General features: G+C 35.0%; 64 protein-coding genes (1 of these 64 running past the window's edge). 44 read left to right on the forward strand and 20 right to left on the reverse strand.

The features are described 5' to 3' along the window. The 18 genes from OEA66_RS17290 to OEA66_RS17375 all read left to right on the forward strand — a co-directional run. A partial coding sequence (locus tag OEA66_RS17290; protein ID WP_445986220.1) for a bacteriophage T4 gp5 trimerization domain-containing protein occupies window positions 1-339 on the forward strand: 339 nt, incomplete at its 5' end. A 3-nt stretch (window positions 340-342) separates the two neighbouring features. Next, window positions 343-1911 (forward strand): zinc metalloprotease, encoded by a 1569-nt coding sequence (locus OEA66_RS17295; protein ID WP_267282563.1) that lies wholly within the window; start codon window positions 343-345, stop codon window positions 1909-1911. A 2-nt stretch (window positions 1912-1913) separates the two neighbouring features. Further along, window positions 1914-2339, forward strand: a complete 426-nt coding sequence (locus tag OEA66_RS17300) for a hypothetical protein (RefSeq protein ID WP_267282564.1) — start codon at window positions 1914-1916, stop codon at window positions 2337-2339. Between the two features lie 83 nt (window positions 2340-2422). Next, entirely contained in the window at window positions 2423-3142 is a 720-nt protein-coding gene (locus OEA66_RS17305; RefSeq protein ID WP_267282565.1) for a hypothetical protein, read from the forward strand. Window positions 3143-3219: 77 nt separating this feature from the next. After that, window positions 3220-3765, forward strand: coding sequence for a hypothetical protein (locus tag OEA66_RS17310; protein WP_267282566.1), 546 nt, complete (start codon window positions 3220-3222; stop codon window positions 3763-3765). A gap of 16 nt (window positions 3766-3781) precedes the next feature. After that, window positions 3782-3925 (forward strand): hypothetical protein, encoded by a 144-nt coding sequence (locus OEA66_RS17315; RefSeq protein ID WP_267282567.1) that lies wholly within the window; start codon window positions 3782-3784, stop codon window positions 3923-3925. Then, window positions 3922-4671 carry a hypothetical protein gene (locus OEA66_RS17320; RefSeq protein WP_267282568.1) on the forward strand — a complete coding sequence of 250 codons (750 nt, stop codon included), beginning with the start codon at window positions 3922-3924 and terminating at the stop codon, window positions 4669-4671. Before OEA66_RS17315 ends, OEA66_RS17320 begins: the two co-directional genes overlap by 4 nt. Window positions 4672-5047: 376 nt before the next feature. Beyond that, a complete protein-coding gene (locus OEA66_RS17325) occupies window positions 5048-5464 on the forward strand; it encodes a hypothetical protein (RefSeq protein WP_267282569.1) in 417 nt (138 codons plus the stop codon). Window positions 5465-5608: 144 nt separating this feature from the next. Further along, a complete protein-coding gene (locus OEA66_RS17330) occupies window positions 5609-6505 on the forward strand; it encodes a hypothetical protein (RefSeq protein WP_267282570.1) in 897 nt (298 codons plus the stop codon). A 114-nt stretch (window positions 6506-6619) separates the two neighbouring features. Continuing rightward, window positions 6620-7624, forward strand: coding sequence for a hypothetical protein (locus OEA66_RS17335; RefSeq protein WP_267282571.1), 1005 nt, complete (start codon window positions 6620-6622; stop codon window positions 7622-7624). A 41-nt stretch (window positions 7625-7665) separates the two neighbouring features. Then, window positions 7666-8142, forward strand: coding sequence for a DUF4280 domain-containing protein (locus tag OEA66_RS17340; RefSeq protein ID WP_267282572.1), 477 nt, complete (start codon window positions 7666-7668; stop codon window positions 8140-8142). Between the two features lie 2 nt (window positions 8143-8144). Further along, a complete protein-coding gene (locus OEA66_RS17345; RefSeq protein ID WP_267282573.1) occupies window positions 8145-8360 on the forward strand; it encodes a hypothetical protein in 216 nt (71 codons plus the stop codon). Between the two features lie 33 nt (window positions 8361-8393). After that, the gene (locus OEA66_RS17350; protein ID WP_267282574.1) at window positions 8394-10829 is read left to right on the forward strand and encodes a hypothetical protein; all 2436 of its coding nucleotides are present in this window, start codon (window positions 8394-8396) and stop codon (window positions 10827-10829) included. Further along, complete coding sequence (locus OEA66_RS17355) at window positions 10819-11499, forward strand: hypothetical protein (protein ID WP_267282575.1); 681 nt, start codon at window positions 10819-10821, stop codon at window positions 11497-11499. The genes OEA66_RS17350 and OEA66_RS17355 overlap by 11 nt, the downstream gene beginning before the upstream one ends. Window positions 11500-11507: 8 nt before the next feature. Next, window positions 11508-12290 carry a hypothetical protein gene (locus OEA66_RS17360; RefSeq protein ID WP_267282576.1) on the forward strand — a complete coding sequence of 261 codons (783 nt, stop codon included), beginning with the start codon at window positions 11508-11510 and terminating at the stop codon, window positions 12288-12290. Between the two features lie 112 nt (window positions 12291-12402). Further along, on the forward strand, window positions 12403-13575 hold the full coding sequence (locus tag OEA66_RS17365; protein WP_267282577.1) for a hypothetical protein: 1173 nt from the start codon (window positions 12403-12405) through the stop codon (window positions 13573-13575). A gap of 10 nt (window positions 13576-13585) precedes the next feature. Further along, window positions 13586-14359 (forward strand): hypothetical protein, encoded by a 774-nt coding sequence (locus OEA66_RS17370; protein ID WP_267282578.1) that lies wholly within the window; start codon window positions 13586-13588, stop codon window positions 14357-14359. Window positions 14360-14414: 55 nt separating this feature from the next. Continuing rightward, entirely contained in the window at window positions 14415-14795 is a 381-nt protein-coding gene (locus OEA66_RS17375) for a hypothetical protein (protein ID WP_267282579.1), read from the forward strand. 120 nt (window positions 14796-14915) lie between these two features. Here the strand turns inward: OEA66_RS17375 and OEA66_RS17380 are convergent, their stop codons facing one another. The 5 genes from OEA66_RS17380 to OEA66_RS17400 form a co-directional block, all read right to left on the reverse strand. Then, on the reverse strand, window positions 14916-15167 hold the full coding sequence (locus tag OEA66_RS17380; RefSeq protein ID WP_267282580.1) for a hypothetical protein: 252 nt from the start codon (window positions 15165-15167) through the stop codon (window positions 14916-14918). A gap of 40 nt (window positions 15168-15207) precedes the next feature. Further along, window positions 15208-15462 carry a hypothetical protein gene (locus OEA66_RS17385; protein WP_267282581.1) on the reverse strand — a complete coding sequence of 85 codons (255 nt, stop codon included), beginning with the start codon at window positions 15460-15462 and terminating at the stop codon, window positions 15208-15210. Between the two features lie 8 nt (window positions 15463-15470). Beyond that, the gene (locus OEA66_RS17390) at window positions 15471-15872 is read right to left on the reverse strand and encodes a PaaI family thioesterase (RefSeq protein WP_267282582.1); all 402 of its coding nucleotides are present in this window, start codon (window positions 15870-15872) and stop codon (window positions 15471-15473) included. A 273-nt stretch (window positions 15873-16145) separates the two neighbouring features. Beyond that, window positions 16146-17009 (reverse strand): SDR family oxidoreductase, encoded by an 864-nt coding sequence (locus OEA66_RS17395; protein ID WP_267282583.1) that lies wholly within the window; start codon window positions 17007-17009, stop codon window positions 16146-16148. Window positions 17010-17087: 78 nt separating this feature from the next. Further along, the gene (locus tag OEA66_RS17400) at window positions 17088-17657 is read right to left on the reverse strand and encodes a Crp/Fnr family transcriptional regulator (protein WP_267282584.1); all 570 of its coding nucleotides are present in this window, start codon (window positions 17655-17657) and stop codon (window positions 17088-17090) included. A gap of 839 nt (window positions 17658-18496) precedes the next feature. Here OEA66_RS17400 and OEA66_RS17405 point away from each other — a divergent pair. The 13 genes from OEA66_RS17405 to OEA66_RS17465 all read left to right on the forward strand — a co-directional run bounded on the left by OEA66_RS17405 (window position 18497) and on the right by OEA66_RS17465 (window position 28318). Beyond that, a complete protein-coding gene (locus OEA66_RS17405) occupies window positions 18497-18925 on the forward strand; it encodes a YybH family protein (protein ID WP_267282585.1) in 429 nt (142 codons plus the stop codon). A 9-nt stretch (window positions 18926-18934) separates the two neighbouring features. After that, entirely contained in the window at window positions 18935-19900 is a 966-nt protein-coding gene (locus OEA66_RS17410) for a zinc-binding alcohol dehydrogenase family protein (RefSeq protein WP_267282586.1), read from the forward strand. Between the two features lie 11 nt (window positions 19901-19911). Then, window positions 19912-20895: an L-histidine N(alpha)-methyltransferase gene (locus OEA66_RS17415; RefSeq protein WP_267282587.1), complete on the forward strand. Its 984-nt coding sequence runs from the start codon at window positions 19912-19914 to the stop codon at window positions 20893-20895. Window positions 20896-20912: 17 nt separating this feature from the next. Beyond that, window positions 20913-22106, forward strand: a complete 1194-nt coding sequence (gene egtB / locus OEA66_RS17420; RefSeq protein WP_267282588.1) for an ergothioneine biosynthesis protein EgtB — start codon at window positions 20913-20915, stop codon at window positions 22104-22106. A gap of 231 nt (window positions 22107-22337) precedes the next feature. Continuing rightward, complete coding sequence (locus tag OEA66_RS17425; RefSeq protein ID WP_267282589.1) at window positions 22338-22895, forward strand: SDR family NAD(P)-dependent oxidoreductase; 558 nt, start codon at window positions 22338-22340, stop codon at window positions 22893-22895. A gap of 15 nt (window positions 22896-22910) precedes the next feature. After that, window positions 22911-23117, forward strand: coding sequence for a hypothetical protein (locus OEA66_RS17430; protein ID WP_267282590.1), 207 nt, complete (start codon window positions 22911-22913; stop codon window positions 23115-23117). Between the two features lie 64 nt (window positions 23118-23181). Next, complete coding sequence (locus tag OEA66_RS17435) at window positions 23182-23739, forward strand: NADPH-dependent FMN reductase (protein WP_267282591.1); 558 nt, start codon at window positions 23182-23184, stop codon at window positions 23737-23739. A gap of 119 nt (window positions 23740-23858) precedes the next feature. Continuing rightward, window positions 23859-24746 carry an alpha/beta fold hydrolase gene (locus OEA66_RS17440; protein ID WP_267282592.1) on the forward strand — a complete coding sequence of 296 codons (888 nt, stop codon included), beginning with the start codon at window positions 23859-23861 and terminating at the stop codon, window positions 24744-24746. Window positions 24747-24768: 22 nt separating this feature from the next. Next, window positions 24769-25116 (forward strand): nuclear transport factor 2 family protein, encoded by a 348-nt coding sequence (locus tag OEA66_RS17445; protein ID WP_267282593.1) that lies wholly within the window; start codon window positions 24769-24771, stop codon window positions 25114-25116. A 48-nt stretch (window positions 25117-25164) separates the two neighbouring features. Beyond that, on the forward strand, window positions 25165-25728 hold the full coding sequence (locus OEA66_RS17450) for a PPC domain-containing DNA-binding protein (RefSeq protein ID WP_267282594.1): 564 nt from the start codon (window positions 25165-25167) through the stop codon (window positions 25726-25728). Window positions 25729-25733: 5 nt separating this feature from the next. Next, entirely contained in the window at window positions 25734-26228 is a 495-nt protein-coding gene (locus OEA66_RS17455; RefSeq protein ID WP_267282595.1) for a PPC domain-containing DNA-binding protein, read from the forward strand. Between the two features lie 32 nt (window positions 26229-26260). After that, entirely contained in the window at window positions 26261-27373 is a 1113-nt protein-coding gene (locus tag OEA66_RS17460; RefSeq protein WP_267282596.1) for an NAD(P)-dependent alcohol dehydrogenase, read from the forward strand. Window positions 27374-27454: 81 nt separating this feature from the next. Beyond that, window positions 27455-28318: an alpha/beta hydrolase gene (locus OEA66_RS17465; protein WP_267282597.1), complete on the forward strand. Its 864-nt coding sequence runs from the start codon at window positions 27455-27457 to the stop codon at window positions 28316-28318. A gap of 24 nt (window positions 28319-28342) precedes the next feature. On the opposite strand, the gene OEA66_RS17470 is transcribed toward OEA66_RS17465, so the two are convergent. Next, complete coding sequence (locus OEA66_RS17470) at window positions 28343-29176, reverse strand: helix-turn-helix domain-containing protein (RefSeq protein ID WP_267282598.1); 834 nt, start codon at window positions 29174-29176, stop codon at window positions 28343-28345. A 201-nt stretch (window positions 29177-29377) separates the two neighbouring features. Between OEA66_RS17470 and panB the strand changes: the two genes are divergently transcribed. The 7 genes from panB to OEA66_RS17505 all read left to right on the forward strand — a co-directional run bounded on the left by panB (window position 29378) and on the right by OEA66_RS17505 (window position 35641). Continuing rightward, the gene (panB, locus tag OEA66_RS17475) at window positions 29378-30223 is read left to right on the forward strand and encodes a 3-methyl-2-oxobutanoate hydroxymethyltransferase (RefSeq protein ID WP_267282599.1); all 846 of its coding nucleotides are present in this window, start codon (window positions 29378-29380) and stop codon (window positions 30221-30223) included. A gap of 109 nt (window positions 30224-30332) precedes the next feature. Continuing rightward, complete coding sequence (locus OEA66_RS17480) at window positions 30333-31004, forward strand: YceI family protein (protein ID WP_267282600.1); 672 nt, start codon at window positions 30333-30335, stop codon at window positions 31002-31004. Window positions 31005-31133: 129 nt separating this feature from the next. After that, window positions 31134-31928, forward strand: a complete 795-nt coding sequence (locus tag OEA66_RS17485) for an SDR family NAD(P)-dependent oxidoreductase (protein WP_267282601.1) — start codon at window positions 31134-31136, stop codon at window positions 31926-31928. A 136-nt stretch (window positions 31929-32064) separates the two neighbouring features. Further along, window positions 32065-32673, forward strand: coding sequence for a Crp/Fnr family transcriptional regulator (locus OEA66_RS17490; protein WP_267282602.1), 609 nt, complete (start codon window positions 32065-32067; stop codon window positions 32671-32673). A gap of 34 nt (window positions 32674-32707) precedes the next feature. Beyond that, the gene (locus OEA66_RS17495) at window positions 32708-33580 is read left to right on the forward strand and encodes a helix-turn-helix domain-containing protein (protein WP_267282603.1); all 873 of its coding nucleotides are present in this window, start codon (window positions 32708-32710) and stop codon (window positions 33578-33580) included. 76 nt (window positions 33581-33656) lie between these two features. Continuing rightward, complete coding sequence (locus OEA66_RS17500; protein ID WP_267282604.1) at window positions 33657-34832, forward strand: iron-containing alcohol dehydrogenase; 1176 nt, start codon at window positions 33657-33659, stop codon at window positions 34830-34832. A gap of 131 nt (window positions 34833-34963) precedes the next feature. Next, the gene (locus OEA66_RS17505; protein ID WP_267282605.1) at window positions 34964-35641 is read left to right on the forward strand and encodes a hypothetical protein; all 678 of its coding nucleotides are present in this window, start codon (window positions 34964-34966) and stop codon (window positions 35639-35641) included. Window positions 35642-35710: 69 nt separating this feature from the next. Here OEA66_RS17505 and OEA66_RS17510 read toward each other — a convergent pair whose 3' ends face one another. The 7 genes from OEA66_RS17510 to OEA66_RS17540 all read right to left on the reverse strand — a co-directional run bounded on the left by OEA66_RS17510 (window position 35711) and on the right by OEA66_RS17540 (window position 43714). Then, window positions 35711-36376: an alpha/beta hydrolase gene (locus OEA66_RS17510; protein WP_267282606.1), complete on the reverse strand. Its 666-nt coding sequence runs from the start codon at window positions 36374-36376 to the stop codon at window positions 35711-35713. Between the two features lie 68 nt (window positions 36377-36444). Further along, complete coding sequence (ygiD, locus tag OEA66_RS17515; RefSeq protein ID WP_445986221.1) at window positions 36445-37278, reverse strand: 4,5-DOPA-extradiol-dioxygenase; 834 nt, start codon at window positions 37276-37278, stop codon at window positions 36445-36447. Window positions 37279-37356: 78 nt separating this feature from the next. After that, on the reverse strand, window positions 37357-37923 hold the full coding sequence (locus OEA66_RS17520; RefSeq protein WP_267282608.1) for an ester cyclase: 567 nt from the start codon (window positions 37921-37923) through the stop codon (window positions 37357-37359). Between the two features lie 85 nt (window positions 37924-38008). Beyond that, on the reverse strand, window positions 38009-38839 hold the full coding sequence (locus tag OEA66_RS17525) for an AraC family transcriptional regulator (RefSeq protein WP_267282609.1): 831 nt from the start codon (window positions 38837-38839) through the stop codon (window positions 38009-38011). A gap of 163 nt (window positions 38840-39002) precedes the next feature. Further along, window positions 39003-39839, reverse strand: a complete 837-nt coding sequence (locus OEA66_RS17530) for an AraC family transcriptional regulator (protein WP_267282610.1) — start codon at window positions 39837-39839, stop codon at window positions 39003-39005. 98 nt (window positions 39840-39937) lie between these two features. Then, window positions 39938-40972 (reverse strand): SDR family NAD(P)-dependent oxidoreductase, encoded by a 1035-nt coding sequence (locus OEA66_RS17535; RefSeq protein WP_267282611.1) that lies wholly within the window; start codon window positions 40970-40972, stop codon window positions 39938-39940. 276 nt (window positions 40973-41248) lie between these two features. After that, window positions 41249-43714 (reverse strand): glycoside hydrolase family 95 protein, encoded by a 2466-nt coding sequence (locus OEA66_RS17540; RefSeq protein ID WP_267282612.1) that lies wholly within the window; start codon window positions 43712-43714, stop codon window positions 41249-41251. A 382-nt stretch (window positions 43715-44096) separates the two neighbouring features. On the opposite strand from OEA66_RS17540, the gene OEA66_RS17545 reads away from it, so the two are divergent. From OEA66_RS17545 to OEA66_RS17555, 3 genes are read left to right on the forward strand one after another with little or no spacing between them, the layout of a single operon-like run. Then, window positions 44097-44978 (forward strand): AraC family transcriptional regulator, encoded by an 882-nt coding sequence (locus OEA66_RS17545; protein ID WP_267282613.1) that lies wholly within the window; start codon window positions 44097-44099, stop codon window positions 44976-44978. Between the two features lie 60 nt (window positions 44979-45038). Further along, a complete protein-coding gene (locus OEA66_RS17550) occupies window positions 45039-45845 on the forward strand; it encodes an inositol monophosphatase family protein (protein WP_267282614.1) in 807 nt (268 codons plus the stop codon). After that, window positions 45846-46472: an NAD(P)-dependent oxidoreductase gene (locus tag OEA66_RS17555; protein ID WP_267282615.1), complete on the forward strand. Its 627-nt coding sequence runs from the start codon at window positions 45846-45848 to the stop codon at window positions 46470-46472. A gap of 78 nt (window positions 46473-46550) precedes the next feature. Here the strand turns inward: OEA66_RS17555 and OEA66_RS17560 are convergent, their stop codons facing one another. The 6 genes from OEA66_RS17560 to OEA66_RS17585 all read right to left on the reverse strand — a co-directional run bounded on the left by OEA66_RS17560 (window position 46551) and on the right by OEA66_RS17585 (window position 51950). Next, on the reverse strand, window positions 46551-47339 hold the full coding sequence (locus tag OEA66_RS17560) for a PhzF family protein (protein ID WP_267282616.1): 789 nt from the start codon (window positions 47337-47339) through the stop codon (window positions 46551-46553). 92 nt (window positions 47340-47431) lie between these two features. Further along, the gene (locus OEA66_RS17565; RefSeq protein ID WP_267282617.1) at window positions 47432-48400 is read right to left on the reverse strand and encodes an NAD-dependent epimerase/dehydratase family protein; all 969 of its coding nucleotides are present in this window, start codon (window positions 48398-48400) and stop codon (window positions 47432-47434) included. An 80-nt stretch (window positions 48401-48480) separates the two neighbouring features. Then, window positions 48481-49056 carry a Crp/Fnr family transcriptional regulator gene (locus OEA66_RS17570; RefSeq protein WP_267282618.1) on the reverse strand — a complete coding sequence of 192 codons (576 nt, stop codon included), beginning with the start codon at window positions 49054-49056 and terminating at the stop codon, window positions 48481-48483. A gap of 634 nt (window positions 49057-49690) precedes the next feature. Further along, complete coding sequence (locus OEA66_RS17575) at window positions 49691-50170, reverse strand: cupin domain-containing protein (protein WP_267282619.1); 480 nt, start codon at window positions 50168-50170, stop codon at window positions 49691-49693. A gap of 18 nt (window positions 50171-50188) precedes the next feature. Then, on the reverse strand, window positions 50189-50608 hold the full coding sequence (locus OEA66_RS17580; protein WP_267282620.1) for a Dabb family protein: 420 nt from the start codon (window positions 50606-50608) through the stop codon (window positions 50189-50191). Between the two features lie 13 nt (window positions 50609-50621). After that, window positions 50622-51950, reverse strand: a complete 1329-nt coding sequence (locus OEA66_RS17585; protein WP_267282621.1) for a hypothetical protein — start codon at window positions 51948-51950, stop codon at window positions 50622-50624. 206 nt (window positions 51951-52156) lie between these two features. Here OEA66_RS17585 and OEA66_RS17590 point away from each other — a divergent pair, with 206 nt between their 5' ends. Both OEA66_RS17590 and OEA66_RS17595 read left to right on the forward strand, forming a co-directional pair. Continuing rightward, on the forward strand, window positions 52157-52846 hold the full coding sequence (locus OEA66_RS17590) for a response regulator transcription factor (RefSeq protein WP_267282622.1): 690 nt from the start codon (window positions 52157-52159) through the stop codon (window positions 52844-52846). After that, a complete protein-coding gene (locus OEA66_RS17595; RefSeq protein WP_267282623.1) occupies window positions 52843-54228 on the forward strand; it encodes a sensor histidine kinase in 1386 nt (461 codons plus the stop codon). The genes OEA66_RS17590 and OEA66_RS17595 overlap by 4 nt, the downstream gene beginning before the upstream one ends. A gap of 383 nt (window positions 54229-54611) precedes the next feature. On the opposite strand, the gene OEA66_RS17600 is transcribed toward OEA66_RS17595, so the two are convergent. Continuing rightward, the gene (locus OEA66_RS17600; protein ID WP_267282624.1) at window positions 54612-56606 is read right to left on the reverse strand and encodes a PAS domain-containing sensor histidine kinase; all 1995 of its coding nucleotides are present in this window, start codon (window positions 56604-56606) and stop codon (window positions 54612-54614) included. A gap of 468 nt (window positions 56607-57074) precedes the next feature. Here OEA66_RS17600 and OEA66_RS17605 point away from each other — a divergent pair, with 468 nt between their 5' ends. Further along, window positions 57075-57671: the 5' portion of an L-histidine N(alpha)-methyltransferase gene (locus OEA66_RS17605; protein WP_267282625.1), read on the forward strand. The gene runs 387 nt beyond the window's last position; the window shows 597 of its 984 coding nt (coding positions 1-597); its start codon is at window positions 57075-57077; its stop codon lies off the right edge, out of view.

Raw genomic sequence — 57671 nt, forward strand, 5'->3', positions numbered from 1 at the left:
GCACCGAAGAATATGACGTTTACGGCGGGGGAAGATATTAATATTAATGTTGGAAAAAATATGACAACTAATGTTGGGATGAATAAATCTGACACTATAACAATGAACCATACAGAAAGTGTGGGAGTAATGAAGAATCTATCTGTAGGGGCTAATTTTATGACCAATGTTATGGGTAAAATGGTAGAATACATAAAAGGTAATAAAGAAAGCCAAATTGAAAAAGACAGGATAAAAGACAGCAAAGGGCAGATTGTTACCCAAAGTAAAGGAACTAATGAATTTCATTCTGAAAAAGAAGTGCAAAACAATTCTGCAGAGAAAGGAACAAATCAATAAGACATGAGCAAGATCACAATAGTAGACGGAGATATTATAGAGATTATTGGTGGTAATGATCTGTCTTTTGCCAAAGAGGAAATTATAAACTCCGGTAGTAAGGTAATACTGAAAGGTAATGATGGGGTAAGCTTTGGAGTTAATCGAAAACCACCTGTAACAAAAGAAGATGCCAAATGTATTGTCCATTTAAGACCACAACAAGATTGGAGAGGAGAGTTTGCTTTTGATTGGTTTCGAGAAGGAAATTCTACTTTATTAGATGATGTAGATTTTAATGAAATTGTTGGCAAATATTACAAATATGACGACAAGGAAGTCAATAAAAGAATTGATAAAAATGATGTTTCATTATTAAAAGATATGTTTATTACAAACCCAAATCAATGGTATATCATAGAGAAAGATTCTGATAAAAATATTACTGGTGCAAAAGAATTTTTCAAAAAAGACCCCCAATATTTACCTACTGACAGTTCGTTAGATAAACTAAAACAAATGTATCAAGCTTTTAGCTACACACCAAGAGGAGGTGGAGTAGAAAAAACTTATTATTCATCTATTATTGGGCTTTTTCCTGAAAATGAAAAGTATGGTCGTTATGAGGCAATTCTTAATATGCATATTGAGTTTTTAACTGATGAAAAACCAGACCACTTAATCTTTAAAATTGACGGACTAGAAATCACGGATCAACACCCAATTATTGGATTAAGCAAATATAAGATTGAAAACCCATCTGAACTAGAATCATTAACCATTAAATGTAAAGCAAGAAGTGGAAAAATGGGAGTAATTGACTTGTTCTATAATACCACAAAAGCTATTCAGATTTATTCAGTAAAAAATAAAGTAGAAAGTTTAGCAGGAATTATTAAATTCATTAACACTACTGCTGTACAGAAAAAGAAAGTTTTGATTATTAAAGTTAAAACAGCATCCGATGCAAATGGTAAAGTTTCTAATGAATCATTATCAACTTTTGAAAAAGTACTAAATCAATGTATGCTTCGTCCTGAGTTTTTGACAGAAGATAAAAATGGTAAAAAATTTAACTTAGATATTTCTAAAGAGAAATACGAATTTAAGGATAAATGCCATCTTAACTATGATGCAGTTAAAAAAGCTTGGATTATGAATGATAGAGACAATGAATTAGGGCAAATATTAGTAAAAGAATTAACTGAAGAGTTTCCTGATTATTTAGGAAGTGAATATTTCAGATTGTATTTTCTTGATGTTATTTCACAATCTGGGAATAGTATAGAGAAGGGTTATTCTTCCCCAACTAGTAATTATGGAATCATGTTTAGAAGCCACGATGCTGAAACAATAGCTCATGAATGTCTTCATGGTTTAGGATTACCACATACTTTTTCTTACGATATTAAAAATTATGGAAAAGATACTTTTACTTATAAAGCACAGACTACAAAGAATATTATGGATTATTCAGGTATGAAAAACAATCCTGTAGACGCGTATAATCAAAAACCTAATATATATACTCCAAAAGAGGAATATTATTTATGGTACTGGCAATGGAAAAAGGTAAATAAAAATATACAATAGACATGAAAAAAATACTTTTATTAGGAATTGTATTAATAAGTCAATTATTATTTTCTCAAGTAATAATCAAAGTAAAAATAAATAAAGATCATAAATATAAAATTTATTCTAATGAATCACTACGGTTAGTATTAGATAAAACTGATTCTTCATTTACTTTCGTCTCTTTACCTCCTTTAGATGGTGGAGATTTAAAAGTCTATACAGTTTCAGAAGGTAAGTATACAATTTATAATAATATTTTAATACTGTTTTCACAGAACAAAAATAATTTTGAGTCTAATTTATTTGATAATATAACAGGTCTACAATTTATTATTAAAGGGAAAAAAATTGTTCCAAAATCAGATGGATATTATCCTTTTGCTGAAGAATTGAATAAATCTAAATTATCTAAATATAAAAGCCTTTTCGATATTAAAAATTAATGCGTACAAGTCCTTTGAAGTTTTTGGAAGTGGCAATAGGACGAGTTAAGAGATAGCAAACATTTAGTTAAAAAGGGATTGAAATGAAATATTTATTCATAATTATAACAGCGTTTTGTTTTAGCTGTGGTGCACAGAAAATAAAAATCTCGGATTATAAAGAATTTACAAACTTTAAAGAGGATAATAGCGGTGATTGTAATGCAATTTATAGAAATAATGATGGAAAACCACTTGATGGAAAACACAAAATAAAAATTTCAAAAAATTTTTATAAATACGCTGAATATAAAGATGGTCATTATATAAATGATGTCTTATATGTTAGAAACAAAAATATAATTTGGTGGAAAGAAAGTTACAACATAAATGGTAAACTTGAAAAATACACACATTATAGGAAATTGAATAAAAAGTTCCTTAAAAGTGAAAAATATAAATGGACATTGGAAAAATATGATTCTGTAACAACATTTTTTAAAAGTCAGCTACCATATGAAACAATTTTCAATTTTAACAAAATTCAAAAAACAATTGAATATGAAATAACTCCCAAAAATGTTTTCATAAATACAAATTTTGATAATATAAAGATTGACCCGTTAGATGGTAGTTTTAATGGTGTTTCTAAATATATATTTTCTATGTGTCCAGAAAATATATTTCTTTATGATACAAAAAATAAAAATTACTACGACCAAGTAAAAGTTCATATAAAAAATTCAAATCAAAGAATTGACATACTTACTTACTATATACATACTAACGAGAGAGGTTTTACATATTATGATTCATCTAATTAGAATTTTGAACACAGAAGTTTTTGGAAATGGCAATGGAAAAAAATGAGGGAGGATAAAACAGATTTAGAATTAATACCATGAAAATTTTAATCGTCTTCTCAATTTTATTTACAAGTAATTTTATTTTTTGTCAAATAAAAAAAGACACCATTACCATTGAGCAGAGTGATATTATAATAAAAGTTGATACTATTTATAGTACGAGAACTAAACCTATAATTAATTTTCAGAATTTCAATAAAAAAAATGGAACCCTTTTAACTGGCTTATATAGAATTAATATTGATGATAATACTTATTTTATAACCAACTATAAGAATGGCATTGAGGATAGTACAATTTTTAATTATAAAAAAGGTTATCGAAATGGCAAATTAAAAGAGTTAGAAATAATGGGATATCAAATGATTGGGGAAGCATATATATCTATTCCCGAATATAATTGTAATACTAATTCTTTTTTAGATGGATTTACAAAAGAATATTCTAATGATATGATAATTGACAAAATTCGTATTCGTCAAAAAATAAGGAAGAAAGTAATATGTTGGAAAATTTATTATCCAAACAAAACAGTAAAGAAAATAAAATTTAATAAAACATTAGTGGATTTATGTAGATGAAACTCAAGAAAATTTTATGGATTATAATCAAGATTCTAATAAAAATCCCATTACAGATTTTAACCGGAAAAGTTTCTACCAATGGCAGTGGGAGGTGATGAGACCTGATGGTAAAAAATACAACCAATATTTGATTCCAAAAACAATTACTACAAAATGAAAATATTAATCTACTTCTTACTTTTGTTTTTTGGATTGCAAAGCTGTAAGTCTCAGGTTCTGTATTTTGAAGCGGAAAATACAAAGAAAAATAAAGATGGTACCCCTATAGACTATTTTACATTAGAATATCATAAAGATACAGGACGAACGATTTTCCGTATTTCCAAGCATGCGGAAGAATATGGGTCAGGTTCAAATTATATTTATATGGATACATCATTACATGGTCAATATATTTACATATATCATCAAATACTTTCAGATGGTACTCCTTTGTATACAGATGGATTATATTATCTTCCAGTAGAACTTAATGCTTTCAAAAAATTATACTATTCTGGAACGATTAAAAAGAAATGGGATAGTGGTGAGGAATACGTTTATAAGAAAGAGTTGAAAGAAATGGATGATAATCAGCAAGAATTATATTTCAATGCTTTAGAATATCGTTATAAATTTAAAAAAGATATAAAGAAAGCGATTGAAGAAGAATCAGAATCTTTTGAGGGTACACCTGATTCATGGTGGGCATTAGAAGACATAAACACCCCTGATACATTAAGAAGAGTAAAAGAAATAGACTACAATAAATTCCCCAAATTATTTCGTGATAAGTATGATTTAAAAAAATTAAAGGAACAAATAGAAAAAAAAGAAGAAGAACGCAGAATACAATCAGAAAAAGAATCGAAAGAATGGCAGAGAAAAAACAGAGAGAAAGCTCTTTTAGAAAATAATAAATAGTAAAAGAAGCCCAAATTCTTTCTTATGGAAAAGAACAAGGAAAAACCTTAGAAAATTATCTGGATTATAGACAGACTGCTAGCGAGGCATATAAAGATGGTTTTCAATATAAAAGTTTTTTCCAATGGTAATGGAAATATATGCAGGAAAATAACAAAGAATCTTTGGTTTCCACATCTGTAGAATCATTAAAAATAAAGAAATAAAAAGTTTATTTTATATCCTGTTTTCATTTACCTGTCTATCGTGCTCTACTGTTAAATATTATGAAAGTAATGATTATCAATGTTATTCTGCACTAGAGGTTCGTGGAAACACAATTATTTACCGATCTGATGGACGTGATCTTCTGGAAGTACCCGAGAGAGCTTCTTTTGTGTACCTGAAAGCGGTGAATGATTCCAGAAGATGTGGATATTTGAGTTTAGACAGAGGAATTAAGAAATTCATTTACCTGCCTATTACAGTACAAATGGGTTTTACCAGAGAAGATCAATTTGAAGAGTGCAATTTGGAATTTACATCAGAAGAGGATAATGGTAAACTATTATATTCTTATTATAAAAGTAAGGATACTATCACTTCACATGATAACGAATACGATCCTAAGGCAGGTAGTATGAAGTATGCGTTTGAAACAGGATGCCTTAGCGGGAGATTAGGAAGAATACCCTCAACAATGATTCGTGTAAAGAAAATAAATTACAGCAAGTTTGCAAAAGACATTCAAAAATATGACCTGAAGAATCCTGAGAATGAGATTAAAAAACTAAAAAACATGAAAAAACAGTAATGTAGGTATATAAAAAGACAGCGAAATAACAATAAACCCGGATTTTGAATACAAAAGCTTTTACCAATGGCAAAGGAAATCTATGCAGGAAACAGGAGTGGATAATCAATATTTTAAAATCATAACAACAGAAACCCAAAAGAAATGAAACCATCTTTTAGACTGATAATAGTTTTTCTATTTGTGTCAATCTCAGTATCGGGACAGTTGAAAACTTTTATGGAAAATGGGAAGTACGGACTGAAAAAAGATGATGGCTCCGATTCTTTGGCTCTTCACGCAGAATATGATTCTATCATCCCAAGACACAACGAAAAACATGAATATTACTGGATTGCTAGCAAGGGTAAATCGAAAAGTCTCTATGAAAGATTTAATGGAAATATCATAATAAAAAATCAAAAAGTTATTTATTATGATGGAAAAGGTACTCTACAAGTTTTAGATTCATTAGCAAATAGGAGATTATTTATCAATGAAAAAGAAAGAACCGATTTTCAAAAATATAGTTCGTTCCGAGAAATCCCCCGTGATTTAGACCCAGATATGCCAAACATTGATAAGTATGAAATAAAGAAAGATACGGTTTATTATTACTGGTCAGCCAGAAGCAGGGAAGATCGTTATCGTTCTGGCAAACAAGCCTTGCCTAAAGGTACTTCTAATGCAGTGCTTATCAATAATGAAAAAAAGTTGTTAGAAGAATCTGAATGGGAAGATTCTGGTGGAATACTATATACAGTTCCAGATTATTATTTAAGTACATCATATATTATTTTAAAGAAAAATGGGAAATATGGTGTATGGAATTTTATGGATGAAAAACAAACACTTCCTTACAAATACGCTAAAATAACTTCTTACTATAATTATATTCTTTTGGAAAAAAAAGGTTTAAAAACTTTTTATCCAAATATTGGCAAAACACCAAAGTATAAAAATATTGAACCATATATTGCCAATTTTGCAAGATTCGAATATCCTAATGGTAAGAAAGGTTGGGTAGACCGCAGCGGAAAAGAATATTTTGATGGAGAATGAAACCATATTTTTGACTTATTAATAGAGATACTATAACATAGCATTTACTATCGATTTTGAATTAAAGTTGAAACTCAAAAAATAAATCAGTTGAATTTTTAAACAATAAAATATATGAAAGAATTTGATGCACCTAAGCTCATTAAACTACAAAAAGACAATACATTGTCTTTGGACCTTAATGGTCTAAAAGAGCGCAGATATGGTGTGTCAGTAAAGTATTATGATCATAGTGAAAGTAAGCCTTACAAAAGAATAGATTATAATAATACCATTTATATAAATAAACATTCTGATGGATGGTTGATAGATATTAATAAAGAAAATATTTATTTTAATCAACACGAACCGAATTTAGTAAGTGAAAATATTGGAAGCTTGGTTAGTAAATCAATTTATCCCATTCAAACTTGTATTGATAAATCAGGAATTCCACTCAATGGCGTTACCAATCATAATCAAATTTTAAATAGATGGGAGAAAAATAAATCGGCTATCAGTAAAAAGTACATTGGAGAAGCCACAGATTCTTTACTAAATTACTTTAACAAAAAAATCTCCAATAAAGTCCGGTTTGAACAGTCAATGGATCATGATATGTTTTGGAATTTGTTATTCCATCCTAAGTATGTATCGTATCAGGAAGATTTGAAAGTTAAGACAAATTTACTATTAGCAATTTTACCTTATCATCCTCCAATCGAGTTTTCGGGAATGCAAAAACTTGATCCAGAAATAACCGACTATAACTCTATTCGGATCGATTTTGTTTCAGATGAAATTGAAGCCCATCCATATTTTAACCCTCAAGAAAATAATTCTGAACCAAAATATCTAATGCGGCTTAAAGTGCATTTTGATTTAGATATCTATTATATGTTCCCGATGCATACCAGAGCCTATTTTGAGGTTTTTTCAAAGGACGAAGATGGTAATGAAAGCATTTTAAAAAAAAATAATTTCACTCAATATCAACTCAACACTGAGGATAATAAAAAAGAACCCCAAAAAGTAAAAAGTATGTTTGAGGTAAATGGTAATGAAAGCAAAAATCATTTTAAACCACCCAAAAGGAAAAAAACTTTTATGGATTATATATATGATATTTTAGGAGGATAGAAGTTCTCAAAAATTCATATTTTAAATAAAACACAAATCTAATGGCCTTAAAAGAAAAAGTAGTTCACGGTGCATTGTGTAAATGCAAATTTGGTACAGCTCCCGATAAATTGGTAGTTCTTACACATAAAAAATGGTACGCAAATGATCCGGACGGATCGAAAAAATTGATTGCTACCAACAAGGATATTGGTCTCCCATTCGAAAAGAAAACATTTGGATCTTGCGCTAAAATGAATAATAATCCCTGCGTTCCAAGCATTACTAAATGGGATGGTTATTATGAAAAAGAAAAGTACGATCCGCCTGGAGGATATGTTTTACTAGAAGACAGTAAGGCAACATGTGCAGTTGGAGGACCGCAATGTGTTGAAGTTCTAATGAGCGGACAGATAGCCCAACCGACTGCGAAAAATTTTAAGAACGCGGATGAAGAGTTGATGTCTCATATATTACCAATAGCTAATATGAAGGATTTTGAAAAGAAAGAGCCTTATGAATTTCTAAATGCTAAATAATCATGGGAAAAGGATTAGAATATTGTTATTGGAAAACCAATGATGGAAAATTAGAAAAAGTTACTAAAGGATCTACATTTCGTTTATATACAAGTGATAAAAACGAGTTTATAGTAAATGAACGTTGTGTGGCACCTGATACAAAAAATGTAAAATTCACTGTAGACAATGCAAGGTGGGCTTTTATTTACAACGAGTTCTTTGAAAGCATAAAATAAGAACCGGATAAGCTTAACAATTTATGGGGCAATTTGAGTGGAGGTAAGGAGTCTGTGGCTAGATTAGGGTTAGGAAAAAATTACAGCGTCGGGAGTAGGCTTTCTTTTTCTCCATCTGAAAGTAGTAGTTATTATTTGGGCTTTAAGCAAAGAATCGAATTATTTAGTACAGAACCTGGAAGCGGTTTCTATTTTTATTTTGTCCCCTTGGCCAAATCCCATATCAAATATGCCTATTTTAATGATAGTGAGGCGACTAAAAGATATGGCGATATTGTAAATCTACAGATTGCACTACATGGTTATAATTTAGAAAAAGATATTAAATACAAGGCCAAACTGTATCTGTTAGAAGAAGAGAAAGCTGTAGGGCTTACCGAAACTAAACAATTCAGATCCGCAAACCTTTGGAAAAAACCTGAAATAATCAATATACCGGATAAGTTCTCCGGCGATAATTGGAATGTATATCTTAATTATAGTTTTCCGATCGAAATTGAATGGCGGAAAAATCAATCGGAAAAGAAAAATTTTACAGTTATTGTTGAGATATACAAGACCTGGATTGATGACGGATACATTTATGATTCGGAAGAAGAAGAAAGGGTTGACTATAGAAACTTTGCGGACAAACCTACAAATGACCTTGTTAATTATGATGCAAATGTCTTAGGGTTACAGGACTTAGATGATAAGCCCTCCATATCAAGTAGATTTATAGTGTCAGAAGAACTGATGGATGATTATCTTTCTCGACTTGAGTTGCAAAAGACAAACATGATTCAATACATTGGAGATATTCGTTACACCAAAAGAGAATATGATCCTTGTGGATATTCAAAGATTACCTTAAAAGATGAAGATGATAAAGAAAGGGACTCAATGGTTATTTTCAATGAAGAGGATACAGAAAACCCAATAGACCAGACAGCTAAGGTATTTACTATTATAACGGGAGATGCTAGAAAAAATATTTCTATTACTCTTGACAAATTAAAAAATAAGGGAGAGTTTTGCCAAGGAGTGCTATTAGAAAAAGGACAAAAACATACCGACAAAAAGAATATTTTTCAATTAGACAGAGTTATGCCCGCATTAAGAATGCAGGATGGTAATTTTGTAGTTGTTCAGGACACTACTCAAAAAGATGACTATGATGCTGTTCCAGATGAAGAAAGAGCGGCTTCAGGAAGTGTAAGCGATGCGCAGGAATGGATAGAAGGTGTTGATTATAAAATTGATAGTGATGACAAAATGACTGTTATGCCTAGATATTTATATAATAAAACAAGTTTGGAAGGGATTCAAAATTATACATCACATGGTATTCCAAACGAAGCTTTAAATACATTATGGGTTTTTAATTACTTTATTTTAAATGATAAGTTAGCACAGACGTATTTTGTTCCCATATCAACTTGTCGTTATCCTAACCAAATTGCAAAAATAAATGTTTATCCGGATATAGAATGGGAGGTTTCCTTTATAATCACTACTGGTGAAACTCATACACTAAGTGGTGGAATAAAGGAAAATTTAACTGATTATCAAAGAGCACAAGGTTTGAAATTTTCGGATCGATTTAAACTATCTAGCGAATATAAAGGATTTAGTTTTTCTACTGATATTTCAACTAAAGTAAATGGGGATATTCATAAGTTTGGACTTGATAAAATAGAAAACATCATAAAAAAACTAGCAGATCTAAAAAGCTTTTTAGATCAATTTGATAGTAATAACTCTGAAAATGCAAGTGCAGGTGGGTTTACTGAATACTTTAGTTTTAAGCTCGTCTCACCAAATATTGTTCTAGCCTTTAAATGGAATTTTGGACATATTCTTGAGAAAGAACATAATCATAAAGCCGTAACAATGCTCAGTGGGTCTCTGAAATTGGCTCCTCTAATAGGTATTAATTTTGAGGTTGATTTATTTATCATTACAGATAATATAAAAGTTTATGGCATAGGTGAAATAACAAAACTTATAAGAAAGTCCATTGAGTGGGTTACAGAAACAGATATTTTTATACTTGCATATGTTAATGTCGAGTTAGTTGGGGAATTTACAGTAGTTTATAATTCAATAAATGGCTTTGATAATAAAAAGTCTAATAGAAAAGCAATTTTGAGTATTCCATTTGGGGTTAAAGGAGGTATAAAGAGTAATGAAGAAAATGTTATTATCTTACCAAGTGGTGAAAAAATGGAAAAGCTTAATGCAGAAATATCCATAAACTCTGGAATCGATATTGTTGAAGAACTAGGTACAGATAATAAGGGACCTTATAAAAAAAACAGCTATATTTTTAAAGGTTTGAATGTGAGGGTTGTAATCGTAGAAAATGTATTCAGCAGAAGAAAAATTTCGGTAATTCCTAAAATAGACGAAACATTTGAAATATTAAAAGAAAATCAAATTGGTCCAGAAAAAATTGAATATTTAAATAACAAAAAAGATGAAAATTAAGTATATATTAATTTTGCTAGGTCTAGTAAATTTAACAAGTATTTCTTGTCAATCAAAAACTGAAAAAATAGATTTAAATATAATACAAGAATCCTATGAAAATATTATAAAAGGGCATAAGGTCTATAATTTACGATATAATGACTATGTTGACACTTTGCATAATAGAATAGTTTTACAAGGTGTTCAAATTCAGGAAAAATGGCAGCCATTCAACATTGAAAAGCTGGATTATATGGATGTTTATTTTAACAAAGAAAATGAAATAGTTGGTTTCAAAGGATATTTTGAAAATAATTCTAGCAATAATACAGAGGATTTATATAAAAATCTTTCCAAGGAAATTTCAAATGATGCTAACTTTTGGCAAATTAAACTCAAGAATAATGATCCATATATTTTGGTTAATGAATGGGAATCTAAAGAAATGATACTTGGTCTTGAATATGAGAAGGGTAGTAAACGTTTTGCTTTAACAGGTATAAATAAAATTGAACTGCCCAATTTCTTTGATGAAATTTTTTACAGCGAATTTTTGAACTTGACAAAGTTTCGGGATGAAAACTCACAAATAATATTAAAAGAATTACAGATATCACCATCAAGTAATGATAAAAGTTTCTACAAGGAGAAATTTAATGAATTGAAAAAAGAATATAATCAAAAATAAAAATTGGCATGAATCATCCTATGTATAAAATCGAGATAAAAGCATTTTTATGTTCTATTGAAATTGAAGTAAATGACATACCTTGTTTTTCTTATTATAATGAACCTCAAATCGCAACAGATATTCCAATTAATAATTTATTGTTCAATTCTGGTAGACAAAATGTCAAATTTAGAATTACTCCACTTTTTGAAAATAAAACTTTTAATAAAGAGAGTAAAATTGAATTAAATATTTATGTGAAAGATGCAAATGATTTTTATTTAAAAAAACAATTAATAAAGTCTTATACAAATAATGAAACATTACAAGAGAAGTCTTTTTTTGAAAGTGCTTTAGTTTTTGAAGCTATATTGCCATATACAATAGAACATAGTTTTATTAATTACTCTTTTTTTTCCGAATCTAAAGATCATTTACTGTTAGAAGTTTACAAGCAGTATGAAATTTTAGCGGCTTTTATAATTAAGAATGATTTAAAAAATTATAACGATTTTACTAAAATAAGATTTAATGATTTTGCTACTGCCCATTACTTAGATGAGATTAAAAGAAATTACTATTTAAATAAAGCTCTTGATTCATTTGAAGGTCATAATCTAAATTTAATATCAATAAGAGAATACACTCTTAAATTTTGTTATAATGGCAAACTAGTTTATTTAGAAAAAATGAGAAATTCCCCTGGATTAATTTTAGAAGATGTGAATTCTAATGAGGAACAATTGCATTTTATTGAAAGTGCAATTTTTTATAGGAATAATGCGGGGAAATTATTGTTATTCAGATAAGAGTTGTGATCATTGTAATTAAAAACATTATTAAGTTTCTTTATGTTTTTATGTTTTTTCACTCAAAAAGAAAGAAAAAAATGTTTGGCATGGACCCGAAAAATTTATACAGATGATGAAAAATAATTTATTAAAATCAATTACGTTTATGTTCCTTATTAATTTTGTCTTAATAAGTTGTCAAAAAAGTGATACACCAGTATTAGTTTATCAAAAATCGATGTCTATAGATGATTATGATTTTCAAAATATTAATCCTGAAACTTTTTTTTCAAAGATTTATTTCACGAAAGAGAATAAAATAATTTTTATTGATGAAAAATATAATGATGAAAAACCATTATTAATTTTTAGGAAAAAATCTTTCAATTACAAAGAAAACAATATTAAGGATGAAGAGAAGGTAGATACAATAAGGAAAGGCGACTACAAAAAAGAAATCACCTCTATTATCTATAATGCACCTAAAATCAATATTGAGCCTTCCAAAAGGATAATTGCTAAATTGTTTAGTGGAAAAATGGAAGTTGATAATATTATTATAAATACCGACTCAAACAACAATATAGCTTCAATAATTTTCAATTCTTCCGTTCCAAATACCAAAGAAAAATTTAAAGAAATAAAGAACGAAATGATTAAAATTTATGGCGATAATTATAAATCAAGTATATTAACTCTGAATGGGATAAAATGGGATAAAGGAGACAAAATATTACTTTTAGGGTATGATGAAAGCCAGGAAGATAAATTTATCCATTTTCGTGTAGTATTTCCAAAAATTGAAAATCAAATTAAAGATAAAGTAAGGAATGGTTACCTTCCAATTCAACAAAATGTCACACTAAATGATATAAAAAATCCCAAATATGAAATATTAATTCAAAATAGAGGCTGTAAGGTAAATGTTAAACTTAATAATAAAGAATACTATCAAAATAGTGATAATTCAACTTACATTTTTCGAAATAATAAAACAAAAAAATATGCTCCCAATGACTATAAATTAGATGAAGGAGATGTGTTAGCAACTTCTACTTCAAGAAAAAATATTTCATCGGTATATCTTGATAATAAAAATAAAGAACAACATATTTCAATTAGTATAAAACCACTGGATAAAAACTATTATCAAAATGATGGTTCTATGATTAATGTTAAAATAAGAGCCTATGAAGAAGAAAATCCGCAAAAGGATATTTCGTTGTATGATTATAAAATAGACAAATTAGTAGAATCGAATAAAAATGAAATTAATGTAGTGTCCTTTTTTATAATAAAATAATAATAAATATATGAATCCTATATACGAACTTTTTATAGATGCACGTGGCTGTTTTTATGAAATATTAATTAATGATGTTCCAGTTTACTTTCATTACAATATTGGTGCAACCGCTTTTCGTTTACCTGTTAATAGTTTCTTTCCAAAAAAAGGTGAACAGAAAATTTCTTTGAGAATGATTTCTGTTGTAGAAGGAAAACCTTTTCCGCAAGGTGCAGAAGTCATTTTGAATATAGATGAATATCCACAAGGATTTCCAAGAGAAAGGAAAGTTGTTTTCAAATATAAAACAGAACCTTTTGAAAAAGATAATAAAGGTGTTTTTATAGTTGAAAAAAAAATTTCTGTCAATGTACCTTATACATTAATAAATTGGGAAGATGGGATTGATTTGAGAAAAGAAAATAAGGAGGTACTTAAAGAACAATTATGGAAAGTTTATCAGGAATATACTTTAGCTTTTGGAAACAAAGATTTGTCTAAATATAGGGAACTTACCAAGCTGAGACAAAAAAACATTTTCATCTCCATGTATTATACACCAGAACAGATAGAACAGGCTGAAATGTCTTATGTTGAGGGCATTCAAAATGAAACAGTCAAACTATATCCGTTGGAAAACTACCAACTAGTCTTTCATGGGGGAGGAAAGCTAGTGGGATTACAAATGCCAAAAGATGCTCCAGGAATCTTTATTGATAATGATGATGAAGAAAATACCTTTATGGAATATATTCTTTTTTACAGAAAATCAAAGGACCTGCCTCTAAGTATTATTTCATAAAATACAGCAAGAATATGAAATGCATATCCAATAAGATATTCTAAATACGTTGATCATGGATTTTAGTAATATTTATTTTAAAGATAATTATCTGGTGATTGAGGATTCAATTATGCTGGGAAAAATTGATATTAATTCGTTTGATGATATTATAATTTCTCATGAGTTTCCTCGACTAACATTTAAGTTTAATATGTTTTTTACAAAGCCTGTAATATATGAACCTAAGAAAGGATTCATTAACAAGATAGTTTGCATTATTTTCAATTACAATAATAATCCTCGTGAAATAAAACGATCTTATTATTATGTTAATGCCGAAAAACTACTTTCAATGATTGAAAAGTGTTTGCCTGATGCTGATATTCCAGATTTAAAAAACAGTATTTATTGGAAAACTACTGATAAGAAGATGATCTTTGATAATGTTCGATAAGGATTAAATTGGTTTGCTATTTGTCATCAAACCTGTCTGCATCTGCGGGAATTTGTTCCGTAATAGAGATCCCTTATGCTGTTGCCTTCTCAATCGGATGTCCTGTAAATAGAACGGTGTTCACCCACAACACATTGGCTCCTTTTTCCATAGATTTTGAATGCCTTCCTTTGTATCAGGAAAAACCCAATTCAGGTCGATTTCTACGGCGGGATCTTCAACAGGTGTGATGACTTCAATGCCTTGCTGATGCAACGAGTAGGCGATATCTGCACCGCTGTCGGAATATCCGCCCGATTTCATTGGCTTTTTGATGCCATCTACTGCAGGTGGCTCTTGCGCCTGATACAAAATTGTAACGCTCTTACTCATTTTTAATCTTTATTAATTATCAATTCTTCTGCAAATTTACCTAAGTAATGTTTTGGCTGTTAAATGTTTGTTCGCTTTTCTGAAGTCTCAATCTCATTATTTTATAAATATAATAGGAATGCAGGAGCACACCGATCGAGCATCCGATAAACATCGGAGGCGCATTCATCAAAACACCATAAACAATATAGATCGCATTGGTGGTAAGTGAGCAAACCCTCAGATAGAGAATATTCTTCATCGACATCGAAATGAGGTTTAAAGTTAAAGCGGCATAACCAATTATCTGTATCATAAAACAGTCTATTTTTTAACAGAGATCATCGTGGCGGTCATTTTAGAGATCAGTTTTTCTTCGGAACTGTCGTAGACGTAGCCCTCACAAATGGTCAAAGTTCTTCCAGGCTGCAAAACCTTTCCCACGGCAATCAGATTGTCAGTTTTAGCGGGTTTCATAAAATTGATCTTAAATTCTACTGACAATATCTCCATATCTTCTGGCATCAGCGTCAATGCAGCATAACCGCACGCACTGTCTGCAATATTAGTGGCAACTCCGGCGTGGAAAAATCCGTGCTGCTGCGTCAAAGCTTCCGAGAATTCGCTGGAAATCTTCACTTCGCCTTTTTCCACGCTCATTAGTTTTGCATTCAGGGTTTTCATCAAACCTTGTCTGTCGAAGCTTTCTTTAATTCTGTCGTACATATCAGTCTTTCAGTTTTAGTTCCATTTGAATGTTGCAGCGTGGGTAAGGTGTCTGTCTGCCTATTCTGTGTAAGATGCTATAAAATCAAAATATTTATTATAATCAATTACATAACTGATTATTCAAATGCTGTAAAATAATGATTCCCATCAAAATTTCTTTTTATTTGTACAAAAATCTAGAAAATCTGATGGGAATATTTTAAGTATTACAATAATATTTATCTATCCTTTGAGGAATTAGTGAAATAATTTTTAGTGCTATAAGGTTGCTTAAACCAAAATATCCTGTATTCCAAATGCAGTTAAAACCTTTCTGTATTGAGTGGCAATTGCCTCGTTTGCAGCTTCAACAATATGACCAGTTGACGGATCAACAACAGTTCTTAACGGTCTTTGTCCTTGAGGCGTGTTGATCAGTTTAACCACTGCATCGGCAACATCCTGAGGATTTGGCTTTCCATTTTCAAACATTTCGCCAATTGCGGTGAACATTTTGTTAGGAAGGTCTGCGATGGCTTGATAAGCTTCACCGACGGATGGGTCAGAACCAACCTCAAGTTTTTGTGACATCTCAGTAGGGAAAGCTCCCGGCTGAACAATCGCAACATCTACTCCTGATGACCGGACTTCATAATGTAAACCTTCACTCAATCCTTCCAACGCAAATTTTGAAGAGGCATAGACCGTTGAAAAAGGAGCTGAAAATCTGCCCCATCCACTTGAAACATTGATGATCAAACCTTCCGACTGTTTGCGCATAAAAGGCAACGCTAATTTCATTAATCTCCAGGGAGCTATCGTATTTACATCCAGCATATGCTGTAGATCAGCTGGAGTAGCAGTTTCAGCCACGCCAAACATAGAAATTCCTGCATTGTTGACCAATACGTCAATGGTACCTTCTGCAGCTATAATCTTGTTAAAAGCATTATTAACACTTTGCTCATCAGTTAGTGCAACATCCAGAACGGTGATATTCTCAATTTGTCCCAAAGCCTTTGCTTTTTCAGCATTCTTTCCCTCGATATCTCTCATTGTGGCATACACTTTATGTCCCAATGCGGCCACGCTCTGTGCTGTAAGCCATCCGAATCCACTGTTTGTTCCTGTTATTAAAACTACTTTTTTGTCCATTTTTATTTTATTTAAATTAATGATACAAATTTCGGAATCTGATGAATGATAACGTTTACCAAATGGTAAAAAGCAATTTTAACGGATATTTTTTCTGATTCTGCTCAGCGATTGTTGGGTAATTCCAAGATAGGAGGCAACGTAAGAAAGCGGAATTCTGTTGACCAAGGCCGGAAATTTCTCAATGAATGTCAGATAGCGGGTGGTGGCATCTTCTGAAACCAGCGGACTTCTTCTTTCAATTGTTTTTAGAAGACAGTTTTTCTGGATCAGATTGGTGATCGCATGCCAGCCAACGATGGTGTTTCCGATCTCGTCCCAGTCTTTCTTTGAAAAGACAAGGAGTTTACAGTCAGTAACAGCTTCGATATAATCGGTAGCAACAATCTGTGTCTCAAAATTTTGCTGATCCGACACGAAATTGTTCTCATCAATGAAATGATGGGTAATTTCCAGGCCTTTATTGTTGTAATAGCAGAAACGAACGACTCCTTCCAGAATAAATCCGACCTGTTTTGGTATTTTCCCTGCCTCTGAAAAATATTCGTCCTTACGAAGACTGATCTCTGCAGCTTTGCTGAGAATAAAGTCAATCTGTTGTTGGTTTAAATTACCAAACTGCAAAATATAATTGGTGAGTTCTTTCATTAATACAAAATTAGCAAAAGGCTTTGGCAGTTGATTTACCATATGGTAAAAGATTATATTATATTCTAAGTAGGAGAATGATTATTTAATTTTACTTAATAAAAGCAAAGCAGTTTTTACATTACTTATAAATATGTTCATCTTCTTATTCACAACTTTGTCAAAGATTATAATTCCCTGTTTTTTTTGATGCAGATGCCATTCAACCATTCATCGAAGCTTGTCAATCTGGGTAGCCGGGATGATATAATTTCAGTATCGATCAGGTCATATCTTTTTTAGTGTCATTCTCTCTATTTATTCCACAAAGTTTTTACTATGTTAGTGAAATATTTCTATAGAAATCTTACTGGTCAGATTGGCTGATTTTGATACAAATGGGAAGATTTATTCTTCCCATGCAGGCTTAACTTTAGGCAAAGGCTGTATGTGGGGCTAATGATAACTTACTTTTGAAACAGTAATTCAAATTGATGCTAATCCTGATGGGATCCTTTGGTTACGTATAATTCAATGAATTAAAAAAACGAATTTGTACAGGTGAAATGCGATACAAAATATCGAGGAGTGTAATATTAAATAGGTCAAAATTTCACAGTGCAAATTTATAATCAATAGAGATGTCTCAACATTTCGATTTCATCCTAAAATAATCTAGTACATAATATTTATGGGTTTTACTAAAGATTACAAGTAGCAGTATTATATAGCTACCTGCTGCCAAAACATAATTGCAAGACGATCAAAATCTTAAACTAGTTCAATAATATTTCTTGTATTTGTTTATTGGCGCTTCTTGGGTAATAATATCAATTTTGTTAAAAGATTCTAAGAAACAAATGAACATAAACGAAATATTTAATTTAGAAATGATGAATCATCACAAAAATGTAATTAAGGAGAGTATTCAGAATTTTGAATTAGCTCTTAATTCAGGAAATATCGAAAGTGTGCTATCCTTTTATTCAGAGGATGCTGTCTTTATGCCTGATGGTTTTAGCACATTGAAGAAAGGTGAAATAGGAAGGTCAAGGTCGAATTTTCTTACAGAAAAAGACTTTAAAATTAAGTTTGATAATTTGAAAATTGATGTCAAAGATAATTTTGGATTTGTTGAAGCAGTTGCAAATACATCTGAAATTGATCCAAAAGGTACTTCAAAAGTACAAAAGACAAGCAGAGATTTTTTTGTGCTTCGGCAGGAAGAAAACCAATGGAAAATATTCAGCTACATTTTCAATAATGTAACAGTGTCACAAGCTTCATAACATAAGATTATGAAAGCTGCTGTTTTATACCGTGCAGGCGGACCAGAGAATTTGCGTTTGGAAAAAAGAGAAATTCCGTTACCGAAACAAGATCAGGTTTTGATTAAAATCAAAGCTTTCGGACTGAACCGTTCAGAAATAATGACCAGGAAAGGCTACTCCGAAAGTGTCCATTTCCCCAGAATATTGGGAATTGAATGCGTGGGCGAAGTAGTTGAAGATCCAAGTGGAGAATTCAGAAAAGGCCAGAAAGTCGCAGCTTTTATGGGAGGAATGGGACGAGACTTTGATGGAAGCTATGCTGAATTTGCAGTTTTACCTAAATCAATTATAAGTTCTTTTGAAAGTGATTTGCCCTGGGAAATTCTTGGTGCTCTGCCGGAAATGCTCCAGACGGTTTACGGCTCGCTGCATTCAGCGCTTAAGATTAATAAGGGAGAAACGTTGCTCATTCGTGGTGGAACTTCTTCCATCGGTCTTTTAGCAGCAGAACTCGCAAAATCCGAAGGCCTTAAAGTCATCAGTACAACCAGGAATATCGACAAACAAAATTTATTGATTGAAAATGGAGCTGATAGAGTTCTGATTGATGATGGAAATCTTTCGAATCAAATATCAAAACAAAATATTAAAATTGATAAAATCTTAGAGTTGGTGGGAACATCCACTTTAAAAGATTCATTAGCATCAGTTGTACAGGGAGGAATCGTCTGTATGACCGGAATGCTTTCTGAGCAATGGTCTATCAAAGATTTTGCACCGATGGATTTTATTCAGGCTGCCTCATATCTCACAATATATGATTCTGGAAAAATAAGGGTTGACGGCCAATATTTTCAGGAATTTATAAGAAAGGTTGAAGCCAAAGAGATTAAACCCGTAATTAAAAAGATTTTTAAATTGGAAGAAATTGCTGAGGCCCAAAGTTTTATGGAATCTAATCAGAGTGGCGGTAAGATTGTTGTACTCGTCTAAAAAAATTTTATATGAAACCACAGCTTGATACAGAACAATATATTGGAACTGTCACTAATGATAATTTTAGATCTGATGTTGTTGAAGGTTTAAAGAAAACCCCAAAAAAATTAAAGTCCAAGTATTTTTACGATAAAGCAGGTGATGAGCTTTTTCTGGATATTATGAAGATGCCTGAATATTATCTCACAGATTGTGAGTTGGATATATTTAAAAATAAGACAAAAGAACTGGCGGATACGATATTGGTTAATGAAGAGCCATTTGATCTTATTGAACTTGGAGCGGGTGATGCAATGAAATCGTCGTATCTATTGGAGCATCTTGTAAAACAAAATTTGGAATTTACTTATATGCCCATTGATATTTCGGGAAATATTCTTTCTGTGCTTAATGAGAAATTTTCAGATCGATTTCCTTCTTTAGATATCATTACTTTGGAAGGGGACTACTTTGAAATGCTCGATAAGGCCACCTCTATTTCAAACAGAAGAAGAGTGGTTCTCTTTTTGGGTGGGAATATTGGAAATATGGATTTGGATGAATCTTATCATTTTTGTCGTGAACTTAAAAGAAAACTTAATCATGGTGATCTTTTACTGATAGGTTTTGACTTAAAGAAAAACCCACATACCATTCTCAAGGCTTACAATGATCCTGCAGGAATCACGTCATCGTTCAATCTTAATCTGCTCATCAGAATGAACCGCGAACTGGAAGCGGATTTTGATGTCCTGAATTTCCAGCATTACCAAACTTACGACCCAATTTCAGGTGCTTGCAAAAGTTATCTTGTGAGTTTGACTGAACAAAATGTACACATCGGAAACCAGATTTTTCGCTTCGACGAAAATGAATTGATTGATATGGAAATCTCACAAAAATTTTCTCAGGACGACATTAGCAAACTCGCTCGAGATTCCAAATTTCATATCATTGATGAGATTGCAGATTCCAAAAACTGGTTTGTTGATTCAATTTGGCAAGTTCTTTAATTTTAAAATAAACTCCAATGAAACAAAATTCCGTTCTTACAAAATCAAATTCTATAACCAATTGGGCAGAAAAATATTCACAGATTCGAAATCATTCTGTTAAAATCTGCGAGCCGTTAGAAATCGAGGATTATGTCGTTCAGCCAATTGTCGATGTAAGTCCGCCAAAATGGCATTTGGGTCACACGACCTGGTTTTTCGAGACTTTTATTTTGGAACCCAATTTTCCCGGTTATCAGGTTTTTGATGCTCAGTATAATTTTGTTTTCAACAGCTACTATGAAACGATTGGCGCCAGAGTTATCCGTACCGACAGAGGAAATCTGAGCCGTCCGTCCGTTTCTGATATTTACAAATACCGAAAATATGTTGATGAGCAAATGGATGCATTCCTCCAAAGCGAATATTTAAAGGAAGAAATCAAACCTTTACTCGAACTCGGCCTCAATCACGAGCAACAGCATCAGGAATTGTTGTTAACTGATATCAAATATATTTTAGGTCACAATCCGCTTTTTCCGGCGTATAAAAATGAAGATATTTCGAAGAAAGAACATTCTGAAACTATTGAAATGATTCACTTTGATGAAGGTGTTTATGAAATCGGTTTTCAAGGAGAAGGTTTCAGTTTTGATAATGAATTGGGAAGGCATAAGGTTTATTTGAATGATTTTGGAATCGCAAATCGTTTGGTTTCCAACCAGGAATATTTAGAATTTATGGAAGCTGGAGGTTATAATGATTTCAGACATTGGCACGCAGAAGGCTGGGATTGGGTGAAACAGAATGAAGCTAAATCTCCTCTGTACTGGCATTTGATTGACGGGCAATGGATGAATTATACTTTAAATGGACTTCAGGAATTAGATTTAAATGATGCCGTTTGTCACATCAACTTTTATGAAGCTTCAGCCTTCGCTTCCTGGAAAGGAATGCGTCTGCCAACCGAAGCTGAGTGGGAAGTTGCCTCCAATCATTTTGAGTGGGGAAGCCGTTGGGAGTGGACGAACTCTGCTTATTTGCCTTATCCAGGATTTAAGAAAGAAGCCGGCGCAGTAGGAGAGTACAATGGCAAATTTATGGTCAATCAAATGGTTTTGCGTGGCGCTTCAGAAGCAACGCCAAGCGGACACAGCAGAAATACATACCGCAACTTCTTTCAGACTGGCTTAAAGTGGCAGTTCACAGGAATCAGACTTGCCCAGCTATAAGCTAGTTTTAGAGCCAATATTTTAAATAAAATTAAATAGATCCCACTTTTCAGTCGATTATAAAATATAAGATATTGTTTTGGTAGTTTTTTCTTGCAATAATAATTAATATCAATCTTTTAGATATATACTCCTTCCATTTACACATTGATATAGAGTTAAGATCAATGTAAATTTGTTAAGATCAAAAAAGACGAAAATAAATTATAAATCAATTCAAAAATAGAAATTATGTCGAATTTAAAAGATCAAGTGGTATTTGTAACAGGTGCCGGAGGAGGAATAGGAAAAATTATTGCTATCGAATTTGCTAAGTTAGGTGCGTCTGTGGCCATTGCCGATCTCAATGAAGAACTTTTAAAAACTGCAGTGAAAGATATCGAATCCTATGGTGGTCAAGCTTTAGGGCTTGTAGCTAATGTTATAGACCTGGAATCTATGAGAGCTGCGCTTCAAAAGGTGGTCTCCACTTTCGGTAGATTGGATGTTGCGGTGAATAATGCAGGTGTGGTAGGCATCGGTAGCATCGAAGAGATAGAACCTGCTGACTGGGATAAAATAATGTCGGTAAACAGTAAAGGTGTATTCGTAAGCACAAAAGCTGAGCTAGAAATTATGAAACCTCAAGGTTCGGGTGCAATCATCAACAGTGCTTCTATTGCGGGGAAAATGGGAATGGCACATCTGTCTCATTATGTTGCTTCGAAATTCGCAGTGATCGGTTTTACTAATAGTATTGCAAAAGAGGTAGCGACAACAGGAATTACGGTGAATGCAATCTGTCCATGAATCGTAGGTACAGGAATGTGGCGTGGAGAAGGCGGTGTAGCAGACCGATGGAAGCTGGAAGGTGAGACTGAAGAACAATCTTGGGAAAGAAACAAAACATCTTTGATTCCTCAGGGAATTGATCAAACGCCACAAGATATTGCCGATGCTGTGATATTTATTTCTCAGGCAAAACATATGACGGGTCAGGCCATTGCGATTGATGGTGGTATGACGATGTAATTATTTCATTCTAATTTAATTTTTGCAGTCAATTGGCTGCAAAATTTCTTAAAAAAATAAAGCTATGAGCAAAGTAATCGGAATTCTTGCAGGAAGCCTGCGTAAAGAATCATTTTCAAAGAAAGTTGGCAAAACACTTTTAGATTTTGCACCGGAAGGATTTAAGTTTAAATTAATCGATCTAAGTGAAATTCCATTGTACAATCAGGATTTTGATGACCACAACGAAGTTCCTGATGCAGTCACAAAGTTCAGAACTGAAATGGCAAATGTTGATGGCGTGATCTTCGTTACTCCGGAATACAACAGGTCGGTTCCTGCAGTTTTGAAAAATGCAATTGATGTTGGTTCCAGACCCTATGGAAAAAGTGTTTGGGATAAAAAACCAGCTGCTATCTTCAGTAATTCACCTGGGAATCTATCTGCTTTTGGAGCAAATCACCATTTGAGACAAAGTCTTGTCTTTCTCAATATGCCGACAATGCAACAACCTGAAGTTTATATTGCTCACGTCAATGACCTCTTTGATGAGGAAGGAAATATGAAAGAAGGCGGCACCAAGGATTTTATCAAAAAAGCCGTGGAATCATATATTGTGTGGTTTAATAAAAACGCTGAGTAGCATTGGATTTCGCAAGCGCATTAACATAGATCAACGCAATTTCTTAAACTTGTTTATGGGTAGATTACGGTTTTTACAAAGAAATTTGTACTTGATAAAACAGTAATAGTTTCAAACAAATGACAATCAAAGTATTCAAACAAAAAACAATATTTTCCTTCTTCATTCTGCTGATCTCATTGTCAGTATTTGGTCAGGATATCAAAGGTCTGCGCTATTTTATGCAGGGCAACGCCACAGCAAGTTCTGTCCCTTACGGAAATAATCAATCTGCAGGACATTATGTGAAGTCTGATGATGCCAAAATCTATTACGAAGTTTATGGAAAAGGAAGTCCTGTTGTTGTACTGCACGGTGGGATCGTCGGTTCATCTCTGGAAATGGGTCAGCTGAGCGACAGTCTTTCTCAGAAACATCAGGTCATCTCCATCTCTACACGCGGACACGGAAGATCGGAAATGGGTAACAAAATTCCGAGCTATGAGCAGAAAGCCAAAGACGTGAATGCAGTTCTTGACAAAGTGACCAAAGAAAAAGTGACGATTGTAGGCTTTAGTGATGGCGCTTACACAGGTTATTTTTTCGCTGAGCAATATCCGGATAGAATTGAAAAGCTCGTAGCCATCGGAGCAGGAGAGTGGAAGAAAGGTTTCCGTGAGTTCAATATGGATTACAAAAGTTTTTCTGCAATGGATGAGTTGTTTTGGAAACAACAAATGGCCATAAGACCGGAACCGAAAAGAATTGACGAATGGTTCAGTACTTTAAGCAGCTACTACAACAACCTGAATATCGATAAAACCATTTTGGGAAAGATTAAATGTCCGGTCTTGGTGATGGCTGGCGAAAAAGATCAAAATGCGCCTTTTGACACCGTAATCGCAGCGTACAAAATGATTCCAAATGCTCAATTATCCATTATTCCAAATGCGCCTCATCCTGCATTTTTAGTGAATTTTGATGCCGTTTGGGCGAGTATGAAACCTTTTTTAAATCAGAACAATTAATTTTTAAATATATAAAATCAAAATGGAAAACAACGTAGAACAGATCCTGGTGCATCATTTAACAGCTTTCGGAAATAACGACCTTGATGCAATTGTAGAAGATTATACAGAAACTTCTGTGCTTTTTACACCCAAAGGAATTATAACAGGTTTGGATAATATCCGTCAGTTTTTTGTGGAATTCTTTGCTGTGATCCCAACAGGTTCAGCTTTCGGGATGGATCAGAAACTAATTGATGGAAATGTAGCGTACATCCTTTGGAACAGTGATTCAGATCTTGCTCAGATTCCTGTAGGAACAGACACTTTCGTGTTTGAAGATGATAAAATTAAATATCACACTGTAGCAGATTACAGGATTGCAAAATAGATTTAAGACCTGATGATTCGGGTCTTTTTTGGTTCTAAATAATACATTATGAAAAACTTAATAAAGATCACTCTTTGTGTCTTGACAACAATGGTTTTGTTCAATACCAAAATTAATGCTCAGGAATATGCCGACACGACCAAGACACTAGAAGAAGGTAAAGCACCAGGCTTGAAGGTAAAGGTTCTAAGTTCCGTTGGACAAACCAAAACCTACCTTCTTATTTTTACGAAAGGCGATGAGATTGTTGCAGGTCTGACAGAGTTTGTCAAGAAAAACAATATCAAAAGTGGTCACTACACAGGTTTGGGTGATGCATTGTCTGCAAAAGCAGGTTGGTTTGATTACGATAAAAAGAAATTTAAGGTCATCCCAATTGGCGTTTCAGAGGTTTCTTCTTTTACAGGGGATATTGCCTGGTTTAAAGGGAATTCGATCGCTCATACGCACTTTAGTACTGCGATAGAAGATGGCTCGGTGAAAGGCGGGCATCTTTTGGAATTATTCTGCGGACCGACAATGGAAATTATTTTGATTGAAGAGCCTGTTGCACTTTACAAAAAATTAGACCCCGAATTTAATGCTGCATTGATCGACCCGGATTTAAAATAAACAATATGGAATCACAATACAAATCTATTGAAACGGTAATAGAATCAGGAAAAGCACCCGGATTGAAAGTAAAACTTCTCAGTGAGGTTGGCGGTGTTAAAACCTATATGCTTGTTTTTTCGAAAGGCGATGAAGTCGTTTCCGGACTTACAGATTTTGCTTCAAAATACGACATTAAAAGTGCCCATTATCAAGGCATCGGAAGTGCATTTGAAACAGAATTAGGTTGGTTTGATTTTGACCGTCAGGAATATCTGGTGAACACTGCCGGTGTTGCAGAGGTAACCTCGATCATCGGAAATATCACCTGGTACGAAGGAAAACCGGTAGCACATACCCACACGACTGTTTCTTTAAAAGATGGAGGCGTGAAAGGTGGACATTTATTAAAAATGATCGTTGGGGCAACCATTGAAATTGTACTGACTGCAGAACCTACTTTTCTATATAAAAAATTAAACCCGGAATTCAACGCAGCAGCCATCGATCCGGAATTATAAATCATAAAACAAACAAAATAAAAATCAACAATATGGAAATTACAGCAGCTATCGTAAAATCACAAGGTAGCGAATTTGAATTGGAAAAAGTAACGTTGGACGAGCCGGGTGCTGAGGAAGTGCTTGTAAAGATCGTTGCAACAGGGATCTGTCACACCGATATGGTTGCCCGTGATTTTATTATGGGTTCACCTAATTTTCCTGTGATCTTGGGTCACGAGGGAGCAGGTGTCATTGAAAAAGTGGGGAGTGATGTTCATCACCTGAAAGTAGGTGATCACGTAGTCTTGACCTATGGATTTTGTGGCGAATGTGAGATCTGCCGGACAGGAAATCCGGCTTATTGCTACGAATTTTTTGACCGTAACTTCTCAGGAGCGGATATCGAAGGTCATCACCATCACCACGATCACGAAGGAAAAGACATCAATGATAATTTCTTTTCACAATCTTCTTTTGCCACATATTCAATTGCCCACAAAAACAATGTGATCCCTGTTCCGAAGGATGCGCCATTGGAAATTTTAGGGCCATTGGGTTGCGGAATCCAAACTGGTGCTGGAGCTGTGATCAATACGCTGAAAATTAAAGTTGGAAGTTCTATCGTGATCTCCGGAACTGGTGCTGTGGGTCTTTCTGCGGTGATGGCGGCGAAAGCTTCTTCGGCAACGGTTATTATTGCAGTGGATATCAATGATGAGAGATTAGAATTTGCTAAGGAATTAGGCGCAACTCATACGATCAATTCATTGAATGAAAATGTAAGAGAAAAAATCCGCGAGATCCTTCCAAATGGTGTTCAGTTCGCCGTGGATACAACAGGGAGAAGTGAAGTGATCAACAATTCATTGAACAGTTTAGCTCCTGTTGGAGAAATGGCGATCATCGGCGTTGCGACCAAACCATTGGAATTGGAAACAAACATTTTCCTTACGAAAGGTTACAAGATCAAATTTGTAAACCAGGGAGACAGCGTATCGGAAGAGTTCATTCCAAAATTGATCAAAATGTATCTTCACGGACAGTTTCCGTTTGACAAATTAATTAAAACATATGCTTTCGAAGATATCAATCAGGCGGTGGAAGATTCCGAAAAAGGAAGAACCATCAAAGCAGTTTTGAAAATCGGAGAATACAATAAGTAATCTTAAAAAATTTAAATAAAGCTTTACACTTGTCTCACCAAAAGCTTGTGTAAAGCTTTACCTTTTATAAATCAAATCAATATGAAAAAAATAAAATCTATTGCTCTTCTGTTAATGATGTACTCTGGATTGTCAGCGCAGCAAAATGTTATTTTACCGATCAATGGTAAAATAAATAAGGATATTGGAAAGGAAGAAAAAACGTCAACAATGGATCCAAAGTCCGATAGTTGCACAGTCTATAATGTGACTGTTCCGAGTCTTGCCATTTACAAACCGGAAGGTGTGGCATCCAACGGGACTGCCGTTCTGGTGGTTCCTGGCGGTGCTTTTCATATTTTAGCGTATGACGACGAAGGTGTGAAAATTGCAAAGTCATTGGCGTCAAAAGGTTACACGGCGGCAGTGTTGAAATACAGATTGGTAAAGTTGGATAATAAAGACCCGTTCGGAAAACTGATGGAAAATGCCAAAAACTTCGATGTTTTGGAATCTATAATGGCTCCAGTTGTACCATTGGCCATTGCAGACGGAAAAGAAGCGATGAAATACCTTAAATCAAATGCGACAGCTTTAGGATTTAACAAAGATAGAATTGGAGTTGTCGGTTTTTCCGCAGGAGGAACTATTGCTGCAGCTATCGCTTTGGATAAGGATGTTCGTCCACTCTTCAGTGCGCCAATTTATCCATACTTAGCGCCTGTGATGAAAACACCTATTCCTGCAGATCCTTCGCCAATATTCATTGCGGTTACACAGGATGATGATTTCGGGTTTGATATCAACTCAGCTAAATTCTACGAGAACTGGAAAGTCGGAAAAGGTCTTGCCGAACTTCACATCTATACCAAAGGTCACCACGGATTTGCAAGCAAAACTCAGGGACTTCCTGTCGACCATTGGGAAGACCGAATGATAGATTGGTTAACTTCTATGGGATTTTAAATAGTAAAAAGTGATTATAATTAATCACAGTTTCCTGTAATTATTCGGAGAGACACCGGAATACTGCTTAAAAAACCGGCTGAAGTGAAACTGATTTTCAAAGTTCAGATGATCTGAGATATATTTGACGGGCAGAGATTTATTATCCAGCAAAACTTTGGCTTCCAGCACAACCATCTCCGTAATAAATTGCCGCGCTGTTCTACCTGTTTTTTTCTTGAGAAGCTGTGACAGATATTTTTCGTTAATGGATAGTTTCTCAGAATAAAAACTCACTTCTCTGCTGCTCAGATAAAATTCTGATAATAATTTGATAAACCTGTAAATGAGCGTGTTGGAATAATCCTGGTCGGTCTCCATCTCATCATAATAAGTTTTTACTTTGAGAAGAATGGACTTGAAGATATTTTTGACCATTTCAGAATGGAGATCCAGATTGTCATTTCGAGCCTGAAGTTCCGCAATAATTTGAATAAGATCAATCAGTAGTTGTTGATCATTTTCATCGATAGTTCTGTAGGAAGACAGACCTTCTCGCAGGAAATTTGCCACATTAAAATATTTTCCTAAAATCCCGGATGTCTTCAAAAAGTCTGGAGTAAACAGTAGTGAAATAAAGGTCGAACTGTCATTGTCCCAACTGATTTGTCGAATAGTCGAGGGCGGAATAATGATGACGCTGTTTGCCTTTAGGTCATAACCCAATAAATTCACCTTCAGGTTTAAATTTCCTTTAATAACAAACACCATTGAAAAATGTTCGGAACGGAAGGGTTTGTTTTTAAATGCTTCTGAACTGTTTTTTGATGAGTCGTAAATGACCAAATCAGCAGACGTAACTGATCTCAGAAAGTTCAAGGTCTTTAACTTCTAATTTTAGATTTGATTTTACCGTGGTCACTATGCAGCTTTTAACAAATATAAAGATCTTTATCTTACTTTTAGATATATTTTGCTGTCTTTTTTCTATTTGATTGGTAGTGTCGCAAGACGAACTTTGTGAATTCACATTATTCAGAAAGATGAATAGTTAATAAAAAATAATCATTAAAAGAGAAAATGTCAGTAAATAAAATAGCCGATAAAAATAAGGTGACCGTTCAGATCTTCAGAAAAATGAAGGAAAAAGGGCAGAAGATCAGTATGTTAACTGCGTACGATTATACAATGGCAAAATTGGTCGACCAGGCAGGTATTGATGCCATCCTTGTTGGAGATTCTGCCGGTAATGTTATGGCTGGTTATGAAACTACTTTGAGCGTAACGCTCGACGAAATTATTTATCACGCCAAATCAGTCAAAAGAGCAGTGAAAAATGCGCTTATTGTTGTCGATATGCCATTCGGAACGTGTTCTGGTGACCCGAAAGATTCATTGCACAACGCCATCAGAATTATGAGAGAGACCGGAGCTGAAGCTTTGAAGATAGAAGGCGGAGAGGAACTGTTGCCCGATATCAGAAAAATAATTGCCGCTGGAATTCCTGTGATGGGACATCTCGGTCTGATGCCTCAGTCGGTACATCAATATGGCGGATTCGGATTGCGTGCAAAATCTGAAATGGAAGCGCAAAAACTTAAAAATGATGCTGCACTTTTAGAGGAAGCAGGATGTTTTGCCGTTACATTGGAAAAAGTTCCTGCAGCTTTGGCAGAAGAAATCGCTCTGTCGTTGAGGATTCCGGTTATCGGGATCGGTGCAGGTTCGCAGGTTGACGGTCAGGTTTTGGTCGTTCACGATATGCTTGGATTGAATCAGGAATTCTTACCAAAATTCGTACGCAAATATGCAGAATTGGGAGATACGGTCAAGAAAGCAGTAAATGATTATATTCTTGATGTCAAAAACAGCGATTTTCCTTCTGTCAGCGAGTCGTACGAAAATCCGACCAAAGAAGTTGTCTGATTTTAAGCAGGCAATTACTCAAAATCACAATCATTCTTCCGATAAGTGTAATTTTTAGGATACCGTTTTTTGGAAATTTGCAGTGTAATTAATTTAAAATAATTTCAAAATGAAAAAATTAAGCATTATTGCATTGGCAGGAATAGGATTACTTCTTGCTTCTTGTAACAAAAATTCTACCCAAACGCCTTCTCAGGAACAGCAGGTTGCTGAAAAACAAGGAGATGTTTTTGATGTTGATACTACATCTTCAGTCGTGAATTGGAAAGCATTTCACAAAGGTGGATTTGCACCAAGATGGGAAACACTTTCCGTATCATCAGGAGAATTGTCTTTAGCTGAAGGCCAGTTGAATGCGGGAGAATTTGTAATCGATATGAAATCATTGAAAGTTGATCCATCCTCTGTTACCGAAAAAGATAAAAACTATGCTGAATTGGAAGGGCATTTGAAAAGTGCAGACTTCTTTGATGTGGAAAAGAATCCGACTGCGGAATTTAAAGTGACCAAAGTTGAAGACTTGGCTGCAGCTACAACCGATGCGGTGGAAGGTGCCAACAAAACCATCAATGGTAACCTGACTTTACAAGGAAAAACGTTGAATGTATCTTTTCCTGCCAATGTACAGGTTGCTGACAAAACAGTTTCTGTGAAAGCAAAATTAACCGTAAACCGTACAGATTGGGGAATCAAATTCGGAACAAACGGAGCAGACCCTGCAGAATGGATGATCAGCAAGGATATTGAGATAGGGGTTGACGTAAAAGCAACGAAACCTTAATAGAATATACCAATCTTACATTAGTTTAAGATAAAATCTTGATCTATATTATGGGAAGATCTCCCATATAATGCTGAAATTTGAAAATTAAATTTCAGCAGAAAAATTACCTTTAATATTTGAAATAAAATGGATTTACAATTACAAGGAAAAACAGCTCTGGTCACGGGTTCCACAGGTGGAATTGGTTTTGCAATTGCTTTGGGGCTGCTTCGTGAAGGAGCAATAGTTTACATCAATGGCAGAACGGAAGAAAAAATAAATGTTGCGATAGAGAAACTAAAGAAAGAAATTCCCGATGCAATTGTAAAAGGAATTGCAGCGGATTTCTCAAAGGTCTCGGAAGTTAATAATTTGATTAATGCTTTACCTGAAATTGATATTTTGGTCAACAATGTGGGCGTTTACGGCGATCAGCCTTTTGAAACGACGGAAGATGCAGAATGGCTCAATGATTTTGAGGTGAATGTACTCAGCGGCGTAAGGTTATCACGTCATTATGCTCCGCTAATGAAAGCAAAAAATTGGGGAAGGATTATTTTTATTTCCAGTGAATCTGCGATCAATATTCCTGAAGATATGATTCTTTACGGCGTAACGAAGACGGCTTATTTAGCTTTAAGCAGAGGTCTGGCGAAATTGATGAAAGGAACAAATGTTACAGTTAATGCTGTTCTTCCCGGACCAACTTTAGCCGAAGGAACAGAAAAAATGTTTGACAAAATTGCCGCAGACAAAGGAATTTCTGTTCAACAGGCTCAGATTGAGTTTATTAAAGAAAAAAGACCTTCGTCTGTTATTGAGCGTTGGGCTACAACAGAAGAGGTTGCGAATCTTGTCGTTTATGTTGCAAGTCCGCTATCTTCAGCAACATCCGGTGCAGCATTGCGTGTGGATGGTGGAGTTGTGGATAGCGCTTTTTAAATTTGGATCAATTTTTTTGATTAATTTTTACATATTTTCAAAAGACATCTGATTTTAGATGTCTTTTGATCTTTCTACTTTCAAATCTGAGTTGATTCTAAAATAATATCTTTACATATATTTAAAAAATTACAGTTTGGATAGAAGTCAAAATTTAGAAAACCCGTTGGATATATTGATCAGCAGTTTCAACAATTCTTTCCCTTTGAACGAAAAAGAGGAGGAAGAGGTTAGAAGGCTTTTTAAAAAGAAAGTACTAAAAAGAAAAGGGTTTTTGCTGCAGGAAGGTGATATTTGCAGACATATTTCTTTTGTGATTTCCGGGTGTTTCAAAATGTATGCCGTGGATACCAATTTCAAAGAGCACAATCTTCAGTTCGCGATTGAATATGAATGGATCGCCGATATCCAAAGTTTTTATGATGAGGAACCGAGCAGACTGAGCATTGAGGCTTTGGAACCGTCGGTCGTTCTTCAGATCACTCACGAAGACTTACTTTATTTGTATGTCAATTACCATAAGTTTGACAGAAATTTCAGGATCATCAACGAAAGAAAGTTTATCAATTTTCAGGACAGAATATTACAAAGCATCAGTTTTACGGCTGAGGAAAGATATCTTAATTTTCAAAGAGATTTTCCTGAATTAATTAAGAGATTACCCAATACGCAGATTGCTTCCTATCTGGGAATCACCTCAGAATTTCTGAGCAAAGTGAGAAAAAATATCGTCAAGAAAAAATAACGTTGTTGCCGATTTAATGATTAAAATTTAGAATTTGGAACGTTTAGAAATTAAAAAAAACATACAAAAACCGGAAGACCAGAATTTGTCTTTCAGGGCATTTGATCTTACACAATCAAATCTTGAAAATTATTTTGAACCTCACAAGAAAGATCATTTTTGTATTTTCTTGGTAGAGTCTGGTGAGATAGGATTACAGATTGAAGACCAAAAGATCAAGCTCAATGCAGGTAAAATATCAATTATTTTTCCTGAACAGATTTCTTTCATTACCAAAGCTTCTTCGGATATTTCAGGCAAAATTATTTTGTTTGAAGAAATTCTTTTTTGTTCTGATATTCTAAAAAACGAACTGCTTTCCTACAATGTTGATTTGGCGACGCATCTCAATTGTGTTTTTCTTTCACCATCAGAATTTGAACAGTCAAAGAAGCTCGCTGTTGATATCGAGAATGTTTATCTCGACCCAAGTCTTGTCCGAAAAGAGCAGGCGCGTTTTTATATCAAAATTTTCCTTCTCGGATTGATTGAATTGGTCCACGGTCAGCACCCTGTTTTACAGCACGAAAGTGATAAGACAATCTATATCCGTTTCAAAAAAATGCTGAATGAACGCTATAAAACTGAACGAACTGTGCAGTATTATGCATCAAAACTGGCAATCACAACGAAGAAGCTAAACAATATTACCAAAAAGCATTGTGACGAAACAGCCATCAATGCAATTCACAATCGTATTCTTCAGGAAATCAAAAGATTATTATTGTTTTCTGACCTTTCCCACAAGCAGATCTCATTGGAACTGGGATTCAGTTCGCCTTCAGCACTGAATAAATTTGTAAAAACCAAACTAAAAGAAACGCCAACCGAACTTCAGGAAGAACTGGCTCAAATTTATAACAGATAGACTCAATTATATAACACCTCGCTTTCTGCCTGACCTACCTTTGTACTATAATTTTAACGCAAAATATAATACAAAAATGAGTAAGTTATTCATAGCAGTAGAAGTATTCCACGGAGCTGGAAGTCTCGAAGAATTAAAAAATATCAAAGGTAAAAAAGCAGTTTTGGTCACCGGAGGAAGCTCGATGAAAAAAAGCGGAACCTTGGACAAAGCCATCGCTTATCTGAACGAAGCAGGAATCGAAACCAAGATCTATGAAGGCGTAGAAGAAGACCCATCATCAGAAACTTGTTTTAAAGGAGCAGAATTGATGAAAGAATTCCAGCCGGATTGGATCGTAGGAATTGGTGGTTGTTCAGCAATCGACGCAGCAAAAATGATGTGGGTTTTCTATGAATATCCTGATGCTGACTTTGAAGCGATGATCAAACCTTTCAGCGTTCCTACATTACGAAATAAAGCGAAATTCATCGCAATCCCATCGACAAGCGGAACAGGAACTGAAACGACAGGTCTTGCCGTAATCACAGACCGTGAAAAAGGCGTAAAATATCCGATTGTTTCTTACGAATTAACTCCCGATATTGCAATTATCGATGGTGAAATCTGCGCATCAATGCCGGCTCACGTTACATCAAACACAGGACTGGATGCTTTAACACATTGCGTGGAAGCGTATGTTTCTAACATCGACAACAATTTTGCAGATGCACTTTCTAAAGGTGGTTTGAAAATCGTTTTTGACAATCTGAAAGAAGCGGTACAAAATCCAAATAATATAACAGCCCGTCAGAATATGCACGATGCTTCTTTTATGGGAGGATTGGCTTTCAATAATGCTTGGTTAGGAATTGTACATTCATTATCTCACCAGGTTGGTGCTTTGTTTGGCGTTCCGCACGGTGCCTGTAACGCAATTTTTTTACCGAATGTCATCCGTTTCAACTCAAAAGAAAGCAGTCGTTTTCCAGATTTGGCAAAGGTAATTGGTAAAGAAACCACTGAAGAGTTAGCACAGGCGATTGAAACTCTGCGATCTGAAGTTAACAATCAATCTGCGATCAAAGAATTCGGAATTTCTCGTGAAGACTGGGATAAAAACCTGGATTTTATGGCAAACAATGCATTCTTAGACCCTTGTACAGGTTTTAATCCTAGAAAACCAACCGTTGAGGAGTTGAAAGATATTTACAACGCCTGTTATGAAGGTCTTGTTTATTCAGAGGAAAAAGTCTTGAATGCTGCTTTGTAATTGAATTAAAGATAATGTTTTAAATTAACAAAACCCTTAAACTAGTTTAAGGGTTTTTCTTGTGCTAGTTTATGTCATTCAGAAATGTATTAAAACTAATTTTGTAATACTGAATTTTAGATATGATTTTTATGAAATTAAGATTTGTAGCATTAGTAGTTTCTATTATAATAACCACTTCCATTGTTTCCGCTCAAAAAATAAAACTTGAAGAATCAAATTTTACAGCGGTGCAAACTTCAGTTTCAATAGAAAAAATCGAAGGAAAGAAAGCGGTGAAAGTCATCAAGTCGAAAGCAGTTGTCAAAGATGATGAAGCAACCTATGCAAAAATCAATGATGTAAAATTCAAAGATGGAGTAATCGAGGTGGAAGTACTATCAAGACTGCTACCGGATGCGCCGGAGCACGCCAGAGGTTTTATCGGTCTGGCTTTTAGAATTAATGATGATAATTCAAAATTTGAAAGTATCTACATCAGACCTACCAACGGAATGGCCGATGACCAGCTGAGACGTAACAGAAGCATCCAGTATTTTTCTTATCCTGATTTTAAATTTACCGATTCAAGGAAATCAGCGCCAGGCGTTTACGAAACTTATGCCGATATGGCTTTGAACCGTTGGATAAAACTTAAAATTGAAGTGATAGGAGCCAAAGCAAAACTTTACATTGACAATGCAAAACAACCGAACCTGATTGTGAACGACCTTAAAATGGGTGCAGACCAAACTGGTTTTGTAGGGCTTTTCGTAGATATAGGAACGGAAGGATACTTTAGGAATTTGAAAATTTATCCGGTTCAATGATTTGAAGTCGGTTATAAAGATACAGGAACGATATTTAAATTGTTCCTGTTTTTTTATGTATAATTAAGATTATTTTGACTGATTAGAAAGCCATTTCACCACATCGCCAAACATCTGCTGATTGATAGTATGGTCTTCAGGATACTGATGAAACTCAGGCTGTAAACCTTTGCTGTGAAGATAATCTACAGCGTCTGTTGCATATCCGAACTTCAAAACCGAATCGTGTGTTCCGTGGGAAACAAAGATATTCAGTTTTTTCAGTCTTTCGTCTGATCCGATCAATGGTTTTACTTCCGAAAGCAATCTTCCGCTCATCACGGGGATTCCCTTTATTTTTTCAGGTTCCGTCAAAGCCACGCTGTAACTCATAATTCCACCCTGACTGAATCCCATCAGATACACCTGCTCTTCATCAAAATCTTCCACATTTTTCAAATCATCGATGAACTGTATGATTTCTTTTCTTGAATTTTCCGCCTGCTCCTCATTGATGATGGAGCGATCAGGCATAATCTGCGCCTGAAACCAAGCATAACTATTTGGTCTCAAAGTCAGCGGTCCTCTTGCAGAAACCACCAAAAAATTGTCTGGTAAAGCATCGGCGAAAGAAAACATATTCTGCTCATTGCTTCCAACACCGTGCATCAAAATGACCAATGGCGTTTTGTCCGTTTTTATTTTGGGTTGTCTTACCAGATAATGTAAGCTCGGTTTTTTTTCTGTTGTTATCATTTTAAAACTTAAACTGATTAAAATTATGGACGCTAAAAAAGCAAACGCCCAAACATATTTTGTTTTTATCACGCTTTATCGATTTTTACCGACATCATATTCAGTGAACCTGCCACCAGACCGTCATTGAAGATGGTTGCTTTTTCATCTTTTTCCTGCAATCCAAGCGTGTAGAGTAGTGGCAGATAATGCTCCGGCGTTGGGATAGACATTTGAACTTCTTTTCCCAGCTGGTCATATCTGATCAAGGATTGGTGGTCGCCAGCTGTGATTAGATTTTTCAACTTCTCATTCGCAGTTGTTGCCCAGTCAAAAGCATATCCTGGAACCATCATTTTGTCCCAAGCCGCCATTCTCAGATTGTGGACGGTATTTCCACTTCCGATAATCAAAACGCCTTTTCTTCTCAATGCTGAAAGTTCTTTTCCCAAAGCGTAATGATATTCGGGACCTTTGGTATAGTCCATACTCATTTCGATGACAGGAATATCTGCGTTGGGATAAAGAAATTTTACAACCGTCCAACATCCGTGGTCAAGCCCCCAGTCTTCATTCAGTGTAACTTGTGTTGAAGTGATGAGTTTCTGTGTTTCCAAAGCCAAATCCGGACTTCCCGGCGCTGGATATTGCACATCAAACAAAGCTTGAGGAAATCCTCCAAAATCGTGAATGGTCTGTGGCTGCTGCATTGCGGTCACAAATGTTCCTCTTGTTTCCCAGTGTGCAGAAATACAGAGGATTGCTCTCGGTTTCGGTAATGTCTTTGCGACAGCTTGGAAACCCTGCGTAAAGATGTTGTCATCAATTGCATTCATCGGAATTCCGTGTCCCAAAAAAAGTACCGGCATTCGTTCTGTGGGAGCTAGATTGTAAGTTAAACTGTGCAATGTATTGAGTTTCATCGCAGTGGCTCCAAGTGGTAAAAGTGTCATAGCTTTTAAAAAATCTTTTCTTTTCATAAAAACCTGTTACCAGATTTGTTATTTGTTCACTATTTGATCCATATAAGACTTGTTGTCCCAGAACAGATACTCTTCGCTCATTGTTCCGTCCGTGTTCCAGATTCCGATGGTTGCCATTGGAAGTTTGAATTTTTTTCCTGTTGGCTGGATGAATGTTCCGTCTCCAAGAGGCATTGGTTTGGTGAAAGTTCCTTCCATATAACCCATCACGGCAGTCATATTTCCGCTTCCCAATTTCAACGGGTGTTCTTTTATTCTTGTGTCCGGTGCGTAAACGAACATTGCGTCCAATGTTTTAATGTGCTGCTCAATTCCTTTTTCAGTATGTCCGTCCGGGAAATGTACCAAAATGTCTTTGGCGTGGCTTTCGTGAAGTCTTGTCCAGTCTCTGTTGCTGAAAACGGTGTAATCCAAAGTGTCGAAAGTAGCTAAGTTTTTAGCGATAATTTCGTTGGAAGCAGCTAATTCTTTAATTTGTTTTAAAGCTTTATCAGATTCAGCAGATTTTTTAGTTTGTGCGTTGGCTGTGAACATTGTTACGAATGCTGCAGCGATTAATCCTTTTGTTAAGAATGATGTTTTCATTTTTTGTTTGTTTAAAAATTATGGTACAAATTTCCGAAACAAACGATATGAAGAGATAACACAATTCAGAAGAATAGTTGTGATTTTAGGAAATGATCTTTGCCATTTCTTTTCGGTACTCAGAAGGCGTGAAGCCAGATTTCTTTTTAAAAGCGTGTGTAAAATAGGTTTTTTCATTAAAGCCAAGCTCATAGCCGATCTCCGCAATCGTCTTGTCAGTAGTAATTAGCAAGTTTTTAGCTTCGGTCAGTTTTCTGGTTTCAATGATCTCTGAAACACTCTGATGCAGAATATCCTGGCAAATAAGATTCAAGTTTCTGGTGCTCATAAAAAGTTTTTCTGCGTAGAAATTCACATCTTTTGCTTCCATAAAATATTCATCCAAAAGTTTTAAAAAATTCTTGAACGTATTGCTCTGGATTTTTTTGGATTCATCATTATTAAGGTTAAGTTTTTTGCGTTCCGATTCTATAATGGTGAACAAGCTGCTAAGCAATTGACGGATCACGGACAAATCGGGATTGAGTTGATTGTATTCCTGAAAGATAATTTCACAAATTACATTTAAACGGTCAAAACATTCATCCGTTTTCAAACAAATGTTCGCCTTATCGTGATAAGTAGAGTAGAGCTGAAAAACCGTATCAGCAATGAATTCGCTTTTAAAACGGATGGCCCAGATGTCACATTTTCCATCTTTTGCCAAAGGTCTTACGCGATGAACTTTGCCCTGTGCAATGAAGCTGACGAACGGGGCTTCCATTACCTGAGACTTGAAATCAATAAAATGTTCCAGCTGACCGGACTTTCCAATTAAGAGTTCTTCAAAATCGTGGTTGTGCGGTTCGTTGTCCAAGTGGCCGATTCTTTGGGATTCAGCTAGATCTATTTTGAACATTTTAAAAATGTCATTCATTGTCTTAAATTAAACAATAAATTTAATGAAAATTTGTGCGACATCAATCAATAATTTTCGACTTCGTCATCGTTAGATAACTGTCTGGATTGATACAATATTGGATGAATTTATCTTATATAATTTGCAGTATTAAAGCATTGTATTCTAGAATAGCGGTATTTTAATTTGCCTTAAAATCAATTGTTGCTTTCATATTAATCACTTCTGTTGGAGAATATCCAAAATGTTTTTTGAAGGCAAACGAAAAGTGCGACAGGTTTTCAAATCCTGTTTCATAATACACATCTACAGGTTTTCTTTTTTTCTCGCTCAATTCATAATACGCAAGTTCTAAACGTTTTTGGGTCAGCCATTTTTGTGGCGTGGTTTTAAAAGCGATCTTAAAATCCTTTTTAAAGGTCGTCAGGCTTCTTCCGGTGAGATAAGCAAATTTTTCAATCGCCATATTGAACATAAAATTCTTCTCCATAAAATCTGCAATACTGATCTTTCCGGGTTCAGAGAAATCAGAAAGAATACCGTCGATATTGTGATCGATGTTGCGAAGGATTGTCAGTATTTCTTCTATTTTTAAGGCGGTTATTTTTTCAGGCAGTTCACTTTCCAATTCGAAATAGGGTATTATTGAGGAAAAAAAACTATCCAACAAACGATGTTTTTCAAAGTTGAGGATCTTCTGCTGATAATGTTCTGATGATCTGATGGGGTTTTTAGTAAAATAAGTCTTCAACCTCTCGGTAGTAAGGGTCATAACCACAGATTTGTAGTTTCTGCCATCTTTCGGATATTTGATCAGCGTACATAATTGATTTCTAGGGAATAGCACCATATCGCCAGATCCAAAAGTGTGTGTTTTATCTGCCAAGATGATCTTCATCTCACCTGAGATGATCTTTACAAAAGAATGGTGCTCAAGGACAATTTCATCCTTGAAATATTTTTCCTCTATGCAGGCAAGAACGATCTCAGCATAGTTGTTTTGTTTTTTTTCTGCCATAAACCTTAGATCTATCAAATTTACAAAAAACATATCAGAGCATTTTTTTGCCCTGATACGATTTTGTTTCAACTTATGATGTACGTTTTTAGAATCTATTAAATGATAAATTTAACGCCGGTCAAATTTTCGCTTAATAACCACAGATCCTTTGCCGATGCTTCATCCAGGGCATAATCTAGAACACCGGATAATTTTTTAATATCCGTCATTCTGTCTGCAAAATTTTCCTGGCTTTCATCTGTGGACTGATCTACTTCGGCGATATCGGAATTTTCGCAATAAACGCCTCCGATTTCATTCAAGTCCTGGCTGGTGGCTGCCCATACGGTTGTAGAAGCACCTTGAGAAATTGTTTTTAATCCTTTCAACGCATCTCTTACAACGGCACCCTTCTCATCATATACACCTAACGCGGAAAGTTGTTCATCTGTAAGATGTCTTTTAAGGTCTGTTTCTACAATGGCTCCGGGATGTAATGAATAAGCTCTTACACCATAATCTTTACCTCTGTTATCCAGCTCTACCGAGAACAGGATATTGGCAGTTTTGGACTGACCATAACCCATCAAGCTTTCATATTCACGTTTTTCGAAGTTAGGATCTTCAAAATTGAACTTTGAATAATGGTGTCCCCAGGAAGAAACATTGATCACTCTTGCGCCATCGGCTTTAACCAAAGCTTTCCACAGTTTGGAAGTCAGTTGGAAATGACCGAGATGATTTGTTGATAATTGAGATTCATAACCACGACTGTCCCTTTGCAAAGGCACCCACATAATACCGGCGTTATTGATCAGAAGATGCAATGGTCTTTCAGATGACATAAATTTTTCTGCAAATGAATCTATGGATACTGGATCCATAAGATCCATTGTTTCCAACTCCACATTAGCAATCCCAGCCAGATTATTCTTCGCTTTTTCCGCATCTCTTGCCGGGACGATCACCGTTGCTCCGGCAGATGTCAATGCTTTAACGGTTTCTAGTCCTATCCCTGCATAACCACCAGTGACGATAGCGATTTTCCCGGTAAGATCAATTCCTTTGATAACTTCCATTGAAGTTGAAGCCCCATTAAATCCAGAGTTGATCGGTTGCTGTAATGCACCTTGATAATTGTTGTTTGACATATAAATCTTTTTTTGTTAGGACAAATTTAGAGTCATCTGTAAAGATTCACTTTGTTTATAAGTCGTGTTTTACTTTGTTTATAGGTCGCGATATTTATTTATTTTAGTTTGGTGCTATGGTTTTAAGAATCTTAATGATTTAATGTACTATTTTATACAATGTGGTCAAATGTCATTAAGTCGTTTGAAAGAAAACGAACTGCAATTATTTAATTAAAGTTCCATTGATAAATATTTTAATAAAGAGTATTTTTTTAGTTCAGGTTTAAGATTAGATTATTTCACCTCAAAAACATAAGTTTTTCCTTTCTCTGTAGCAAAGTCAAAAAGTTGAGTTTCTTTAACAGCGAACCCTTTCATTTCTGCTTTATCAGATTTTAAAGGTATTTTAATGGAATTAACTTGATAATATTCGTTGGGATTTTCACCTTTTGCGGTAATGAAATTAATTTTCGATTTTAAATTTATATCCTTGGCAATTCTAATTCTCGCATTTCCACCCAATGTAGATTTGATGGTAAATTTTGTCAACTTCGAATTTTTCCAGTCCATATCGATCTCAAAACCACCTCTTGCTTTCAAACCTTTTACAGAGCCGTTTGGTAAAGAATCAGGAAGTGCAGGCAAAAGATAAAGGTAGCCGTCATAACTTTGCAATAACATCTCGGCAATTCCGGAAGTACAGCCAAAATTTCCGTCGATTTGGAACGGTGGATGCGCATCCAGAAGATTAGGATAAGTTCCTCCGGACTGTCCTTTGGTTTCCATTGGAGCAGGCGTCAACTGGTCTGAAATCAGTTTAAAAGCTCGATTTCCATCTAGTAATCTTGCCCACCAATTGACTTTCCAGCCCATCGACCAACCAGTGGATTTGTCGCCACGGTAGACCATCGAATTTTTAGCAGCTTCAGTCAGCTCCGCATTTCTGAACGGCGAAATCTGACCTGAAGGAAAAAGTCCGTACAAGTGAGAAATGTGTCTGTGTTTATCATCGGTTCTGTCCATATCGGTGAGCCATTCCTGTAACTGGGCGTGTTGCCCGATTTGCATTGCCGGAAGTTTTGACAAAGCACTTTTCACTTCATCAGACAAACTTCTGTCCTGATTTAAAGCTTTGGAAGCATTAATAAAATTATTAAATACATCAAACACCAACTGGTTGTCCATCGTCGTTCCTGCAGTGATGCTTACATTTTTAAAATATTTATTTTCGGGAGACATTGACGGAGATACCACGAGATATTTTTTAGAAGGATCTTGCTGAAGAACATCCAAATAAAACAAAGCACAGCCTTTCAAAGCTTCGTAGTTTTTCTTTAGGAATTCTTTATCACCCGTGTAGAGATAATGATTCCAGACGTGTTGGGTCAGCCACGCACCGCCCATCGGCCACATTCCGTAGAAACCGCCATCTACAATACCTGTGATTCTCCAAAGGTCCGTGTTGTGGTGCATATTCCAGCCTCTCGCGTGGTACATTTCTCTGGCAGATTCCTGTCCAGTGACCGCAAGATCTTCTATCATATCAAAGAGAGGTTCGTGCATTTCGGAAAGATTCGTGTTTTCCGCCGGCCAGTAATTCATTTCTGTGTTGATGTTCACTGTGTACTTGCTGTCCCAATCTGGATTTAATTGATAATTCCAGATTCCCTGCAGGTTTGCGGGTTGCGTTCCCGGCTGTGATGAAGAAATGAGGAGATATCTTCCAAACTGAAAATACAAAGCCACCAAATCCGGGTCGTTGGAATTTCCAAACTCTTTAATTCTGATGTCCGTTGTTTTTTTAGCTTGTTCGGTAGTTCCCAAATCAAGGCTTACCCGTTTGAAATATTTTTGATATTTATCTATATGAGCTTTTAGTTCAGCATCGTATTTTTTATTTAAAGCTGATTTCAAATATTCTGAAACTCTGGCGTCAGGATTTCCACTCAGGTCATTATATTTTTTAAAATTAGTAGCGATGGATACATAAATCACCACTTCGTCTGCTCCGACAATATTGAGTTGGTCATTTGTCGATGTTAATTTTCCCCCTTTTAAAACAGGAAGAGCTACGGTTTTAAAATTAACTTTTCCTGTTTTATTGTCAACAGATCCACTTGTTCCATTGATGACCAATTGGTTATTCTCCGTGAAGATCGATTTTTTAAGATGAGGAGTAGAAGCGTTGATGTTGAAATTCAAACTTCCTTTTTTGCTTGAAGATAGTTTGATCATAATCACGTTATCAGCAAGTGAAGAAAAAATTTCACGTTTGAAAGTCACACCTTTAACATCGTAGGAAACCGTACTGATGGCTTTTTCAATGTCTAAAGTCCGATTGTAATTTTTAAAATTTTCGTGTCCCTTAAAATCCAAAAACAGATCGCCCATCGTTTGATAAGGCATTCCGTAATTCAAATCTTTCGGAGCGGTTCTTGGGTAAGTATTGTTCGTCAGATCCTGCGCTTTTTCAAACTGACCTTCGCTGATCAGTTTTCTTACTTTCTGAATGCTGTCAAACGTATTCTTAGGAATATTATTTCCCGGCTCACCCGCCCAGATGGTCTCTTCATTCAGCTGCAGATGTTCCTGAATTGCACCGCCAAAAACCATTGCACCCAATCTTCCGTTTCCGATGGGTAAAGCCTCGTTCCAGTTTTCTGCGGGTTTATCGTATGTTAACTTTAAACTTCGTTGTGCGTGAACAGATATCGAAATTACTGTTCCGGTAATAAAAAGAATAAGTTTAGTTTTAATCATTTTACTTGTATAATTTATAATATTTTTGATGTCGAATAATAGTATTGGAAAGCTATTTTTGTGATTTAAAACTAATAAATTTTCAACAAACCGTTTATAATCATTAAAAGTATGATAAGTCAATTGTATGTATTTGTTGTATTTTGATTATGAATGTTTTATATTGTGTTTTTGGACTTGTTGTTAAGTGTTTTAATGATAAGTATTTTTTGGATTATGTTACTATTGCTGATAGCATCTAAGAAGATGCAAAATAAATAATGAAAAGCTATAAACACGTATGCATTTACTTAAAGACTAAGATTTTTTTTATAGTCTAAATTTACTGATACAGAAACAATTTATTTTGTACTTTCAGATCTTAGAATTAAATTTATGACCATTGAAAAATAAGAACCATCATATTAAGCAATTCGAACTTTCGCCTTCGGCAAAGGCCAGGATAATTATTGCAAATATGGAAGGTCGTGAGATCGAGGAACACGATATTTCTACACCGCATCGTGATGATCATTGCCAGTTGATGTTGGCTGTAAGTGGGGAATTTAAATTAAATATCGATTTTGAAACCATTGCGTTTTCCGCGCCTGCATTACTTTTTGTATTTCCGGAGCAGGTTCATCAGACGATAGAAGTGAAAGATCCAAAAGGTTGGATGATAAGCTTTGATCCTTCTTTGGTAAATCAGGAAGTTCTACAACTTTTTGGAAACAAATTTAACAATCCATTTTTACTTAATTCTGGATCAGCTTTTTATCAGCACATCCATATTCTTGCTGATCTTATTGAAAAAATGCAGTTAGAAAAACCCAATAACTTTCTTCAAAATAGTCTCAGCCTCATACTGAACGGACTTTTAAACCTTATTGCAGGAGAACTTGTTTCTGATATGTCCATTAATAAGGAAAAAGAAAACCGCAGCATCATTCTCAAGGAGAAATTCATAAAACTTACAAAGGAAAATTTCAAAACCTGGAAGCAAGCTTCACAATATGCATCAGCACTATCGATCTCCACGTCACATCTGAATGATACTGTGAAATCGGTGACCGGCAGTCCAGTATCTGCACATATTCAGGAAGTATCCATTAGTGAGGCAAAGCGATTGCTCTATTTTACAGAGATGACGGTCAAGGAAATTGCTTATGAAGTAGGCTATAATGAGCCAGTGTATTTTGGAAAATTGTTTAAAAAAATAACCAAACTGACACCTTTGGAATTTAGAAATAAATTCCGTGATAAGGACCATCTTTCCCTTCATTAGAACTATCATCAAGGATAATTGACGGAGTAGATTTGCAATGTAATTAATACAACAATTGAAATGCAAAACGAAATCAATATCCCGATCGTACTGGATGCAGTAAAAAAAATTGGCGATATCTTTCTAAAAGACTATAAACAAGATCCCATCCCGCAAAGTATGGAGGAGCTTTTAAAACAATTAGAAAAGATCGACAACTTATGTCTGACCTCATTGAAGCAAGTCCTGTCTCCTGAATTTCCCAATATTCCGTGGCTCCTTGGCGACGAGTTCGACACAGATTCACAAAGAGATTATGCTTCACAAGAAGAATATTGGCTATGTGATGCAATGGATGGCGCAATACAATATATTCAGCATATTCCGGGATGGACGATTAATCTAGCACTTATCCGTAATGGAAAACCACTCTTCTCGGTTATTTATGATCCGTTGTCCAACGAAATGTTTTGGGCAAAAGATGGTGAGGGTGCTTTTATGAATGATAAACCAATGAATGTCAGTAACAAAAAGGATCTGGCTGTTATGCTGGCAGTTTTTGAATATGGTCATCAGGATAAGTCCAATAATCATTTGAATGAAAAAATCGGTTCTACAGTTACAAAGCTACTTGATAATTTCGGAATTGTAAGAAACTATGGTCCTCACGGATTGCAGTTGGCCTATATTGGTTCCGGAAGGATTGATCTGTTTATTCAGGAAGATCTGGATACCTATAATTGGATCGCCGGATTACTGATTGCCAAAGAAGCCGGAGCTGAAATTTTAACAACAGATGGTAAATCTTGGAAATGGGGTAGCGAAAGCCTTTTGGTTGCAGGTAAAAGTATCACTGAAAAATATCTTTTAATTAAATCTAAAAAATAAATGAATATAGCAATCATAGGAGTAGGAGCCGGAATTGGATTGGAATCTGTCGATCAAGCACTGGAAAAAGGACATAATGTAACGGCATTATCAACAAAAACCGACCATATTCCTGACCATCCCAATCTGATCAAAATTAATGGAAGTGCAACCTCACCAGTTGACTTGAAAAAGGCAATTGAAGATTCCGATGCAGTTCTGATCACTGTTGGAACAAAAAATAAAAAAGCAACCACTCTTTTTTCTGATATTGCCGAAACATTGATTAAAGTGAGCCGTGAACTTAATTTCTCTTCATCTGTTCTTATTATCACAGGTTTTGGAGCGGGAGAAAGTAAAAATTATTTAAGCTTCTTTATGCGGACTGTCATCTCTTTGTTCCTGAAAGATCAGTACATCAATAAAACGGAAATGGAAGAACTCATCACAAAAAGTAATTTAAGATGGGAGATCATACGACCCGGAATGCTCACCAACGGAAATGCAACCTCAACTTACAAAGTATTATCAGGATTACAAAAAGGAATGAAAGTAGGGAAGATATCACGAGCTGATGTGGCCGATTTCTTGGTTGATGAAGCCGAAAATCAAAGGTTTATTCATCAATATGTGGCATTATCTAATTAATAAAAAATAGTGAACGATTTACTTCCATCACTATTTTTTTATCCAAAAACAATGTTTAAATTTCGAATGAGAGTCAGTTTATTCAATCCAAAAATTTCCCTCAGAATAAGTTTTTGCTTTACCACTGATAACAACTCTTTCACCTTTATCCTCACAAAATAAAGTTCCTAAACGGTCAGAAACCTGAAGCGCGCTCAGTTCTTTTTTGTTCAGCCTATCAGCCCAAAACGGAATTAATGAACAATGTGCTGAACCTGTCACAGGATCTTCAAGTATAGATGCCTGAGGCGTAAAGAATCTTGAAACAAAATCGCATTGATCGCCTTTAGCTGTCACGATCACGCCTCCCGGATCCAAATTGATCTGATCAAATAACTGCCTGTCTATTTTGATATTTCGGACATCCGTTTCGTTGTCATAGACCAAGACATAATCTCTTGATCTCAAAACCTCATTTGGCTTAATGTTCAGCGAATCTTCTATAATCTTTGGAAGTGTATCGGCAGTTGGCATTCTTGAAGGAAAATCCATTCTGTAAAGGTCTTTGTCAACTACCACAGTTAAATCGCCACTTAAGGTTTCAAAAAGAATCTTATCGCCTTCGTAGTTTAGAATCGTTTTCAAACAATGTGCTGTTGCAAGGGTAGCGTGACCACAAAGATCCATTTCAATTTCTGGCGTGAACCAGCGTAAATGTATCTTGTCTCCTTTGTTAACGAAGAAAGCAGTTTCTGCCACTGCATTTTCTTTGGTTATTTTTAATAAAATGTCATCATCCAGCCAATTATCCAGAGGAACTACACAGGCTGGATTTCCACCAAAGGTCTTGTCTGTAAAAGCATCGATCTGATAAAGGTCGTATTTCATTTTATGATTTTCTTTTTTAAATAACAGTAGATTGGAGAATATTTTTTACTACCGTTGAATATTACGGTATTCTGATTTAGACGCAAGTTATCTTAATCTTTCATCATTTCCAATCCTTGCTCAATGGTTACAAAAGTTTTGTATCCTATTTCCCGTCTTGCTTTTGTGTCATTGGTGATAAACTCTAGGCCTAATGCGTTAACAAGCCCTTTGTAGAGTGGAGGATGTCCTTTTAACCTGAAGGTCTTCCACACAAATTCCATTATTGATGCAACAGTTTTGGCCATTGCCAGAGAAACAGATTTGTCAGGAACAGTAATACCCTGAGTTCCCACATATTTTTTGATGAAATCTCTGAAAACTCGCGTTTCACCATCCGTGATGAAGTAGGCTTTTCCGCCACTTTTTTCAGATTGTTCTGCCAATATCAAAGCGTGGCAGACATTGATGACGTGGCACGTTACAAAACGGTGTTTACCTCCACCGATCAATTGCATAGTCCCTTTCTCAACAGCGTCGATTATTCCTGCCAAAGTGTTGGGATCGCCTTTTCCCCATATCAATGGTGGTCTGATGGAAACCGTCTGGAAATTTGGTGTATTTTCTTTTAAAACTAATTTTTCAGCTTGCAGCTTTGTTCTGGAATATCCATCAATGATGTTATCGGAAATAAAAGTTTCGTCAGCGTTTGTGATCGGTTTGCCGTTCATTATGACAGAAGCTGCACTCAGATAAATGAATTTTTTAACGTTAGCATCTTTTGCGGCTGATAATAAAAGTGCCGTTGCTTCGACGTGTAGTTTCTGAAGTTGTTTTTCGGATGCGAAAAAATCGACCGAAGCTGCCAAATGAAATACCGATGAGCATCCTTTGACGCCTGATGCCAATGCATTTGCATCATTTAAATCTCCTTTTATCGCAGTTGCGCCCAATTGCTCTACTATCTGAACGGCTTTTGCTGAACGTGCCAATGCATTGACCTCGTAGCCCTGTTCAATGAGCATTAGAATCAGATGCTGACCTACAAATCCTGATCCTCCGGTTACAAATATCTTTTTCATACTATGATTGTTTAAAAATTACAATGCAAAGTTGAAAAGAAGTGAAGGCAGAAATCGTTTACAAAAGACAAGAAAATCTTTTATTTTTCTAAAATTCTTTTTCTGATCCGGCTCAGTGAGGTAGCAGTAATTCCCAGATAAGTAGCCAGCATATGTTGCGGCACTCTTTGCAGGATTGCAGGGTTATCTCTAAGTAGTTTTTCGTACCGTTCCTCAGGTTTATCTTTAATAAATGATGTAAGTGACTGCTGGAACTGAATGAGCGTCTGCTCCAGAATTTTCCTTATAAACTCGTTCATCAAAGGAATTTTTTGATATAAGTTCTCCAGATCTTTTTTGTTGATAATGAGTACTTCACAAGGTTCAAGACATTCGATAGTTTCTGTACTTTTTGAGCCGGTCATAAAGCTGTCAAATGCCGCGATAAAATTATTTTCCGTCATAATGTAAATCGTGAGTTGTTCACCATCTTTAACATAATATTTCCTTACGCAGCCTTTGATCAGGAAAAATAATTCATCTGTCCGTTTGTCATAAGAGACCAACTCACTTTTTGCTTTCACTTTTTTATGCGTAAGGACAGAGCTGATAATTTCTTTTTCTGCTATTGTAAAGTTTACAAACAGGTCTGTATATATGAAAAATTGATTATCCATTTTATACTTTCTTTTGAATTAAGAATAAGCTTGTTTTGCTATATAATTTGGTCTAATTTAAATATATTTCTCTTAATTATAAGTGTTCGGTAAGTGGAAATTGTGATTAAGGAATTATTATAAGATTTTTACATTCTTATTAAGCATCACCTTTTTATAGGGTTATAACTTTTTTAATAAGTCTAACATAAGTATTTTTAATATTTTGTTCAAATAGTCTTAAACTTGGAATATCGGTACTTGGATTTTGCAGAATTAATATGAGTTATATTTTGGTGATCCTTAACAAAATTAATGGATATTTTCCTAAATTTCGTTGAGAAATATTTTTTTCTCATGTTTTTTTTCTCTAGAATTAACATCAAAACCTTACTAATTAGATCAGGGGTTTATTAAGTAAAAGTAAAAACTGATAAGGCCGTGGTCACAGAAAAGGTAATAAAGAAGAAGATTCCTAATTTTGTTATGATGACGGCAAACAGCAGCGATATAATAACGGCAATTGAAAACTTAATTTGTCCAATTAATCTTTTTGCAAAAGTAAGGGTTAGATTATAAAAATATGCTCCAAAAAAGCGTTAACTTTTTTGGAGCATTCTAAATGGGATGAAATTAATTTTATATAAAAATTATATTAATCATTTTTAACAAAAAAATCATCCGCATTCTCATCTATCGGAATATAAAGTCTTTCCCACGCTTTGCTTCTCACCATATCCCAACTGTGGCCTTTCCCTTTCAGATCCTCAGCCAAAAGTACAGTTCCTGGTTTGATGATGAAGGTAGAACCGTCCGTCACTTTGAATCTGATATTTCCTTTGAGAGTGATCACGTACTGTCTTCTTGGAGCAGGATGCGCATTCTTTTCCCAATCTTCCGTCTTGTTGCTCATCCAAAAAGTGGTGGTGTTCAGATGTTTCAAAGTAGGGATTCTGCCTTTCTCGAAAGTACAAGAACCATCGGGATTGTTGATGAGCCTCACTGCTGGAATATATTCTTTCGATTCTTCCTTATTGACCTTGATGCTGAGGTTTTTGTTTTCTTTGTCCTGTGCTTTCATTACGAATGAGCTTAATGCCAATGCGAGGCATATTCCTTTGATTAATTTTTTCATTTTAAATATAATTCTTTATTAATTGTAAACAGTATCATAGACCAACATTTTTTCAAAAAATGGTTTGTATTTTTGAACTAAAGCCAGATGTTCAGGAAGTTTTCCGTAAGCTTCCAATTCTTCCAGGGTTTCAAATTCCATTGATCCATTGTAAGTATATGTACTGTCCAAAACTGTTCTTGGACTGGAGCCAGCCGGTTTTCCGTAACGCAGATTTTTTTGATAAGGAAGTTTTTTCAGACCTTCGAAGAAGTTTTCGAAGTTTTTCACTTCAGCTGCAGAAAGGTCTTTTCTAAGCCAGAAAAATAAGTTGTGAGCGTACACTTTTTTTGGTTTTATGGGATTGATATTTGGTAAAACTGTTGCGAACATCGTTCCTGATAAAAGTAGCAAGGCAGAAGCCTGTACAGACCGGAACAAGAATTTTCTTCTTTCCATTTTATTTATTTTTTTAATTAAAATCAATTCGGTATTTAAGGACAAACTGCCATTGTCTGTCAGAAACAACGCCTTTGTTTAAAGCATCTCCAGTGAAAATTGGTCTGTTTTGAGCATCGAAGGTCAATCGTGAAGACATTCCGTTCATCAATAATGAAATTCCTGCATCATAAACGATTGCATTGTCCTGAAGGCCTTTCAAGTTTGATAATTGCATCCCAACCGCTGGCTGAAGTTGCAGGTTCTTTTTATCTTTATTAATGTAGGGAAGTGTGCCGCCAACTTGTACGTAATAGGTATTTCCAGTTCCGATCACAGGCATTGCATTTCCGGCACCGTTGAGACTTGCCTGAGTAGCATTCACCGAAGTTGCAGGATTATTGGTTCCAACGTAGCGAACATAGTTTGGTCCATAATCATTGTACATCGCCATTCCATAAGCACTGATGGAAGTTCCTTTGTCTTTGTTAATCGGCGCATCATAAAACAAATCGACCGCGTAATTCTGCATATCATCACTCTGAACATTGTTATCAAAGTCCTTGTGCCAAGTTGCATTATGAATGTAATCGAAACCTGCTCCCAAACTTAAGACATTCTTTTTACCACCGTAAGTTCCGGAATTGAAAGGTGTTGTGATGTTTTCTTTATCCAAAAAAGCATATCGGAAATAACCTGAGAAATCTTTACCTGGCGAGTTTTTACTGAATGTAGCAACATTCACTTTTGGTTCTGCGGTCGCCATTGTGTAAGGATCCGCGACCACCAATCGGTAATCGAATCTTCCCAATTGACCTTTCGCATAAACACTCAATTCTCTTACGGTGTAATCTGTTGCCCCAGCGTTTGAAGTGGCGTAAGCAGGCAAATCGTATAGCAAAGTATTCAAAGGTCCTGTCGTGAATCTTGAAAGTCCTCTCCAAGTGGAACGCCCGGCGCCGACCGCAATTTTATCATTAAAAGCATATTCCGCATAAGCATCCAGAAGGTCGATGTAATTGCTGGCTTTCGCATTCATATTCACGTTGGTGGTTCCGGCCTGTAAAACGAACATTAGTTTTTCTGTTGGTTTGTAGGTCATTTTCACTCTTACTCTTCTAAGTGACAGATCGGAAACGTCAGATTTTGCCTGATCGTTGATGAGACTTCCTGGATTCAGTTGGGTGTATCTCGCCCATAATTCCGCATAGCCACTGAAGGAAACATAGCGCGTATGTTCGTCATTCAGATAATGGGTGAGTCCTGGATTATTAAAGTCATTTTTTTTCTGAGCCTCCATTTTAGCTGACATTCCCAATATGGTAAGTAGGGCCAGCCCGGCTTTGATAGATTTTTTGTTCATAATATTAATTGTCCTCTTCTTGCTGATTTCAACGGGACAAAATTACTTTTGGAAATCTCGGATCGTTGTTAGAAAACCATTAGAAAATCTTTAGAAATTCATTAAGAATAAAAATATGAGATACCTTTGCAGAGAATTTAAATGGATAATTAATAACTGTTTATGATTGACAATTATGTAATATTTTATCCGGAAACAATTTTCATATGAAAGTTTTAATTATTGAAGATAACGCCCGTGTTTCAGCCCTTTTGAAAAGAGGTTTGGAAAGTCAGGGTTATCAGATCTACATTTCGGAAGATGCTGAAGACGCTTTGGTGATGGTCGATAAAATAATGTTCGAGCTTGTGATCACAGACATTATGCTTCCCAAAATGAACGGAATCGAATTGAGTAAATTGATCAAGAAAAAAAATCCGGAACTTCCCATCATTATGTTGACCGCACTCGGAACGATCGATGAAAAGATCGAAGGTTTTGATGCCGGCGCAGATGATTATATGGTGAAGCCATTTGAGATCAGAGAGCTCTACGCCAGGATCAAGGCAATCTTGTTAAGAAAATCTAATTCATCACAGAAAAACGAACTCTCGGACCACATCGAATATCAAGAACTGAAAGTCGATAAAAATACCAACCGCGTTTTCCGAAATGGGAAAGAAATCAACCTCACGCCAAAAGAGTTTAAGCTGTTGGTTTTTCTAATGAGCAACGCCGAAAGAATCCTGACCCGTGACGAGATTGCAGAGAATGTCTGGGGAAATCACTTCGACACAGGTACCAATTACATCGATGTTTATATTGCTTATCTCAGAAAGAAAATCGATAAAGATTTTGATGAAAAACTGATTCACACAAAACCTGGAGTAGGTTTTATTTTTACTGATCAATTATGAAAATTGCCACCAGAACAGCACTCAGCTACGCTTTACTGACTGCCGGAATCCTTTTCGTTTTTGCTTACGTCTTGTATTTTGTTTCCGAGAAGAATAGGGAAGATGAGTTCAATGACAGATTAGGCTACAAGATCATCTGGCGCTCAGAATTTATCTTCGATGCAAAAATCAACAATTCCAAGATCAAAGAACTCCACGAGCGCAATAAAAAGATGCTGAACGAAGCGGACATCAGCGTTTACAACAGCAAAAAAGAACTGCTTTTTACAGACATACAACCTTCTTCCAAAAATCAACATTATTTGGATGAACTGATTAAATCAAATAAAAATCAAATTACGTGGCACAGGAGAGAACGCCAGTATATGGCTTTCAAATACCGGTTTGATGACAAAGATTTCTACATCATCGGCAGCGCAATAGATGTGACAGGAATTGCACACATCAGGGAATTTAAAAAAGATATTATCGTTATCTATATCATTTCGATTCTTATTATTTTCATCATTGGTTTTCTGTTTTCATATTACACTTTGAAACCTTTAAAAGATATTATTCTTCAGATCCGCGATATTTCTGAGCATAATCTCAACAAAAGATTGGTGATTCCGAAAGCAAAGGATGAAATCTATGAACTGACGGAAACCTTCAATTCTACCTTCAACCGTTTAGAAAAATCATTTAATAATCACAAACAGTTTGTCACAACCATTTCCCACGAATTCCGAACGCCACTTTCAACATTGATTGCAGAACTCGAACTGGCCAAGGAACTGAATACAACTTTGGACGACTACAAAATTTCTATCGATAATGCTTTGCAGGACGCCAATCACGCGTCGCAGCTGTCATCGGCACTTTTGGATTTTGCAAGGGCAAGTTATGATGTGTCGCAGATCAGTTTTTCCGATATCCGTCTGGATGAGATCTTGGCAGATGCGAAAGTAGCTTTGCTTCAAAAAAATCATAATTACAGAATCGGAATCAATTATATGGATGATCTTGCGGATAAAGACGAGAGTAATTATGATTTTCACGGGAATCCATATTTGCTGCAAATTGCGTTTTTAAATCTAATGGAAAATGCTTGTAAATATTCTCAGGACAAGCTTTGTAAGGTGGAGATCGAAGTTCAGAAAGACAATCTGGAAATCCGGTTTATCGATCACGGAATCGGTATTTCTAAAGAAGATCAGATAAAGATATTTGATTTGTTTTACCGTGGAAACAACAAAAATTATGACAAAGGAAATGGTATTGGATTGTCTATTGTCAAAAGAATTATCGAAATTCATAAAGGTATAATAAATGTGCAGTCTGAATTGCAGGTTGGAAGTGTTTTCACCATAAGATTACCTTTTAAAATACTGAGTGGCTCTTAATTTTTCACATAATTTATAGTATTTATATTGACTTAAGATAGTCAAATTTTCATTAAAAGTGTTTGTAAAATTTTCGGTGATTATAAATTATTTTTAGGGTTAAATAACAGCAGATAACTACAAATCTAATTGGCATTAACTATTTAAGAATTTTGCATTATATTTCACTATTGCTCATCCCCATAATCCTATGCTATTGTTTCAACAAGGAAATGTGAGATTAAAATGTTATAATTATCCTAATATCTAGGATTGAAGACTTACATCTAATTTCTGGCATCAATTTTTTTTCAATTAGAGGAGGAGTGGTAAGGTGAGTTAATAAATTATAAAGTTTTAAGTATTTTAAGACTGAATTATATAAAATAGTTTCTATTCAATTCTTACTGATTAAGTTTTTGCCCATCGATTGGTAATACAAATGAGAAGGTAGTACCTTCGTTTTGAAAACTTTTGACCTGTATAGTACCATGATGAAGTTCAATAATTTCTTTACACAGATAAAGTCCGATTCCAAATCCTGATATAGTTCTACTATTATTATCCTTAACCCGATAATATCGTTCAAATATTCGATGCTGATCTTCGACGGATATGCCTATCCCATAATCGTGAACATTAACCTTTATACTATTATTATCAATAGTTAAATATTCTACGATAATTGACGTATTAACTGCCGAGTATTTTACCGCATTGCCAATGAGATTGTGAAGTACCTGCGATATTTTGTCACGGTCTGCAAGTATTGAAATTGATCCGGATGATTTAAAAATAAAAGTACGGGTATGATTGGTTGAAAGAAGTTCTTGCTCAATTTCTGAGAATAAGGTTTTAAAATCAAAGTTTTCTTTATCCATATGCAATTGTCCTGAATCAAGTCTTGATACATTTAGGAAACCATTGATCATACTGTTCATATAGTCCACCTGCTTTACAGATTTTTCAAGCATGTTTTGCTGTCGGGAGTTTTCAGTATTTACTTCCGTCCGTTGTAATAACTGAAGATATGCTTTTAAAGAGGTAAGTGGTGTTTTAAGTTCATGACTTACCATTCCCATAAAATCATCTTTCCGCTGTTCTTCTTTTTTTTGTTCCGTAATATCTCTAAGGGTACCGTTCAGACTGAGCGGCTGGCCTTGCTGACTGTAAAAAACTCTTCCATTCGCCTGCAACAATCTTACCTTTTTATCAGTATTGTTTTGAATTCGATACTCTATAAAATATTGACCGTCAGAGGTACTGCTTAAAGAGTGTGCGATAGCATCGATTACACGATCCCGATCTTCCTGTAAGATGACCGCTAATGCAAGAGACAGGTCTATGTTTTCTTCAGAGGATAGGCCAAACCAATTCTTAAGCAGAGAATTCCCGGAAAATAGGTTTGTTGCAGGTTGGTAATAGAACGTAGCTAGTTCCCCTGCATCGATGGCTAAAGCCAACATTTGCTGATCATTCTCATTCTTTCGCCGGTCTAGTACACGCTGAGTTATTTCCTCTAGAATGACAAGAACGCCTGAAATACTTCCGTCTTCAGATATTATGGGCTGATATATAGAATTCACAATAGCCTCTCTTAATCCATGTTTATGGAGTAATTTGACTGTAAACTCAGTATTTATTTTTGGCTTTCCGGTATTATAGACTTCTTTAAGCCATCTGTTTACGGGTTGTCCTTGCAATTCAGGGCGCGCCTTTTCATGCGGACGGCCAATTACTTCTGATTCTGTTCGTCCCCAAATGTTGAGAATAGCTGGATTGGCGATTTCAATAATATGCTCAGACCCTTTCAGCATGGCAATTCCAACCGGAGCCTGTTCAATGATGGTGCGGATATATTCTCTGCTGTGTGCAAGTTGCTTCATAGAAATGTTAAGCTCTTCGTTAGTGGAAGTAAGCTCTTCAAGTGTTGCAGCCATCTCCTCATTGAGTGCGTGCTCCCTCTCTTCTTTCTCTTTTACTTGCTGTGAAAATTCTCTGCGTTCTGTTACGTTAAGTGCCGTATTAAGTATGCACCAGGTTTTATCATGATTGTCTTTAATTGCTTTATATTCGTAATCAAAATAATCTAAAACTTCTTTTCCGTTAATCATCAGTTTCGCAGGTGCTTCAGAAATGGAATATGTTTTACCAGAATGCCAAACTTCCTGCAACAGTTCTAAAAAAGGTTGTCCTTCCAATTCTGGAATTGCTTCCATTAATGGTTTACCTATTACAGACACATCTTTACCCCAAAGAGCCAGCATGCCCGCATTTGCAAAACGGATGACCATATCTTCACCTGAATAGATGGATGTCGGTGCCGGAGATGAAGCTAATGCCTGAAGAATTAGCTCGAGACCAAAACTATTATCGGACAAATTTTCTTGGGTTATCATAACTGCAACAAAGATATGCAAAAGTCCATATATTGATACCAATTAGTGGTATTTGAAATATCAGAAAAGTTCATAAATATCAATTCTTTTTTGAAAAAATATTGCTCTTTCTGGAAAAATCGGTTGATGTTTAATGAAAGAGATTGATTCAAATTATTTTACAGATAATCTTATTTTTAAAATGACCATTTTTATTCAATCGAGTCATAGACAATTAAGATATACATATTTTACTTCTACCGGATAAATTAGCTAATTAATGCAATTAGCTATTAGGAGTTCGAATATTATACACCAAATAAGTAAAGTGGCTACCTTCATTAGGACATGATTATTATAATTTTTAACTTTAAGAGTATAAAAAAAAATTAAATTAGAGGAAATTTCCGAAGTCCACACTTTTATGGAATCGAATCACGATGGCGGCAAGATAGTTGTAGTTCCCTAAAAAATCAAAAAACAATATTTATGAATTCACAGGTTGATACAGAAGCTCAGATAAAAAACGATTCAAAGGAAACTTTTCTTTCAGATGTTTTGGATGGTTTAAAAAGCTTTCCTAAACATTTACATTCAAAATATTTTTATGATAAAGCAGGTGACAGACTTTTCCAGCAGATTATGAATATGCCGGAATACTACCTGACTAACTGCGAACTTGATATCTTTAAAAATAAAACAAAGAAATTAGCGAATAGTATTTTAAGCAGTGACACTTCTTTTGACCTGATTGAATTGGGAGCCGGAGATGCCATGAAATCATCTTATCTTTTGAAGCATTTGGTTGAGAAAGGTGTCAATTTTACCTATATGCCGATTGATATTTCCGGACATATTTTATCTGAACTCAATAAAAAACTCAATAACGAAATTCCTGACCTTGAAATCGTATCTTTAGAAGGCGAATATTTTGATATGCTTGATAAAGCAACCTCAATTTCCACCAGAAAGAAAGTAGTCCTATTTTTAGGCGGAAACATCGGAAATATGGATTTCGAAGAATCTTATCATTTCTGCAGAGAACTCAAAAGAAAGCTCAATCATGGCGATATTCTTATCGTCGGT

Source organism: Chryseobacterium luquanense, assembly GCF_026460945.1.
Taxonomy (GTDB): Bacteria; Bacteroidota; Bacteroidia; order Flavobacteriales; family Weeksellaceae; genus Chryseobacterium; species Chryseobacterium luquanense.

Coding starts and splice junctions, on each gene's coding strand:
- OEA66_RS17375 (WP_267282579.1), top strand. CDS start 14,415: ATGGATTTTAGTAATATTTATTTTAAAGATAATTATCTGGTGATTGAG.
- OEA66_RS17570 (WP_267282618.1), bottom strand. CDS start 49,056: ATGGATAATCAATTTTTCATATATACAGACCTGTTTGTAAACTTTACA.
- OEA66_RS17335 (WP_267282571.1), top strand. CDS start 6,620: ATGAAAGAATTTGATGCACCTAAGCTCATTAAACTACAAAAAGACAAT.
- OEA66_RS17370 (WP_267282578.1), top strand. CDS start 13,586: ATGAATCCTATATACGAACTTTTTATAGATGCACGTGGCTGTTTTTAT.
- OEA66_RS17575 (WP_267282619.1), bottom strand. CDS start 50,170: ATGAAAAAATTAATCAAAGGAATATGCCTCGCATTGGCATTAAGCTCA.
- OEA66_RS17485 (WP_267282601.1), top strand. CDS start 31,134: ATGGATTTACAATTACAAGGAAAAACAGCTCTGGTCACGGGTTCCACA.
- OEA66_RS17455 (WP_267282595.1), top strand. CDS start 25,734: ATGGAATCACAATACAAATCTATTGAAACGGTAATAGAATCAGGAAAA.
- OEA66_RS17355 (WP_267282575.1), top strand. CDS start 10,819: ATGAAAATTAAGTATATATTAATTTTGCTAGGTCTAGTAAATTTAACA.
- OEA66_RS17530 (WP_267282610.1), bottom strand. CDS start 39,839: ATGGCAGAAAAAAAACAAAACAACTATGCTGAGATCGTTCTTGCCTGC.
- OEA66_RS17465 (WP_267282597.1), top strand. CDS start 27,455: ATGAAAAAAATAAAATCTATTGCTCTTCTGTTAATGATGTACTCTGGA.
- OEA66_RS17315 (WP_267282567.1), top strand. CDS start 3,782: ATGGATTATAATCAAGATTCTAATAAAAATCCCATTACAGATTTTAAC.
- OEA66_RS17345 (WP_267282573.1), top strand. CDS start 8,145: ATGGGAAAAGGATTAGAATATTGTTATTGGAAAACCAATGATGGAAAA.
- OEA66_RS17565 (WP_267282617.1), bottom strand. CDS start 48,400: ATGAAAAAGATATTTGTAACCGGAGGATCAGGATTTGTAGGTCAGCAT.
- OEA66_RS17415 (WP_267282587.1), top strand. CDS start 19,912: ATGAAACCACAGCTTGATACAGAACAATATATTGGAACTGTCACTAAT.
- OEA66_RS17385 (WP_267282581.1), bottom strand. CDS start 15,462: ATGATACAGATAATTGGTTATGCCGCTTTAACTTTAAACCTCATTTCG.
- OEA66_RS17435 (WP_267282591.1), top strand. CDS start 23,182: ATGAGCAAAGTAATCGGAATTCTTGCAGGAAGCCTGCGTAAAGAATCA.
- OEA66_RS17425 (WP_267282589.1), top strand. CDS start 22,338: ATGTCGAATTTAAAAGATCAAGTGGTATTTGTAACAGGTGCCGGAGGA.
- OEA66_RS17450 (WP_267282594.1), top strand. CDS start 25,165: ATGAAAAACTTAATAAAGATCACTCTTTGTGTCTTGACAACAATGGTT.
- OEA66_RS17540 (WP_267282612.1), bottom strand. CDS start 43,714: ATGATTAAAACTAAACTTATTCTTTTTATTACCGGAACAGTAATTTCG.
- OEA66_RS17595 (WP_267282623.1), top strand. CDS start 52,843: ATGAAAATTGCCACCAGAACAGCACTCAGCTACGCTTTACTGACTGCC.
- OEA66_RS17400 (WP_267282584.1), bottom strand. CDS start 17,657: ATGAAAGAACTCACCAATTATATTTTGCAGTTTGGTAATTTAAACCAA.
- OEA66_RS17585 (WP_267282621.1), bottom strand. CDS start 51,950: ATGAACAAAAAATCTATCAAAGCCGGGCTGGCCCTACTTACCATATTG.
- OEA66_RS17555 (WP_267282615.1), top strand. CDS start 45,846: ATGAATATAGCAATCATAGGAGTAGGAGCCGGAATTGGATTGGAATCT.
- OEA66_RS17510 (WP_267282606.1), bottom strand. CDS start 36,376: ATGATAACAACAGAAAAAAAACCGAGCTTACATTATCTGGTAAGACAA.
- ygiD (WP_445986221.1), bottom strand. CDS start 37,278: ATGAAACTCAATACATTGCACAGTTTAACTTACAATCTAGCTCCCACA.
- OEA66_RS17460 (WP_267282596.1), top strand. CDS start 26,261: ATGGAAATTACAGCAGCTATCGTAAAATCACAAGGTAGCGAATTTGAA.
- OEA66_RS17560 (WP_267282616.1), bottom strand. CDS start 47,339: ATGAAATACGACCTTTATCAGATCGATGCTTTTACAGACAAGACCTTT.
- OEA66_RS17505 (WP_267282605.1), top strand. CDS start 34,964: ATGAAATTAAGATTTGTAGCATTAGTAGTTTCTATTATAATAACCACT.
- OEA66_RS17310 (WP_267282566.1), top strand. CDS start 3,220: ATGAAAATTTTAATCGTCTTCTCAATTTTATTTACAAGTAATTTTATT.
- OEA66_RS17550 (WP_267282614.1), top strand. CDS start 45,039: ATGCAAAACGAAATCAATATCCCGATCGTACTGGATGCAGTAAAAAAA.
- egtB (WP_267282588.1), top strand. CDS start 20,913: ATGAAACAAAATTCCGTTCTTACAAAATCAAATTCTATAACCAATTGG.
- OEA66_RS17520 (WP_267282608.1), bottom strand. CDS start 37,923: ATGAAAACATCATTCTTAACAAAAGGATTAATCGCTGCAGCATTCGTA.
- OEA66_RS17410 (WP_267282586.1), top strand. CDS start 18,935: ATGAAAGCTGCTGTTTTATACCGTGCAGGCGGACCAGAGAATTTGCGT.
- OEA66_RS17480 (WP_267282600.1), top strand. CDS start 30,333: ATGAAAAAATTAAGCATTATTGCATTGGCAGGAATAGGATTACTTCTT.
- OEA66_RS17525 (WP_267282609.1), bottom strand. CDS start 38,839: ATGAATGACATTTTTAAAATGTTCAAAATAGATCTAGCTGAATCCCAA.
- OEA66_RS17295 (WP_267282563.1), top strand. CDS start 343: ATGAGCAAGATCACAATAGTAGACGGAGATATTATAGAGATTATTGGT.
- OEA66_RS17330 (WP_267282570.1), top strand. CDS start 5,609: ATGAAACCATCTTTTAGACTGATAATAGTTTTTCTATTTGTGTCAATC.
- OEA66_RS17390 (WP_267282582.1), bottom strand. CDS start 15,872: ATGTACGACAGAATTAAAGAAAGCTTCGACAGACAAGGTTTGATGAAA.
- OEA66_RS17590 (WP_267282622.1), top strand. CDS start 52,157: ATGAAAGTTTTAATTATTGAAGATAACGCCCGTGTTTCAGCCCTTTTG.
- OEA66_RS17365 (WP_267282577.1), top strand. CDS start 12,403: ATGATGAAAAATAATTTATTAAAATCAATTACGTTTATGTTCCTTATT.
- OEA66_RS17580 (WP_267282620.1), bottom strand. CDS start 50,608: ATGGAAAGAAGAAAATTCTTGTTCCGGTCTGTACAGGCTTCTGCCTTG.
- panB (WP_267282599.1), top strand. CDS start 29,378: ATGTCAGTAAATAAAATAGCCGATAAAAATAAGGTGACCGTTCAGATC.
- OEA66_RS17500 (WP_267282604.1), top strand. CDS start 33,657: ATGAGTAAGTTATTCATAGCAGTAGAAGTATTCCACGGAGCTGGAAGT.
- OEA66_RS17535 (WP_267282611.1), bottom strand. CDS start 40,972: ATGTCAAACAACAATTATCAAGGTGCATTACAGCAACCGATCAACTCT.
- OEA66_RS17340 (WP_267282572.1), top strand. CDS start 7,666: ATGGCCTTAAAAGAAAAAGTAGTTCACGGTGCATTGTGTAAATGCAAA.
- OEA66_RS17600 (WP_267282624.1), bottom strand. CDS start 56,606: ATGATAACCCAAGAAAATTTGTCCGATAATAGTTTTGGTCTCGAGCTA.
- OEA66_RS17320 (WP_267282568.1), top strand. CDS start 3,922: ATGAAAATATTAATCTACTTCTTACTTTTGTTTTTTGGATTGCAAAGC.
- OEA66_RS17300 (WP_267282564.1), top strand. CDS start 1,914: ATGAAAAAAATACTTTTATTAGGAATTGTATTAATAAGTCAATTATTA.
- OEA66_RS17305 (WP_267282565.1), top strand. CDS start 2,423: ATGAAATATTTATTCATAATTATAACAGCGTTTTGTTTTAGCTGTGGT.
- OEA66_RS17380 (WP_267282580.1), bottom strand. CDS start 15,167: ATGAGTAAGAGCGTTACAATTTTGTATCAGGCGCAAGAGCCACCTGCA.
- OEA66_RS17430 (WP_267282590.1), top strand. CDS start 22,911: ATGTGGCGTGGAGAAGGCGGTGTAGCAGACCGATGGAAGCTGGAAGGT.
- OEA66_RS17395 (WP_267282583.1), bottom strand. CDS start 17,009: ATGGACAAAAAAGTAGTTTTAATAACAGGAACAAACAGTGGATTCGGA.
- OEA66_RS17360 (WP_267282576.1), top strand. CDS start 11,508: ATGAATCATCCTATGTATAAAATCGAGATAAAAGCATTTTTATGTTCT.
- OEA66_RS17440 (WP_267282592.1), top strand. CDS start 23,859: ATGACAATCAAAGTATTCAAACAAAAAACAATATTTTCCTTCTTCATT.
- OEA66_RS17445 (WP_267282593.1), top strand. CDS start 24,769: ATGGAAAACAACGTAGAACAGATCCTGGTGCATCATTTAACAGCTTTC.
- OEA66_RS17405 (WP_267282585.1), top strand. CDS start 18,497: ATGAACATAAACGAAATATTTAATTTAGAAATGATGAATCATCACAAA.